Annotated in this window: 45 protein-coding genes (2 of these 45 running past the window's edge); 25 read left to right on the top strand and 20 right to left on the bottom strand. The window is 39.5% G+C overall.

All coding sequences use genetic code 11. The features are described from left to right. The 4 genes from H5120_RS09285 to H5120_RS09270 form a co-directional block, all read left to right on the top strand. Positions 1–316 carry the 3' portion of a hypothetical protein gene (locus H5120_RS09285; protein WP_002959878.1) on the top strand. 50 nt of this gene lie to the left of the window's left edge, so 316 of the gene's 366 nt are visible here — the last part of the coding sequence; its start codon lies off the left edge, out of view; it ends in the stop codon at positions 314–316. Next, complete coding sequence (locus H5120_RS09280) at positions 313–2,646, top strand: fatty acid cis/trans isomerase (RefSeq protein ID WP_182674169.1); 2,334 nt, start codon at positions 313–315, stop codon at positions 2,644–2,646. Before H5120_RS09285 ends, H5120_RS09280 begins: the two co-directional genes overlap by 4 nt. 132 nt (positions 2,647–2,778) lie before the next feature. Then, positions 2,779–4,509, top strand: coding sequence for a response regulator (locus H5120_RS09275; RefSeq protein WP_182674168.1), 1,731 nt, complete (start codon positions 2,779–2,781; stop codon positions 4,507–4,509). A 76-nt stretch (positions 4,510–4,585) separates the two neighbouring features. Next, positions 4,586–5,995, top strand: a complete 1,410-nt coding sequence (locus H5120_RS09270; protein ID WP_182674167.1) for an ATP-binding cassette domain-containing protein — start codon at positions 4,586–4,588, stop codon at positions 5,993–5,995. Between the two features lie 47 nt (positions 5,996–6,042). Here the strand turns inward: H5120_RS09270 and H5120_RS09265 are convergent, their stop codons facing one another. The 6 genes from H5120_RS09265 to H5120_RS09240 all read right to left on the bottom strand — a co-directional run bounded on the left by H5120_RS09265 (position 6,043) and on the right by H5120_RS09240 (position 13,101). Next, the gene (locus H5120_RS09265) at positions 6,043–6,921 is read right to left on the bottom strand and encodes a TraB/GumN family protein (RefSeq protein ID WP_033038531.1); all 879 of its coding nucleotides are present in this window, start codon (positions 6,919–6,921) and stop codon (positions 6,043–6,045) included. Between the two features lie 49 nt (positions 6,922–6,970). Continuing rightward, positions 6,971–8,407 (bottom strand): HAMP domain-containing sensor histidine kinase, encoded by a 1,437-nt coding sequence (locus H5120_RS09260; RefSeq protein WP_182674166.1) that lies wholly within the window; start codon positions 8,405–8,407, stop codon positions 6,971–6,973. Beyond that, a complete protein-coding gene (locus H5120_RS09255) occupies positions 8,388–9,062 on the bottom strand; it encodes a response regulator transcription factor (RefSeq protein ID WP_007377292.1) in 675 nt (224 codons plus the stop codon). The genes H5120_RS09260 and H5120_RS09255 overlap by 20 nt, the downstream gene beginning before the upstream one ends. A 63-nt stretch (positions 9,063–9,125) precedes the next feature. Further along, positions 9,126–11,072 (bottom strand): LTA synthase family protein, encoded by a 1,947-nt coding sequence (locus tag H5120_RS09250; protein WP_182674165.1) that lies wholly within the window; start codon positions 11,070–11,072, stop codon positions 9,126–9,128. Beyond that, on the bottom strand, positions 11,063–11,434 hold the full coding sequence (locus tag H5120_RS09245) for a diacylglycerol kinase (RefSeq protein ID WP_007582120.1): 372 nt from the start codon (positions 11,432–11,434) through the stop codon (positions 11,063–11,065). Before H5120_RS09245 ends, H5120_RS09250 begins: the two co-directional genes overlap by 10 nt. After that, positions 11,431–13,101, bottom strand: coding sequence for a phosphoethanolamine transferase (locus tag H5120_RS09240; protein WP_182674164.1), 1,671 nt, complete (start codon positions 13,099–13,101; stop codon positions 11,431–11,433). Before H5120_RS09240 ends, H5120_RS09245 begins: the two co-directional genes overlap by 4 nt. A 540-nt stretch (positions 13,102–13,641) precedes the next feature. Between H5120_RS09240 and ilvG the strand changes: the two genes are divergently transcribed. From ilvG to H5120_RS09200, 8 genes are all read left to right on the top strand, one after another. Next, a complete protein-coding gene (ilvG, locus tag H5120_RS09235; protein WP_002959891.1) occupies positions 13,642–15,291 on the top strand; it encodes an acetolactate synthase 2 catalytic subunit in 1,650 nt (549 codons plus the stop codon). Then, complete coding sequence (gene ilvM / locus H5120_RS09230; RefSeq protein ID WP_182674163.1) at positions 15,288–15,533, top strand: acetolactate synthase 2 small subunit; 246 nt, start codon at positions 15,288–15,290, stop codon at positions 15,531–15,533. Before ilvG ends, ilvM begins: the two co-directional genes overlap by 4 nt. Positions 15,534–15,636: 103 nt before the next feature. Then, a complete protein-coding gene (ilvD, locus tag H5120_RS09225; RefSeq protein WP_024596945.1) occupies positions 15,637–17,493 on the top strand; it encodes a dihydroxy-acid dehydratase in 1,857 nt (618 codons plus the stop codon). Between the two features lie 2 nt (positions 17,494–17,495). Next, positions 17,496–19,049 (top strand): threonine ammonia-lyase, biosynthetic, encoded by a 1,554-nt coding sequence (gene ilvA / locus H5120_RS09220; RefSeq protein WP_039485942.1) that lies wholly within the window; start codon positions 17,496–17,498, stop codon positions 19,047–19,049. A gap of 97 nt (positions 19,050–19,146) precedes the next feature. Further along, on the top strand, positions 19,147–20,181 hold the full coding sequence (locus tag H5120_RS09215; protein ID WP_182674162.1) for an ABC transporter substrate-binding protein: 1,035 nt from the start codon (positions 19,147–19,149) through the stop codon (positions 20,179–20,181). 60 nt (positions 20,182–20,241) lie between these two features. Next, entirely contained in the window at positions 20,242–21,417 is a 1,176-nt protein-coding gene (locus tag H5120_RS09210; RefSeq protein ID WP_182674161.1) for a methyltransferase, read from the top strand. 30 nt (positions 21,418–21,447) lie between these two features. Next, entirely contained in the window at positions 21,448–22,110 is a 663-nt protein-coding gene (gene can / locus H5120_RS09205; protein ID WP_002959903.1) for a carbonate dehydratase, read from the top strand. Positions 22,111–22,114: 4 nt separating this feature from the next. Continuing rightward, entirely contained in the window at positions 22,115–22,759 is a 645-nt protein-coding gene (locus tag H5120_RS09200; RefSeq protein ID WP_182674160.1) for an NAD(P)H-binding protein, read from the top strand. 217 nt (positions 22,760–22,976) lie between these two features. On the opposite strand, the gene H5120_RS09195 is transcribed toward H5120_RS09200, so the two are convergent. Further along, positions 22,977–23,240, bottom strand: a complete 264-nt coding sequence (locus tag H5120_RS09195) for a ubiquinone biosynthesis accessory factor UbiK (protein WP_002959905.1) — start codon at positions 23,238–23,240, stop codon at positions 22,977–22,979. Between the two features lie 161 nt (positions 23,241–23,401). On the opposite strand from H5120_RS09195, the gene rep reads away from it, so the two are divergent. Then, positions 23,402–25,420, top strand: a complete 2,019-nt coding sequence (rep, locus tag H5120_RS09190; protein WP_182674159.1) for a DNA helicase Rep — start codon at positions 23,402–23,404, stop codon at positions 25,418–25,420. 15 nt (positions 25,421–25,435) lie between these two features. Here the strand turns inward: rep and H5120_RS09185 are convergent, their stop codons facing one another. The 3 genes from H5120_RS09185 to elbB form a co-directional block, all read right to left on the bottom strand. Next, positions 25,436–28,000: a diguanylate cyclase domain-containing protein gene (locus H5120_RS09185; protein WP_182674158.1), complete on the bottom strand. Its 2,565-nt coding sequence runs from the start codon at positions 27,998–28,000 to the stop codon at positions 25,436–25,438. 164 nt (positions 28,001–28,164) lie between these two features. Further along, entirely contained in the window at positions 28,165–28,560 is a 396-nt protein-coding gene (locus H5120_RS09180; RefSeq protein ID WP_002959908.1) for a cytochrome c5 family protein, read from the bottom strand. Between the two features lie 233 nt (positions 28,561–28,793). Continuing rightward, entirely contained in the window at positions 28,794–29,441 is a 648-nt protein-coding gene (elbB, locus tag H5120_RS09175) for an isoprenoid biosynthesis glyoxalase ElbB (RefSeq protein ID WP_182674157.1), read from the bottom strand. Positions 29,442–29,965: 524 nt separating this feature from the next. Between elbB and polA the strand changes: the two genes are divergently transcribed. From polA to H5120_RS09160, 3 genes are all read left to right on the top strand, one after another. Then, entirely contained in the window at positions 29,966–32,701 is a 2,736-nt protein-coding gene (polA, locus tag H5120_RS09170; protein WP_138488411.1) for a DNA polymerase I, read from the top strand. Positions 32,702–33,190: 489 nt separating this feature from the next. After that, positions 33,191–33,778, top strand: coding sequence for a YceI family protein (locus H5120_RS09165; RefSeq protein WP_024596952.1), 588 nt, complete (start codon positions 33,191–33,193; stop codon positions 33,776–33,778). After that, complete coding sequence (locus tag H5120_RS09160) at positions 33,775–34,293, top strand: DUF1285 domain-containing protein (RefSeq protein WP_024596953.1); 519 nt, start codon at positions 33,775–33,777, stop codon at positions 34,291–34,293. Before H5120_RS09165 ends, H5120_RS09160 begins: the two co-directional genes overlap by 4 nt. A gap of 9 nt (positions 34,294–34,302) precedes the next feature. Here the strand turns inward: H5120_RS09160 and yihA are convergent, their stop codons facing one another. Next, positions 34,303–34,971, bottom strand: coding sequence for a ribosome biogenesis GTP-binding protein YihA/YsxC (yihA, locus tag H5120_RS09155; protein ID WP_024596954.1), 669 nt, complete (start codon positions 34,969–34,971; stop codon positions 34,303–34,305). Positions 34,972–35,252: 281 nt separating this feature from the next. Between yihA and H5120_RS09150 the strand changes: the two genes are divergently transcribed. The 3 genes from H5120_RS09150 (at position 35,253) to H5120_RS09140 (ending at position 37,751) form a co-directional block, all read left to right on the top strand. Next, positions 35,253–35,885, top strand: a complete 633-nt coding sequence (locus H5120_RS09150; RefSeq protein WP_024596955.1) for a cytochrome c — start codon at positions 35,253–35,255, stop codon at positions 35,883–35,885. 753 nt (positions 35,886–36,638) lie between these two features. Beyond that, complete coding sequence (gene yihI, locus H5120_RS09145; RefSeq protein WP_182672757.1) at positions 36,639–37,223, top strand: Der GTPase-activating protein YihI; 585 nt, start codon at positions 36,639–36,641, stop codon at positions 37,221–37,223. 12 nt (positions 37,224–37,235) lie between these two features. Continuing rightward, positions 37,236–37,751: a DUF2489 domain-containing protein gene (locus H5120_RS09140; RefSeq protein ID WP_182674156.1), complete on the top strand. Its 516-nt coding sequence runs from the start codon at positions 37,236–37,238 to the stop codon at positions 37,749–37,751. 76 nt (positions 37,752–37,827) lie between these two features. Here H5120_RS09140 and hemN read toward each other — a convergent pair whose 3' ends face one another. Together hemN and yjgA are read right to left on the bottom strand one after the other, a co-directional pair. Further along, positions 37,828–39,201, bottom strand: a complete 1,374-nt coding sequence (hemN, locus tag H5120_RS09135; protein ID WP_182674155.1) for an oxygen-independent coproporphyrinogen III oxidase — start codon at positions 39,199–39,201, stop codon at positions 37,828–37,830. 123 nt (positions 39,202–39,324) lie between these two features. Next, positions 39,325–39,858: a ribosome biogenesis factor YjgA gene (gene yjgA, locus H5120_RS09130; protein ID WP_002959930.1), complete on the bottom strand. Its 534-nt coding sequence runs from the start codon at positions 39,856–39,858 to the stop codon at positions 39,325–39,327. Positions 39,859–40,002: 144 nt separating this feature from the next. Between yjgA and pmbA the strand changes: the two genes are divergently transcribed. The 3 genes from pmbA (at position 40,003) to H5120_RS09115 (ending at position 44,402) form a co-directional block, all read left to right on the top strand. Continuing rightward, entirely contained in the window at positions 40,003–41,352 is a 1,350-nt protein-coding gene (pmbA, locus tag H5120_RS09125) for a metalloprotease PmbA (RefSeq protein WP_182674154.1), read from the top strand. Between the two features lie 72 nt (positions 41,353–41,424). Further along, on the top strand, positions 41,425–41,904 hold the full coding sequence (locus H5120_RS09120) for a DUF721 domain-containing protein (RefSeq protein WP_002959934.1): 480 nt from the start codon (positions 41,425–41,427) through the stop codon (positions 41,902–41,904). A 422-nt stretch (positions 41,905–42,326) separates the two neighbouring features. Then, positions 42,327–44,402 carry a M13 family metallopeptidase gene (locus H5120_RS09115; RefSeq protein WP_182674153.1) on the top strand — a complete coding sequence of 692 codons (2,076 nt, stop codon included), beginning with the start codon at positions 42,327–42,329 and terminating at the stop codon, positions 44,400–44,402. A gap of 47 nt (positions 44,403–44,449) precedes the next feature. Here the strand turns inward: H5120_RS09115 and H5120_RS09110 are convergent, their stop codons facing one another. The 4 genes from H5120_RS09110 to H5120_RS09095 all read right to left on the bottom strand — a co-directional run bounded on the left by H5120_RS09110 (position 44,450) and on the right by H5120_RS09095 (position 51,146). After that, positions 44,450–45,550 (bottom strand): phosphotransferase enzyme family protein, encoded by a 1,101-nt coding sequence (locus tag H5120_RS09110; protein ID WP_182674152.1) that lies wholly within the window; start codon positions 45,548–45,550, stop codon positions 44,450–44,452. A 21-nt stretch (positions 45,551–45,571) separates the two neighbouring features. Then, positions 45,572–45,970: an 8-oxo-dGTP diphosphatase MutT gene (gene mutT, locus H5120_RS09105; RefSeq protein ID WP_007377262.1), complete on the bottom strand. Its 399-nt coding sequence runs from the start codon at positions 45,968–45,970 to the stop codon at positions 45,572–45,574. Positions 45,971–46,038: 68 nt separating this feature from the next. Next, positions 46,039–48,747 carry a preprotein translocase subunit SecA gene (gene secA / locus H5120_RS09100; RefSeq protein WP_182672761.1) on the bottom strand — a complete coding sequence of 903 codons (2,709 nt, stop codon included), beginning with the start codon at positions 48,745–48,747 and terminating at the stop codon, positions 46,039–46,041. 371 nt (positions 48,748–49,118) lie between these two features. After that, positions 49,119–51,146, bottom strand: coding sequence for a methyl-accepting chemotaxis protein (locus H5120_RS09095; RefSeq protein ID WP_182674151.1), 2,028 nt, complete (start codon positions 51,144–51,146; stop codon positions 49,119–49,121). A gap of 116 nt (positions 51,147–51,262) precedes the next feature. Between H5120_RS09095 and H5120_RS09090 the strand changes: the two genes are divergently transcribed. Further along, entirely contained in the window at positions 51,263–52,033 is a 771-nt protein-coding gene (locus H5120_RS09090; RefSeq protein ID WP_182674150.1) for an NADP-binding protein, read from the top strand. Here H5120_RS09090 and hutH read toward each other — a convergent pair. The 3 genes from hutH to hutC form a co-directional block, all read right to left on the bottom strand. After that, positions 52,030–53,565, bottom strand: coding sequence for a histidine ammonia-lyase (gene hutH / locus H5120_RS09085; protein ID WP_182674149.1), 1,536 nt, complete (start codon positions 53,563–53,565; stop codon positions 52,030–52,032). The genes H5120_RS09090 and hutH overlap by 4 nt on opposite strands. A gap of 2 nt (positions 53,566–53,567) precedes the next feature. After that, a complete protein-coding gene (hutU, locus tag H5120_RS09080) occupies positions 53,568–55,241 on the bottom strand; it encodes a urocanate hydratase (protein WP_182674148.1) in 1,674 nt (557 codons plus the stop codon). Between the two features lie 66 nt (positions 55,242–55,307). Beyond that, on the bottom strand, positions 55,308–56,015 hold the full coding sequence (gene hutC / locus H5120_RS09075; protein WP_182674147.1) for a histidine utilization repressor: 708 nt from the start codon (positions 56,013–56,015) through the stop codon (positions 55,308–55,310). Positions 56,016–56,134: 119 nt separating this feature from the next. Here hutC and hutI point away from each other — a divergent pair, with 119 nt between their 5' ends. Then, positions 56,135–57,382, top strand: a complete 1,248-nt coding sequence (gene hutI / locus H5120_RS09070) for an imidazolonepropionase (RefSeq protein WP_182674146.1) — start codon at positions 56,135–56,137, stop codon at positions 57,380–57,382. Between the two features lie 120 nt (positions 57,383–57,502). Then, positions 57,503–57,671, top strand: partial view of an EAL domain-containing protein gene (locus tag H5120_RS09065; RefSeq protein WP_024596305.1) — the 5' end (the start) only. 1,496 nt of this gene lie beyond the right edge of the window; only the first 169 of its 1,665 coding nucleotides appear in the window; it begins with the start codon at positions 57,503–57,505; the stop codon falls past the right edge of the window.

Genomic DNA, 57,671 nt, shown 5'->3' with positions numbered 1-57,671 from the left:
TGAATCATTAAGTAATAGAGACTTAGAGCAGCCTGATTTTGAAATATCAATTGGACTTGATGATGAGTTACTTGCTCAAATTTGCCAGAACCCAAGTGAAGATAGCAGTGTCGCTATTACTGTTAGCGGTTATGAGTTGCTTATAACTAATCCTCTGTACTTAGCTATATTAGATCAAGAGCACGATGCGCAGATAACATTAACGCATGGCCCTCTTTTAAGTATTGTTTTGAATACTGAAGGTCAGAATACATTCGTTTCTCCTCAAATGGATATGATGCCCACCTTTGATTTAGGTGATGAGGACGACGAATGAGAAAAATACTAATAAGTACGATAGTACTCATTATTTTAAGTGGTTGTGCATATTTGGGAAATGCTCACTACGATGATCTTTTTGGACCTGAACAAACACAAGAGAGAATGGTGCCTCATACAACAGGTGCTGGTGCTGATTTTTTACAAAATGTAAAACCTGTACTCGATACCCGCTGCGTAGTTTGTCATGGTTGTTACGATGCACCATGTCAACTGAAGCTCTCATCCCCTGAAGGTATTGACCGGGGGTTGAGTAAAGAGCTTGTTTACGATGGAACTCGTTTATTGGCAACGACCCCAAGCCGTTTATTATTTGATGCAACTAATACTCAGCAATGGCGAGAAAAAAACTTTACGCCAGTGCTAAATGAGCGCATACAAAGTGAAGAAGCTAACTTAGCGGGCAGTGTGTTATTTAATAGCTTAGTGTTAAAGCAAAGCCATGAATTGCCAGTAAACGAAGTGTTAGGTGATGAGTTTGACTTTTCGTTAGCGCGTTCGCAAACCTGCGCAACAATGGGTGAGTTCGATCGATTGGCAAGTGATCAACCTCATGGCGGTATGCCTTATGGTTTACCTGGTGTTTCGCGTGAAGAGTTTAATCATTTACAGAACTGGCTTAAAGGTGGTGGTAAAATGTCACATATTCAGCCACCGAGTAAATATGATCAGAATAAAATAGCGGGCTGGGAAGCATTTTTAAATCAAGATAGCTTAAAGTATCAGTTATCAGCACGGTATATTTATGAGCATTGGTTTTTAGCACATATTTATTTTACTTCAGAAAACCCACAAAGCTTTTTCAAACTAGTTCGCTCAAGTACGCCTCCTGGTGAGGAAATAAAGTTAATTAACACGCGTCGCCCATACGATGACCCTAAAGTTAGCCGTGTTTATTATCGTTTTATGCAAGAGCGTACAACCATACTTTCTAAAACACATTTACCTCTTGAGCTTAATGAAGCTAAATTACTGCGTTTATATGAGCAGTTTATTGCGCCAGATTATACGGTTACGAAAATGCCTAGTTATGAGGCTAAGGCAGCATCTAACCCTTTTAAAACTTTCGAAGTTATTCCAATTAATTCTAAGTATCAATTTATGCTTGATGAGGCAGAGTTAATTATTATGGGCTTTATAAAAGGGCCTGTTTGTCGTGGTCAGATTGCTTTGAATGTTATAAACGATCACTTTTGGGTGGCTTTTGCTGATCCTAATAAAGTAGCGACTCCGGCTGTAGGGGAAATGCTAATGCAACATGAAGAGGCATTAGAGCTTCCTGCCGCTGAGGAAAGTAATGCCTTACCCATTTCTAGCTGGGTTAAATATTCAGTTCGCGAGAAAAAGTATTTACAGGCGAAAGTAGAGTTGGCTAACAAAATGTTCAAAGGTGGTGAGCACCTTACAACAGACTTACTTTGGAAAGGTGATGGGCATAATAAAAATGCGGCACTAACTATTTTCCGCCATTTTGATAGTGCAACTGTAGTTAAAGGTTTTATTGGTCAAGAGCCTAAAACCACCTGGATATTAGATTATGCTTTGTTTGAGCGTATTCACTATTTGCTTGTAGCAGGCTTTGATGTGTACGGAAATATAGGCCATCAATTAGTGACACGCCTATATATGGATTTTTTACGTTTAGAGGGAGAGCAAAACTTTTTAGCATTGTTACCTGAGGCTAAACGTAATCAAATCAAAAAGCAGTGGTATCGTAACTCACCACCTGACTTATCTAAGTTCTTTAAAAATAACCGAGAATTTAGTCAGCCAAGTGGTATTAACTATAAAACTGATGATCCACAGCATGAGCTATATACTTTGATGAAAGAAGCCTTAGCGCCAGTTTTAAGTGAAAGATACAACTACACTGAAGTACCAAAGCCGTTAAATGTAGTAAGTAACATGCCAGCAAAAGCGGTAAACTTGTTACCTCAGCTTTCCTTTGTACTTGTAAAGCAAAAAGATGATAGCCATAAGGGCTACACTATTATTCATCATAATGCGCACTACAATATTTCTAGTTTACTAAACGAAGATGGTCAACGTGCTTATGAAGAAGATACCGCGACTATTGTTCCTGGCTTTATCGGTGATTACCCCGCAGCTATTTGGTATTTAAATAACGAGCAGCAAGTAAATGCTTTTGCCGAGCAATTGCCTATGATGCAAATAGAAGCCGATTATGGTGCTTTGAAATCTAAGTTTGGTATTCGACGTACTCATCCACAGTTTTGGCAATACAGCGATATATTGCACGATACAGCTAAAAAGTATCGTGGGATAGAATATGGAATGTTCGATTATAATCGATTAGAGAATCGCTAATATAATTTTACTACTATGGCCCAGCTTGATGCTGGGCTTTTTTATTGGGTATTAATAATTCGCTTAATTATTTTGACTGATTCTTCGTTTTAAAAAATTAGTCTACACTTATATAAAAAAACTGGTTTATACATGTTCAATATTATTAAAAGCGTGAGAACACGTTACCGATGGGCACTAATTGCAATAGCGCTATTAATAAGTGGCTCTGCTTTATTAATGCAGCATAGTTTTTCTGTTCAAAAGTTTGATGCAAAAATTATTAACATCGCTGGTAGCCAGCGTATGCTCTCACAGAAAATTGCTTGGCACAGTAATGCTATACTTAACATCAGTAATTACTCGCCAGCTCATACTGAGTCACTTGAGAAGTCCCTCAATACATTTAAAAAGTCCCATCAAACATTATTAACTAAAAACTCTGATGACGAATACATTTACTTAAATCCAGCGTTAGTAGACTTATATTTTGGTGAAACGATAGGGTTAGATAAAGCGGTATTTGACTATATAGAACAAACAGAGCGGCTTTTGTATCAGCAAGGAGAGATAAACCACTCAGTATTTTCTATAAAGTATGTTGAAACGTTATTAACAAAGCTTGATAAGGCAGTGAGCTTATTTGAATCTCAAGCTGTTAAAAAAGTAAATTGGGTCGCCAACCTAGAGATACTATGCTGGTTATTGGCAATGACATTATTACTTATTGAGTTAAGATTTGTTTTTATACCAATGGAAAAAGAGGTTTCAGACACGCTTTTAGAGCTACAAAAACAAAAAGATTTTGTTTATCAAACAAGTCAAAATAAAGAACATTTTATTGCCAGAGCTAGTCACGAATTTAGAACACCTTTGCAGGGACTTATTACGTCTATTGAGGAGCTAGAGGTTTCTGATAAACAGCAAAGCGTTAAAACCCAAGCTAACTATTGCGCGCTCAGGTTAATAGCCATATTAGATGAATTACAAGACTTGCAGGCTTTAAGTGCAGGTAAATGGGTACCGCATTTAAATGACGAAAACCTTTTAGAGTCGTGTAATAAAGTAGTAATAGCTTACAAGCATGCGTGTAAGCAAAAAGGCCTAAAACTAGTTAGCTCTTTAGATGAATCGTTAAATTGTGTATGTAAATTGGATCATCAACGTTTGCAGCACACACTTACAGAATTAATTAGTAATGCAATTAAGTTTACACAAAAAGGTGAAATTACTGTTTCAGCTAAGCTTTTAAATGATGAATTTCATTTAACAGTGAGTGACACTGGCAGTGGCTTTTCGAAGAAGATTACCAGTCTTGAATTTGACTCATTTAAACAAACCAATCACTTTCAAGGGTTGAGAACAGGCCTAACCCGGGTTCAATACGTTGTAAAAGCACTGCATGGTGAAATTACTTTTACAAATAATAAAACTCATGGTGCTTTGGTGTCTTTGTATTTACCAGTGACAATAAGTAAAGCCCTCCCAACACCTCTTAAAGTAAACAACAAGCTAACGTGTTTAGTCGTTGAAGATAACCCATTAAACACTATGTTATTAACCCGCATACTTAGCTTATTAGGTTTAAGCTATGATTGCGCAGAAAATGGTAAAGTCGCGTGTGAGATGGTGAGTGAAAATCAGTACGATATTGTTTTTATGGACCTAAACATGCCAGTAATGGATGGGTTTGAGGCTATTAAAAAAATACGTTCCGATCTTAATAAAGTAATGCCAATTATTGTTATAACAGCAAATACCTCACAAAATGATATAGAGCGAGTTTATGAATACGGAGCTAACCTCCATATTCATAAGCCAATAAGCCAGCAAGCAATTAAAGACGTATTAAATAGTATTAGCGTTGTTAGTGAAATAAATTAATTTTGCGGATAACAAGCTTGCTAAGCACTTTTAATATACGTTAACTTGCTGTTTTAAGGTTTATTAGGAAAAGTTAGTGCAGTCAATTACGCTTGAGCAATTTAATGGTTACTTACAAGGGCAAGGTAAAAGCCGTTACGATATATGCAACCTAGATTGGCAAGTAAACCTAGGAGAACATTGGTTACTTTTAGGTGCTAATGGAGCTGGTAAATCTGCACTGACAGCTGCGTTAATCGGTGAGGCTAAGTGCGAAAGTGGTAAGCGTATAAGTAGTATTAATAAGCTTATGCTCGTGTCTTCAGATTCGCATAAACAGTTACTAGCTCAAGAATTAGAGCATGAAAAGCACACCCTCGTTAAAGACCTTGTTTTTACAGAGCATAGTAATAATGATGAGTTATTAGCGCAGCTAATAGAGTTATTTAAATTTAGCTCATTACTAAATAGGCATTTTAGAGACCTTTCAACGGGTGAAACTCTCAAACTCCTACTTATAAAAGCACTCAGCTCCCATAGTGAGTTAGTCGTGCTTGATGAGCCATTTCATGGACTCGACGTACAATCTTGCCAGCAGCTCAATAAAATACTCATAGAACTTAGCCAAACTATTACTTTTGTTTTTGTACTAAACCGCCTAGACGAAATCCCTTCATTCATTACTCACTATGGCTATGTAAGCCAAGGTTGCTTGTTACATACTTTAGCAAAGCCAGACAGTGAGCAATTGAGTGATTTACTAAAACTACTTCATTTAGAACATACCTCATTGGATGTGCCATCTCCTGATACCGAACAAGAGCAAAAGGCATTCACCGGTAATACCTTAGTTAAATTGAGTAATGCTAAAGTTAGTTACAGTGATGTAAGCATATTCAAAAATCTCAATTGGACAATAGAAAAGCATCAGCATTGGCAGCTCAGTGGAGCGAACGGTTCAGGCAAAACATGCTTATTAAATTTAATAACAGGTGATAACCCACAGTGTTATAACAATGACATTGAAGTGTTCGGTTTTAAACGTGGGACAGGGGAGAGTATTTGGGATATAAAACAGCATATTGGTTTTATATCTAACGCGCTACATATGGATTACCGCGTAAGTATATCGGCTTTAAATACTGTTATTTCAGGATTTTACGATAGCATAGGTTTATATCAAAAACCGAGCGACGCACAAATTAATATTGCTCAACAGTGGCTGGCATTTATTGGTTTAAGTGATAAGCAAAATACCTCATTCACCCAGCTATCGTACGGCGATCAGCGTATGTTGTTAATTGTGCGGGCTATGGTAAAACATTCAACGTTACTTATTTTAGATGAACCTTGCTTAGGCTTAGATGAAGCAAACAGGCAACGTGTACTGCTACTAATAGAGAAAATTTGTGCTGCCAATACAAGTACTGTGATTTATGTAAATCATCATGCGGCAGACAAAATTAAAGGAATAGAGAATTACTTAAAAATGGAAGACTTTCATTAAAAGCTCAGAGAAAGGTTGAGTGGGAATTCACTCAACCCATTTTTATTTTAAAGACGAGTAACGCTAAAGCCTTTATCTCGAAGTTGTTTAAGTAACCCGTGTTTTTCAGGTAAATGCAAAGCGCCTACAGCAATAAATAGCTGCTCGTTTGCTAAACGCGGTGTGAGTTGTTTAACCCAATTATTATTACGGTTAGTTAGCATTACTTGCTCGCTAATTTCACCGTAATTACTGTCATCAAAACTCATGTTGTAGTAATCGGTTAGTGTGTCCATGTCACCGCTTTTCCACGCATTAACTAACTTGATAAAGTAAGTATTAATATCGGCTAGTTGCTCAAAGGTTTCTTCAATCATTTCATTGCTTAGTAGCGCCATACCATCAAACATTTGTAGTTGTTGCTCTAGGGTTTCAAGCTCGCCAATTTTAATATTATGCTCTTTAGCATAACTAAGCACTTGCTTGTCTATACCGGTTTTATCTGAATATCCTGCATTTTGAAATTCAATTTGCATCATAGTCACCATAACAGCCCAAGGCTTTAAGCCATTAAACATAGCAATATCAATCGACTTTTTAGCAAAGTAATCTTTTAGCTTGGTATAATTTTGCTTTGAAAGCTCAGTTTGCAGTGTTTTACCGTCACTTAGCATCATAAATGGCATTGAGCGCTGTTGCATTTCAAGTGGTGTAAGTTTGCTTATATCAACTTCAACAATCACTTCTTTGCTTGCGCTAATCGCATCGGTTACATTTTTAGGTAAGCCTTTCATGCTGGCATCACCAACGTGTACGGTGCCAAATAAATAAGAGCTAACGCCATTTTTTTCTATTTTATATAAGGCAGGAGCAGCATAGCTGTTAAGGCTAAATGTTATAAGTAATGCCACAATAAAAAAGTGGCTAATACGGGTAAGAGCATTCATGGTTTGTCCTTAAAATCTCAAAATTAGTAGTGTAAATACTAACCTAAATTTACTTCAGAGGTAACGTTAATATAAACGTTAACGTATTGTTTTCGGTATTACTGGCCGTAATAGTAAAGCCATTTAAGTTACATAAGCTCTGTACAATTGATAATCCTAAACCATGGCGCTGGTTATTAGTTCTAGATGAATCTAGCTGATAGAGCGGGTCAAAAATAGCAGTTAGCTGTTCATTACTTAGTGGTTTATTTACTTTGTTACTAACAGAGATGGTCATGTTTGTGCTGTTATTTACGGCAGTTAATTTAATTGGCGCCTCAGGAAGTCCATAAAATAGTGCGTTATCGATTAAGTTACATAAAATGGTATTTAAACTAAATTCGTCAACATTAAGCGTAAGTTCGCCACTTATTTCGTTATTTAAACGCGTTTTGATACTTGGATGCTTAAAGGTCAGCTCATCAATAATTTGATTTACTAAGTTATTTAGCATGATATTTTGTGCATTCAATTGCATAGCACTACTACTTGAGCGCTGCAATAATAAGAGGTTGCTAACAATTGTTTTCATACGCTGTGAAATATTAAGCACATCACTGGTATAGGTATCGCTAATACGTTTATCGTCAGGGTAGCGAATAGCCACCTCTGAGAGGCTTATTAGTTCAGCTATTGGGGTTTTAAGCTCGTGTGCAATGTCGCTTGTTAGGCGTTTTTCATTACTATAGAGTTGCTGATTAACAGTAATAAACTTATTTAGCTCGTTACGTATAGGTTCTATTTCTTCTACTTTAAAGTTGCTTTCTATTGTTTGCGCAACACCGGTAATATCGAGTAACTTAATTTGGTCGTTTAAATTGTGTAGAGGGTGCAGGCCTTTATTTACAATACGTGTCACTAAATAGCGCACACCAAACACACCAAGCACACAGGTTAAAATAAAGACGACATCAATAATAATCAGTACTTTATTAAGTTCGGCTGTCGGCGCTGCGATTGCAAGTGTCATGGTATTAAAAACAGCAGAGTGAGTGGGGTTTCTATCATCTTTTTGGGCTACAAAGTGACTTATAAGTGCGCGACCATCACGTCCGTTAGGAAGCTCGTAATCTATAATTTTAGATTCGTTAATCGGCATTTCTAAAAAAGGCAGGTTAGCATTTTCATAAAGCGCTAATGAGTCCGAGCGCTCAAACACATCACGGCCATGCCATAATTGGTAAAACTCCGTGGCATCGGCAGCTTCATACTCTGACATAAACTCACCAGCAAAATCAAATTCAACCACGTTGTTGTCATCTTCAACTAAGGTTTTTAAGTAGTTAGCTTTATTAGTTAAAGACTGATTGAACTGATCTTCCACCCAAGTATCAACACTTAAATCAACGGTTAAAAATATGGTGAATAAAATAACTGAGATCACGGCGCTAATATTATTAACGAGTTTACGTTTTATTGAGTGATTTTTATTTTGTTGTTGCGACATAACCAAATCCACGTTTATTTTTTATCGGGAGCTCGCCATCAAACTGTCTTACTTTTTTACGTATGGTTGAGATGTGTGCTTCAAGCGCATTTTTAGAGAGCATATCAAACTGACCTACCACCGCTTCACTTATAAGCTCAAGCCCCAATACTCGCTCTGGGGCGTTAAATAAGCATTCTATTATTTTATATTCATTACGCGTGAGCTCAATGGCATGTTGCTTGTAGTGAAGAGTTTTAAGCGAGAGATCTAATACGCAATCACCTACGGTAAGGGTATTTTGTTGATTTTGCAGTGAACCACGACGAAGTAATGCAAGGACACGAGCATGGAGTTCTTCAAACGAAAATGGCTTAGTTAAATAATCGTCAGCGCCTTTCATAAGGCCGTTAATTTTATCTTGAGGCTCACTTCGTGCCGATAAAATTAGCACACGGCTTTGGCTATTACTGCTGCGCAGTGCTTGTAAAATACTCATGCCATCAACGCTCGGTAGCATTAAATCAAGTACGAGGAGGTCGTAGTTTCCACTTAGTGCCATACTCAGCCCTTCTGAGCCATCACCAGTTTCATCTACGGTAAAACCAAGGTTGCTAAGGCCAACTTGCAAGCTGCGTCTTAATGCTTCTGAGTCTTCAATAACGAGGATTTTCATGTTTACTCGGTTTATAAAAATAGCCTTGTTACTTTAACAAGGCTTTATTATCAAGTCACTTGGTTAATGATACCAACCATTTGTGTAGGCTAAATTACCTAAGTTCGCATGGGCTAGGGCTTTTTTTACTAGTTGCTCATCGTTTTCACATGGCACAAGCTGGTTATTGCTATACGTATAGGTGGTTGCTGGTTTTTGTGGTTGTAACACCACCACTTTATTATCGTGCATGTAGGCAAAGTTTTTGTCGTATTGCATCATTGCGCGTTGTTTGTTGTCGCTAATTGGCTTTGATAAATCATGACCTATCATAGGGTGCTTACCACTTGCGCCAATTAAAGACAGTAGAGTAACAGGGATATCGAGCTGGCTGGCTAGTTGGCTATCTCGTTTATGGGTAATACCTTTTCCAAAAATAACGGCCGGAATTTTAAAGTGATCAACCGGTACTAAGTTTGAACCCGATACGCGCGAGTCGTGATCGGCAATAACTATAAATACAGTATCATCCCAGTAGCTCGATTTTTTAGCTTTTTCGATAAAGGTGCCTAGTGCGTAATCGGCATACTTGGCAGCATTATTACGGGTTTGTTTTTGTTTATCGTACAGCGTTATTTTATCGTCAGGAAAGTCATACGGGCTATGATTAGAGCTTGAAAATATAAGGCTAAAAAATGGTTTGTTTTGATTTTTAAGCTTAGTAAGTTCTATATTGGCTTGGTCGTACAAGTCTTCGTCTGATGCGCCCCACGAGCCATTAAAGTCTATTTTTTTAAAGTTATTTGTATCTACGATACTTTTAAAACCGTTGCCTAAAAAGAAGCTGCGCATGTTATCAAAATGGCTTTCGCCACCATAAATGAACTGCGTGTTGTAATTTTGCTTCGCTAAAAAATCAGCAATGGTAAAAAAGTCGCGTTGTGATTTATCAAGCTTAACAACTGCACGCGAAGGCGTTGGTGTAAACCCTGTAATTACTGCCTCAATTCCACGTACTGAACGTGTGCCCGTGGCGTATAAATTATCAAACCCCCAGCCTTGTTTATAAAGGGCGTCTATATTAGGTGTAAGCGGTAAACCGCCAAGCGTGCCTACATAACGAGCACCTAAACTTTCTTGTAAAATAATGACTAAATTTTTGGGTTTACCTGTATTACTTGCGCGATGAAACGTTTTTGTAGGGGCGGTTACATCACTAAATGTGCCTTGCGTATTTTGCATGTTACTACGCACAATACTAAGTAATTCATCGGTGGGCATTTTACCGTAATAGTCTTGGCTCGATTGCTCATTAGAAAGTTGCTTAACTGCAAACGCGACGCTATAAAGTGAGTTAAGGGTTAAGTCGTTAAGTAAGTGATCAGTAGAAAACGAGACCATGGCGGGGTTAAGTGGTCTGTGTCCTAATGAGTTGCGGGCGCCAAAAATAGTTAAGCATACTAAAATAAGCGCTAAAATTGATTGATTTAAACCTGTTAGTGATGACTTGCTTTGCCATTGATTGCTAAATATTTTACTTGCAAATTTACAGCTTAAAATAAGTGCTATAACAGCAATAAATACTTCTAACTTATAGCCTGAAAAAATCATTTTTGAGACTTCTTTAGGGTAAATTAAATATTCTATAAATAAGCGGTTTGGGCGTAAATCGTACTCGTTTATAAACGTAGGCGTAATCACTTCAAAAAAAACAAGTAAAGCAGACATCGTCACTAAATAAATTTTAATGAGGCCGCGTACTTTATTTTGCCAACCTACGCTTTGCATCAGTAAAGTAAGTAGTAATGCGGGCATAATAATGTAGCTTAGAGTGGCTATATCAACTCTTAAACCACCTATAAATATAGATAACCACGCATGCGACCCAAATACACGCTCCCCTTGCCATACACTTAATCCAAAGCGAGCAAGTGTTAAAAAGCTAAGTGCCAAAACAGCAAATACAACAAAAATCCATACAGGGCCAAGTGTATTTTGTATTTTAGGTATAAAAGTTAGCTTTATGCCCATAACACAGCCCACCAAATAAGAGCGGCAATTAGCATAGCTATAAACACGCTTGCAGAGGCTATATCTTTAGCTAGCCCCGAAAGCTCATGGTATTCACTGCCAATTCTATCAACTACAACTTCAACTGCCGTATTTACCAGCTCAGCAAACAATACAAAAAGCAGGCTAGCTATAAGCAGTAATTTATCCCTTAGTGCAATTTCTTGTAGCCACACAAACACACCGAGTAATGAAAACAGTGCTAGCTCTTGTTGAAACGCCGCTTCAAATCGACTCATCCATTTTAAGCCGTTAAAAGAATGGCTTAAGGTAAAAATAAGGCGCATTAAGCCTTGGCGTTTTATAACGGTTTTATTACTCATAGTTTTATTTCGCTTGGTGTTGTTTGGCAGTTAGCAAGTAAATCAAGTGATGCCTGATACGTTTTGCTTTTAATGCCAATTAAATTTAAAAGGGTGTGAAAAATATTGTTGTGTGAGCGTGCAGCGCGGGTGTCTAGATTAGCTAAACAGGTATTAGTAATGCGCTGATTATGCTCATCAGCCCATATATAAAGAGGAACGTGCGTTTGTGTGCTAGGTGCAAAGCTATACGGAAAACCATGTAAATAAGCACCGGCTTCGCCAAGTGATTCACCATGATCAGAGACATATAAAAACTGCTTATCTATGTTGTTTGGCAGCGCTTTTAATTGCTCAATTACCTGGGCGTTAACAAAGTCGCTGTACGCAATTGTGTTGTCGTAGGTATTAACTAATTCATCGAGTGAGCAGTTTTGAATGTCGCTTCTGTCGCACGTGGGCGTAAATTGCTTAAATTTTTCTGGGTAGCGTTTAAAGTAGGTTGGTCCGTGTGAGCCCATCATGTGTAGGACGATAACGGTATTAGCTTGGCTTAAATTAGCGAGTTTGCGCTTAAGTGGAGCAAGAAGTGCTTCATCAAAACAATATTTTCCATCGCAAAGCGCTGATGGGGTGGTTGGGATATCAATGTTAACAACACGGGTGCATACGTTTTTACAGCCGCTGTTGTTATCAACCCACAGTACGTCGCTGCCAGCTTGTTGTGCTAAGTCAACCAGGTTTTGTTGGTTGTCGGCTGCTAATCGATCAAAGTTATCTCGTGTTTGCAGTGAATACATACACGGCACAGACACAGCAGTAGCGGTGCCACAAGACGCCACATTATTAAAATACGTCACATTATACTTTTGTGTATAAGGGTTGGTGTTGCGCTTATAACCTTGATAAGAAAAGTTTTCTGCTCGTGCGGTTTCGCCAACAACCATAACTGTTACGCTGGTGGTGTTAGGCGTAATGAGAGTGGGTGTTGCATCTATATTTTTAAATTCCATATTGGTATACAGCAGCTGATCGCGCATATATTTATAACCGCTAGAGAGATACTGAAATGGGATGAGTTCTTTTTTCAAAATACGGTTATTGCGGCCAGTGGCTGCGTAATCGGCGTAAAAGTTTACGACCACTAAAGCAATTAGTGAGCAGCACGCTACAATAAGTTTTATACGACTAATTGCTTCTTGGTGAGGGCGGGTAAAGTGTATTTTTACTTTGCTTAATACAAAAACAGGTAGCGCACAAAACAGTAGTAGAAAGCCTATGAGCTGCGGATTTAAATAGCTCAGTGCTTCGCTTGAATCTGTTTCGAACGTGTTTTGAATCATTGAATAGTCAAACACGACGCCGTAATTTAATGAGCCGTAAAGTACGGCACTCGAAATTATCAGTAAAAGGTAGTTAATTGGTTTTAGTAACCACCTAACCGACACTATTGAAAAGAAAATAATTAAAAGGCATAACAACAGCAGTGGCACTGAAAGTAAAAATAGCCATGAAAAAGATGCAAGGGAGGTGATGGCGCTAAACGAACCTTGAATAAAAGGAATGTTTATAACTAAACAGTAATAACAGGCAATCATCACTACAAAGGCATTTGCACTACAGTGAATGTAAAACCGCTTACTACGATTTGGCTTTTTTTGTGCTGGTGTTTGGCTAGTTATGTTCATATTTAGGCTCGTTTAAAATAACAACGCCATGCTATGCAACAACACTTAAGAGTCGCTTAAGAGAACCTACGCATTACCTGAAGGTGATAAATAATTTTATTTATAAAAATATTCTCAAAAATTAATCAAACCTTAAATAAGGGATATAAGAATAGTGAATTTCTGAGATTAAAATTAGAGCATAAAAAAACCACTACCAGCTTGTATAATGAATTTTAAAACCTGATAAATTGCCTTTTAGTCTTTTTGTTAGATTAACTTTGGTGTTGACTTAAAGGGCCTAGCGCGGTACTAATATAAAAAGAGAGCGAAGGAATAACCTTCGCGATAATTGAACAAAATTTGGTATTAATTACATGCTTACAAACGCACTTAACCTAGTCCTGATTATTATCGTGGTGATTATTCCCGCGAGGGCTTCGTAGTGCTTTAAAAACTTAAGCATTAAAAAAGCCCTCCGCACTTAACCGTTCGGAGGGCTTTTTAGTTTTAAGGGTAAAATTTGTAATTGGGTTGTCACTGAGGAATGAGGGTTTATTAATGACAGGCGCAGAACTAACAATCGACTTATTGGCCAAACACGGCGTAAATGAAGTATTTGGCTACCCAGGCGGAGCTATTATGCCAATTTACGATGCACTGTATGGCGCGCCAGTCAAACACTACCTAACTCGCCATGAGCAAGGTGCAGGGTTTGCAGCTGTTGGTTATGCTCGCAGCACACGTAAATTAGGCGTATGTTTTGCAACATCTGGCCCAGGTGCAACTAATTTAATAACCGCTCTTGCTGATGCGATGATGGACTCAGTACCATTATTGGCGATCACCGGCCAAGTGCCTACTGCAGCTATTGGTTCAGATGCGTTTCAAGAAATAGATGTACTAGGTATGTCGCTTTCGTGTACTAAGCACAGCTACATGGTAGAACGAGCTGAAGACTTAGCAGAGATATTACAAGAAGCAATTCATTTAGCGCAAAGCGGCCGCCCAGGTCCTGTACTTGTCGATATCCCAAAAGATATTCAAATGGCTCAAGTCCCTTTTAAACCGTGGCTAGCAGCTGATGAATACTTACCAGAGTTAGATTTAAAGCAAGTTGCTATTGCTAATCAATTGTTGAGTGAGGCTAAACAGCCTGTAGCGTATGTAGGTGGTGGTGTACAAGCCGCGGATGCGCAAGACGAACTAATGCAATTTTTAAATAAAACTCAGATGCCAGCTGTATCAACACTTAAAGCGCTGGGCAGTGTATTACCAGATTACGAACATTACTTAGGTATGTTGGGTATGCATGGTGGTCAAGCTGCTAATATCGCAGTGCAAGAATGTGATGTACTTGTATGTATAGGGGCACGCTTTGATGACCGCGTAACAGGCAACTTAGCTAAATTTGCAGCTAAAGCTAAAGTAATCCATTTAGATATAGATGCTGCTGAAGTTGGTAAGCGAAAACCTGCTAAAGCTTCATTAATTGCCGATTTAAAAACGTCGTTACCCGCACTTGAGTGCTTTGTAACACCTAAAGCTTGGTGTGACACAAATAAAGAAATGAATATTAAGCATGCGTGGCGTTACGACTACCCAGGTGAGAAGGTTTTTGCACCGTACTTATTAAACCAACTAAGCCAACGCATGCCAAAAACAGGGGTTGTGTGCTGCGATGTTGGTCAGCACCAAATGTGGGTAGCACAACACATGAAGTTTACTCATCCGAGTAATCATTTAAGCAGTGGTGGTGCAGGCACAATGGGCTTTGGTCTACCTGCGGCTATTGGCGCGCAAGTAGCACGCCCTGATGACTTTGTTATCACTGTATCGGGCGATGGTTCTATAATGATGAATATTCAAGAGCTGGCCACTATTCGTCGTAACAATTTACCTGTAAAAATATTAATTTTAGATAACCAGCGTTTAGGGATGGTTCGCCAATGGCAAGAACTATTTTTTGAAGGGCGTTATTCTGAAACTAACCTGTCGGATAACCCAGACTTTGTGCAATTAGCTGCTGTATTTGGTATCCCAGGGCAAACAATTACTCACGCTAACCAAGTTGATGATGCGATAACTGCATTAGTTAACAGTAAAGGTCCGTACATAGTACATGCCTGTATTGATGATAAAGAAAATGTTTGGCCACTTGTACCACCTGGGGCTGCTAACGATGAAATGATGACGGAGAAAGCAAAATGAAACATAGCCTAACTATTGCATTAAAAAGCCAAAGTATAGCGATAGAGCGCTTTTTACGAGTGGTGCGTCATCGTGGTTTTGACCTTACGCATTTTCAGCTCAATATGGACGATGGTTTTTATAATGTAGACATGACGGTAGATAGTGATAAACCAATTCACCTTTTGACCAGCCAGTTAAATAAGCTGGTGGATGTAAAAGAAGTCACTTTACAAAATTTACAGCAACAACAGGCTGTGTAATTACGAACTGAAAAACAATTTACGAGTAGCTGAATCACTCGGTTACTCACCAATTTTAGAATGAGGAATGCCCGCTTATTTTGCGGCAAAAACTGAGGTAACTATGGCTAAATTAAGAAGTGCAACAACAACTGAAGGGCGTAAACGCGCAGGCGCTCGTGCATTATGGCGCGCAACAGGTATGACCGACACCGATTTTGGTAAGCCGATTATTGCCGTAGTTAACTCGTTTACACAATTTGTACCAGGGCATGTTCACCTTAATCAGCTAAGTGAACTTATGGCTGAAACCATTACACAAGCCGGTGGCGTCCCTAAAGAATTTAATACTATTGCGATTGATGATGGTATTGCAATGGGTCACGGCGGCATGCTTTATTCGCTGCCTTCACGCGACTTAATTGCTGACTCGGTTGAGTATATGGTAAATGGTCATTGTGCTGATGCGATGATTTGTATTTCAAACTGTGACAAAATTACTCCAGGAATGATGCTTGCAGCACTACGCTTAAATATTCCGGTAATATTTGTGTCAGGCGGTCCAATGGAAGCAGGTAAAACTAAGCTTGCTAACATCGATATTAAACTTGATTTAGTAGATGCCATGGTTAAAGGCGCTGATGAATCGGTAAGTGATGCAGATTCAGAGCAAGTAGAGCGCTCTGCGTGTCCAACATGTGGCTCGTGTTCAGGCATGTTTACTGCAAACTCAATGAACTGTCTGCTAGAAGCGATTGGTTTAGCACTTCCGGGTAACGGCACGACGCTTGCGACTCATAAAGACCGTAAACAACTTTATGTTGAAGCGGGGGCTCGTATTGTTGATTTATGTCGTGAGTATTATCAAAAAGATAATCAAGATGTATTGCCACGTGCTATTGCTAACAAAACAGCCTTTATGAATGCAATGGTTGTCGATATTGCAATGGGTGGCTCGTCAAATACGGTATTGCATTTACTTGCTGCAGCGCAAGAAGCGGGCGTTGATTTTGATATGTCGCACATTGATGCGCTTTCTCGTAAAACACCATTTTTATGTAAAGTTGCACCAGCGACACCTGAATATCACATTGAAGATGTGCACCGCGCAGGCGGCATGATGGCAATCGTACGTGAACTTGGCAAAGCAGGCTTAGTTGATATGTCAGTTAATCATGTTGCTGGGTCAACTATGGCTGAGCTCGTTAAAAAATGGGATGCAACAGATCCTACTAACGAAGCGGCGCGCAAATTTTACCGTGCTGGTCCTGCGGGCATTCGTACCACTAAAGCAATGAGCCAAGAGTGTCGTTGGGACGAGGGCGATAATGACCGTGTTAATGGGTGTATCCGAAGTGTCGAACATGCTTTTCGTCAAGATGGTGGCTTAGCTGTACTTTCGGGTAATTTAGCAGTTGATGGCTGTATTGTTAAAAGCGCTGGCGTTGTTGATGAAATGCTACATTTTGAAGGTACTGCAGTCGTGTACGAATCACAAGATGATTCTGTAGAAGGTATTTTAAACGATGAAGTAAAAGCCGGCGATATCGTGGTTATTCGTTACGAAGGCCCTAGAGGCGGCCCAGGTATGCAAGAAATGCTATACCCAACTAGCTACTTGAAATCAAAAGGCCTAGCTGAAAAATGTGCACTTATTACTGATGGTCGCTTTTCGGGTGGTACTTCGGGTTTATCAATTGGTCATGTGTCGCCAGAGGCGGCAAGTGGTGGTGCAATTGCTTATGTTGAAAATGGCGACAAAATCATTATTGATATCGCAACTCGTGAAATTACATTAGCGTTAAGTGATGAAGAGCTTGAAGCACGTAAACAAAAACAATTAGCACGCGGAAAACTGGCGTACAAACCAGTTGATCGTGAGCGCTATGTATCGTCTGCTTTAAAGGCTTATGCATTACTTGCAACAAGTGCTGATAAAGGCGCAGTGCGTGACTTAGCTAAATTGGAGGCGCTTAGTTAATTATGGTCTCTCAAGAGCTCGATTATTTTCGCGCTATTATTCAAGCAAACATGGAGCCTTTGGCTAAAGTTACCGAGGTCAGCGAAATGGCTGAGCTTGGTGCTAAATTAGGTAACCATGTTTGGTTAAAGCGTGAAGACCAACAGCCCGTGTATTCATTTAAATTACGCGGTGCGTATAACAAATTAAATAAATTACCTAAAGGCTCAGTGGTTATAACTGCTTCAGCGGGTAATCATGCTCAAGGCGTTGCACTAAGTGCTTCTCACTTAGGGCATCAAGCCACAATTGTAATGCCAGTAACAACGCCTGAAATAAAAGTAAGTGCGGTACGTGCGCTTGGCGGTGAAGTTGTGCTACATGGGCATCATTTTGATGCCGCAAAAGCACATGCGCTTGAGCTTACAGAGCAACGAAACGGTATATTTGTTCCACCATTTGATGACCCAGACGTCATTGTTGGTCAAGGTACTGTAGCACGTGAGCTTATGCAGCAATTAAACGAGCTTGATGCGGTGTTTATTCCTGTTGGCGGCGGCGGTTTACTTGCTGGGATGGCGGTTTATATTAAATCGCTGCGTCCAGATATAAAAGTAATTGGTGTAGAAGCCGACGAAAGTGCATGTTTACAAGCGGCACTTAAAGCAGGTAAACCGGTAGAGCTTGAGCGCGTTGGCAGTTTTGCTGATGGCGTAGCGGTTAAAATTATTGGCACTGAAACATTTCGCTTAGCGCAAAAGTTTTGTGATGAAGTTATAACCGTCACCAGCGACGAAATATGTGCTGCCATGCAGGATATTTTTGTATCTACCCGTGCAATAGCAGAGCCTTCAGGTGCACTTGCAACGGCAGGGCTTAAAAAATGGAGCCAGCAGTCGGGTTTAAAAGGGTTACATTTAGCGGCTGTTTTATCCGGTGCTAATTTAAACTTTGATCGCCTGCGTTATGTTGCAGAGCGCACTGCGCTGGGTGAAAAAAACGAAGCGTTATTAGCGGTTACTATTAAAGAAGAAAAAGGTAGCTTTAAACAGTTTTGTGCTTCTTTAGGTGGCCGTGCTATTACTGAGTTTAACTACCGTTATGCAGGACCTGGTGAAGCACAAATATTTGTAGGTATTGCCCTGCGCCAGGGCGAGCAAGAGCTTAATGAGCTAAAGCAAGACTTAACAAATAATGACTACCAATTTTGCGATCTGTCGGATAACGAACTCGCTAAATTACATGTGCGCTATATGGTTGGCGGAAAAGCACCCGAGCAATTACATGAGCGCTTACTTCGCTTTGAATTTCCAGAGTATCCAGGTGCGCTTGCACGCTTTTTAGATACTTTAGGTAGTAATTGGAACATTACCTTATTTCATTATCGTAATCACGGTGGTTCGATGGGGAATGTACTGGCAGGTTTTGCTATTGAGCCGAGTCAGTATGAGATGTTTAACGAGCACTTAAACCGTTTAGGTTACAGTGTACAAGATGAAACACAAAATCCGTGCTTTAGCCAATTTTTAACATCAAAGCCCCAAGCAGAAAAAGCCGAAAAACTCGCCTCAGTATAATCCTTCTTTAAAGGCAGGCACCTAACTAGGGTGCTTGCTTTATCGCACGTTTTACATATAGTTACAGGTAATCGTCATACTTTTTGAGGGCACCTAGTTGCTATTTAAAGGATTAATCATTGGATTGTGCTTTTTTTGTAGCCATATCGCGGCGCAAGAATCAGTCACATTACAGCTAAAATGGACACATCAGTTTCAGTTTGCTGGCTACTATATGGCAAAGCAAAAAGGCTTTTATAATGAAGCGGGCCTTGATGTAACCATTAAGCAAGCTAATCCAATGAAACCTGATACCTTTGCTCCTGTCGCCAGTGGCGAAGCACAATTTGGAGTTGGGCACTCTGGTATTTTACAGCAACGTATTAATGGACAACCTCTTGTTGCTATGGCTGCCTTATTGCAATTTTCACCTTACTGCTGGATGGTTAAAGACACGTCTGATATTTTTCATCCACGTGACTTTGTTAATAAACGTATTACTGCGGTAAGCAAAAATGATGGCGCCGAACTACTTATTATGCTTAAACGCAGTGGCGTTGATGTAGATAAACTCAAAGTTTACGATGGCGAAAATCCAGGCCAGGCTTGGATTGAAAACAAGCTAGATGCTATGCAAGTGTATGTTACTACAGAGCCTTATTATATGACTCAACAAGGCGTAGCTCATCGACTTGTTTGCCCACAGCGTTATGGTATGGACGTATATAGCGATATTTTATTTACCAGCGAAAACATGCTGAAGAAAAATCCTCAAACGGTCGAAAAATTCTACCAAGCGAGCCTAAAAGGGTGGCGTTATGCAATGATGAACATGGATGAAGCCATTGCAGTCACCCAGCAAAACTATGCACCAGGTAAAAGCTTTTATCAGCTCGCCTTTGAGGCTGAAGTACTAAAAAGTTATATAACCCCACCCACCACCAGTTTAGGGCATATGTCGATAGCAAAGTGGCGCTTAATTGCGGACTTATATGGCATACAGCAAAACGAATTTGACGAAGTAAAATCTCACTTTATTTATAAATACCAAGAACCTGAAAAGATGCAGTTATCGTGGATGCTCATGGCAGCTATTTTGGTAAGTATTATTTCAATACCTTTGTATTTACGGCTGATTTTTAGTAAAAATTAACTGCTTAGGTAATTCACGAAACTGATATAATTAATCGTCTTTTTTATTTTTTAAGCTGTTATGACTTTAGCTGAGCAATTTTTAGCACTTGATTCACTTTTAATGCGTCATCGTCAGTATTGGCAGTGCACTGCATTTGATTTTGACACTATACCTTGGCCAGAGCTACAAGGCATACTTAGCGAACTAACTGATGATCAGGTAAGCGTTCTTGATAACGATCAAAACCAGCTATACCAATTTTTTAGCCAACATATAAGCCAACTTGATGAACTTGCAAAGTTATGCGAGTTACCTAACTCAGCCCACTCTCAAGCTGATTATCCATTTTGGATAAGTAACGGCATTAAAGGTCGTAAGTTTGCACAGTTACAAGATTATGTATCTGCACTACCTAATACGAAACAACCTGTTTTAGAATGGTGCGCGGGTAAAGGGCACCTAGGTCGAATGCTTGCGTTTAATGGCGCAAGTAATGTACATAGTATTGAACTGCAACAAAGCTTATGCGAGCAAGGACAAAAAAGTGCACAGCAACAAGGCTTAGCAATGCACTTTAGCCAAGCAGATGTATTAAAAGACGATATCACTCAATTTTTTAATACAGACATGCATGCTGTAGCGCTTCACGCATGCGGTGGCTTACACCAAGCATTTATGCGCCAAGCAAGTTTAGCGAAAGTACAGCAAATTAGCTTTTCACCTTGTTGCTACCATTTATTTACGGCTAATGAGTACCGTGCAATGAGTGAGGTTGCAAATAAAAGTGAGCTTAATCTAACGCATCGTGATTTAAAGCTCGCATTACAAGAAACTGTCACAGCGCCTTCTCGTCTGGAAAAAGTGCGTAAAACAGAACTTGAGTGGCGACTTGGTTTTGATGCACTAAGAAAGTCGATCACTGGCGAGCAATATTACGTAAGCGTACCTTCGGTCAACAAAGCTATATTCTCAGATTCGTTTAAATCGTTTTGTGCATGGGCTGCAGATAAAAAGGCATTAAAACTACCTCAAGGCACTGATTATATTAAGTATTTAGAGGTTGGGGTGGCTCGAAAAAAAATAACTGACCGAGTTGAACTGGTTCGACATGTGTTCAGAAGGGCAATTGAAGTTTGGCTTGTGCTCGATCGTGCTTTATATTTGCAACAGCAAGGTTATCAAGTAAGCGTTAAAACGTTTTGTGAAAAGCAGTTAACGCCTCGTAATATTTTGATTCTTGCTAATGTCCATTAAATTTCCGTCCTCGACTTAATAAGAGATGCAATGAGAAAGTTAAAAAATTTATTCGATAACAACAAACGTTGGGCTGCTCGTACAAGTGAAGCAGACCCTGAGTTTTTTAAAATTTTATCTATGCAACAAAATCCAGAGTATTTATGGATTGGTTGTTCAGACTCTCGTGTACCTGCAAATCAAATAGTTGATTTATTACCAGGCGAATTATTTGTACATCGTAACGTTGCTAACGTGGTTGTACACACTGACCATAACTGCTTATCGGTTATGCAGTACGCTGTAGAGGTTTTAAAAGTAAAACATATAATGGTAGTAGGTCACTATGGTTGTGGTGGCGTACAAGCCGTTTTAAACAATGCTAAATTTGGCTTTATTGATAATTGGCTACGCCATGTAGGAGATGTAAAAGAAAAGCATCTTGAACAACTTGACGCAATGCCAGAAAGCGAACGCTTAAGCCGCCTTATTGAGCTAAATGTAATTGAGCAAGTACGTAATGTGTGTCGTACTAACATTGTGCAAGATGCCTGGGAGCGCGGCCAAGAACTAAGCGTTCATGGTTGGGTTTATGGTTTAGAAAACGGCCATCTTCATGATTTAGAATCTGTAGTAACGTGCGCGAGTGAAGAAACGCAAAGCTACAAAAAAGCAGTGCAACACGTATTTAAAAAAGTGGGTGAAAATAAATAAATCCATGACTAAAACGGCGGTGTTGATAGGTGCTACAGGCTTGGTCGGTAATGAGTTGCTCCATAAGTTACTTAATAGCGATCGTTATACAAAAGTAGTTACGTTAAGCCGTCGAGTTCTGCCTGTCACACATGCAAAGCTAGTTAATCACGTTATTGATTTTGAAAAATTAATTCAATATGTTGAGCTTTTTAAAGGTGATGTATTGTTTTCGTGTTTGGGCACAACCCGTAAACGAGCGGGCTCGATACACGCTCAGCGTAAAGTAGATTTTGATTATCAGTTTATAGCGGCGCAGTTAGCGGCATGTAATGGCGTTACGCATTATTGCTTAGTGTCATCAAGCGGGGCGAATACGCACAGTAATAGTGCTTATTTGAAAATGAAGGGAGAGCTTGAGCAACATATTAAAGCACTCCCTTTTGATAAAATAAGTACTTTACAACCATCTTTATTATTAGGCGATCGTGAGCAATTTAGAGTGGCAGAAAAGATAGGCAGTATTATTTTTCCTGTTATTACACGATTTGCGTTTTTAAAGCGTTACAAACCAATAACTGGCGAGCAAGTTGCGCAAAAAATGCTGAGTGTGAGTTTAGCTCAGCAGGCTAAGTTGTCTTATTATGTACTTGATGAGCTATTTGAATAAACTTGGTAAAACGCAAAAGGCAGCCTGAGCTGCCTTTTTTGTACATTAAATTAATACCAATTTTATTAAAAAAATGATCATCCTAGTGTATTAAATAACTCACTAACTACGTTAAAAATTATTTATATAGAACAACTATGTACCATAATTTTAGCCTTGTTATTGAGCTATTTTCTTATCGCTATAATAAAACACTAATTTAATGCAATTGGTATAATTATTCAGCGTCAGTTTTAGCGCTAAGTTGTTGCTCAAGCAATGAAACTTTAGCTTCAAGTTCGGTTAACTTTTCGCGAGTACGAATAAGTACTTGGCTTTGCACATCAAATTCTTCACGGCTCACAAAGTCCATCTCAGCAAGCTTGTTTTGTAGAACTTGCTTTGTTTTACCTTCGAGTGTGTCTGCTAGGTTTTTTACGCCTTGTGGCATATTGCTAGTAATTTGCTTAGCAATTTCTTCAAGTTTTGCTGGGTTGATCATATTTGTCCCTTCGGCATTGCCTAAATGATAATAACTAATATTACCTTATACCCGCGGTATTTAACACATGATCATCTTTACCTTAATTAATTAAGGCAATTGCTATGCTCGCTGTAATGGTTACGTTAAAATTACGCGTCTTTTAAATTTCTTTGGTCGTTATGAAACTCAATCCTAAACAAGATGAAGCCGTAAAATATATTAGTGGTCCCTGCTTAGTACTCGCGGGCGCAGGCTCTGGTAAAACCCGTGTTATTACGAATAAAATCGCTTATTTAGTGAAAAAATGTGAGTACAAAGCGCGAAATATAGCCGCTGTTACTTTTACCAATAAAGCAGCCAAAGAAATGCGTGAACGAGTACTGCAAACGCTTGGAAAGCAAGACGCTAAAGGTTTATGGGTATCAACGTTTCATACACTCGGTTTAGAAATAATAAAAAAAGAGTTAAGCACATTAGGGTTTAAACCCGGCTTTTCGCTATTTGATGATCAAGATACCAATCAGCTTCTTAGTGAACTCACCGAAGATGAGCTAAAAAAAGACAAGGACTTACTCAAACTACTTAAAATGGAAATTGGTAGTTGGAAAAACGAATTAGTACTGCCAGAGCAAGCAATACGCGAAGCGCGTGATCCGCAAAAAGCATTGTTTGCGCAGTTATATGGGCGCTATCAAAACCAGCTGCGTGCTTATAATGCACTGGATTTTGATGATTTAATTATGATCCCTACTTTGTTACTTACTAATAACGCCACATCTCGTGAGCGCTGGCAGCAACGCTTTAAATACTTGCTGGTGGATGAGTATCAAGATACCAATACAAGCCAATATCAACTTGTTAAATTGCTAGTAGGCGAGCGTGCCCGTTTTACTGTGGTAGGTGATGACGATCAATCAATTTACTCATGGCGTGGTGCTCGCCCGCAAAACTTAGTGTTATTAGGTAAAGACTACCCAGGGCTTAGACTTATAAAGCTTGAACAAAACTATCGAAGTGCAGGGCGAATACTAAAAGCGGCTAACATTTTAATTGCCAATAACCCACATGACATAGAGAAAAAGTTATTTAGTGAACTAGGTTACGGTGAGCCGATCAAAGTAATAGGGTGCCGCGATGAAGAGCATGAATCTGAGCGTGTGGTTGCTGAAATAATTTCACATAAGTTTATGAAGCGAACCAGCTATAAAGATTACGCGATTTTATATCGTGGTAATCATCAAGCACGTGGCTTTGAAAAATCACTAATGAGTAACCGTATCCCTTATAAAATTAGTGGCGGTATGTCGTTTTTCGCTCGCTCAGAAATTAAAGATATTATGGCGTATTTACGTTTGCTAGTTAATCAGGATGATGACAATGCATTTTTACGTATCGTAAATACACCGCGACGCGAAATAGGCACGGTTACCCTTGAAAAGCTTGGTACGCTTGCTAATGAAAAGCACGCGAGCTTGTTTGCTACCTGTTTTGATAACGATTTAGGCTACAGACTAAAAGGGCGTGGCTTTAATGCGCTTGCTGGATTTGCACGCTGGGTTGTTGAGCTATCTGATAACGCAGTACGCGGTGATACGCTCGAAGCTGTTAAAGACTTAGTGCGTAATATTAATTACGAGGCATATTTGTACGAGTCGTCACCGAGTGCAAAAGCGGCTGAAATGCGTATGAAAAACGTATCAGAGCTGTATCGTTGGATAACAGATATGTTGACCGGTGATGCCGACAACGAACCAATGACATTAGCCGAGGTTGTTAGCAAGCTAACCCTTCGCGATATGCTTGAGCGTAACGAAGAAGAAGATGAAACCGATGCAGTGCACTTATCAACACTACATGCATCAAAGGGTTTAGAGTACCCGTACGTATTTATGGTGGGTATGGAAGAGGGTTTACTTCCGCATCAGGTAAGTATTGATGAGGACAACGTAGATGAAGAACGTCGCTTAGCTTATGTTGGTATTACTCGTGCGCAGCAGGAGTTAACACTTACTTATGCAAAAATACGTCGTCAATTCGGTGAAACCTTGCAAACTGAATTAAGCCGATTTGTACAAGAGTTACCGCAGGACGATCTTGCGTTCGAAAACAAAAAGGCGCCAAATACCCAAGCAGAGCGCATGGAAAAAGGCCAAGCAAGAGTCGCTAACCTTCGCGCCATGTTTAAAAAGCCTGAGTAATACCTCAGGCTAACTTTATAAAGACTGGGTTGCTTGCACTTCAGGTAACTCAGAGCATACTAAAGCGTGTTGTTTACCTACAAAAAATGCCAAACCGTGTTTATCTAATAAAGCTCTAAAATTAAGTATTGATGGGCCTTTAGCAATGACTTTCATTGCTTTGAGCTTTGTAATTGCAAGCACGCCCTGTAGCTGAAAATCGTAACTTTCTTGTTGTAAAACACGTTTACTAAAGGTCGAGCTAAGTAGTAAATAATCAAAATTAATATCGGTTAGTAAATTAAGTTCGCACCTGTCTTTAGCAAAATTGTTTAAACCAATTGAATAACCAAGTTGTGATAGCGTTTTGAGGTTTTTTATTTGCGTTGCGCATGCGTGGCGAATTTCTTGTTCATCAAATAATAAACAGAGTTGGCTTTGTCCTTGTTGTTTATTTAGCGTATCTGTAAATAAAACAAATTCGTGTTCCTCAAGTAGCAAACCAGAGCAAGGAACCAATGCCATAGCTACATTTGCAGTAATTGCTTGTGCATAGGCGCGTTGTAATAGTTGTAACTCTACTTGCAGATGCTGCTCTTTATCTGATGCAAACTTTTTCAAAATATCAAAGCTAGTAAAGCCAAGTATTGGGTGTTCACCAAATGCTTCAAATAAAGATTCAGACTGTTGTTGCTCATCAAGCGTAATTATTTCTGAGCTTCTAAAACTCATAGGTAATATATCAAGGTGATGTTGTGCTTTTAGAGTCTGCGCAGGTATTGATTGCGTTAATAGCGGATGAAATAACTCGTAACGATTTTTTCCTGAGTTTTTGGCGTGATACATGGCGGCATCGGCATCACGAATAATTTCATCTGTATGCGTATAGCTTTTCTTTGAGTAGGTTATCCCTATACTTGCGCCACTTTGTAAAGACTCACCTTTGAGATAAAAGGGTTTTTTCATTAAATCTATAATACGATTTGCAACATCTTCTGCTTGTTGAGGCTCAGTTAAGTGCGTTAATAAAATAACAAATTCATCCCCGCCTAAACGTGCTAGTAAATCATGCTCGCGTATACATTGGGCAAATAACTCACTCACGTTAATTAAAAATTGATCGCCTGCATGGTGGCCAAGCTGATCGTTAATATCTTTAAATTTATCTAAATCGATAAACAAAACAGCAAAGTGGTGCTCAGGAAAACGTTGATAATGTTGTAGCGTTTTTTCGAGCTGAGTTAAAAATAGACTACGATTAGGCAAGCTCGTTAGTGAATCGTGATGTGCATCATGATAAAGCTGCTGCTCTATTTTTTTTCGCTCATCTATTTGCATTTGTAAGTGCAGATTAGTTTGACGCAATTCTTTGGTTTTTTCGTTTACTCTAAATTCGAGTTCTTGATGGCTTTTTGCAATTGCTTGATTGACGAGCTTTGTTTGTAAAACAGCTGCAATTTGATGCGATACAAAGGTAATTAACTCGCAATCATCTCGGCTGAAAATATGTTTGTTATCGTAGGCTTGGCAAACAATAAGGCCGATAACACCTTGAGCTGTTTTAAGTGGAGCGCCTAACCAGCTAGTGGCCATTTGCTCTTTTGGTACAGGTGCTGAACGTTGTACCACACCGCTTTCTATTAATTCTTTTGCTCTACATGGGTGTATTAGTTGTGTTTCTTCGGTGCTTATTACCAGTTCACTATAACCTTTAGCAAATCGTCTTGGCTGTGTATTTTCTTTAAATTCATCTACACAATATGGAAAACTAATCCACCCTGTTTCTTTATCATAAAGTGCAATATATAAGTTTTCTGCGTAGGTAATTGTTTTTATTATTTCGTGTATTTTAAAATAAGCGTCATCAAGGTTTTTAGCTTGTGTTGCTATCTCAGATATTTTAAATAGAATTTGCTGGCGTTGAAGTGCGTGTTTACGCTGCTCTATTTCAAGGTTTAGTGCCTCGTTACTTTGAGTGAGTGCGCGGGTGCGAATTTTAACTTCTGACTCAAGGAGTTCTCGTTTTTTTACACGCTCTATTGCAGTTGCCAAATAAAGCGACATAAACTCAAGTAATTGTATTTGCTGTGAGCTATAGCCTTGTTTTGTATCGTAACTTTGCGCTGCTAAAACACCGATAATATTATGTTCTTGGTAAACAGGTACGCCTACCCAATGTTCGGCAGGAGTGCCTAATGCTTTAAATAAACCTTCTGCTGCAGCATCTTGCATTTGCTGCTTGGTAAAACATGTAGTTTTACCCCGTTTAAATACATAACCCGTGGCGCCTTCATCAAAGCTATTTGATTGGTTAAGGGCGACGGCAATACCATCTTTTTCATCTGAAAAGTAAGAAAGTTCTAGTGATTGGCTGTATTGATTTAGCAGCACCACATAAAAACTTTTACTAGGTACGTACTTTTGTAAAATGTCATGGATGGCGGGGTATAGCAGGGTCAGCTCGGCCACAGTACTTGCCTGCTCTGATAATTGGATCAGCGCATTTTGTAAGTGATGTGATTGTTTGTATTTCTCGAGAAGCGCTCTAAGGCGTTTATTTTGATACGCCAATTTACTCGATACTGATAGTTTATCTTCCAATGATCTAACCGGCTATTTTTATTGTATAGTTATTAGCCTTATACTTTCACTTTTAGTGCTTATCGTCAAGTTGATATTCCTACTAAAGCAGTAGCTAGACACACTATTTTAGGCATTAAAAAAGGCTTACCGAAGTAAACCTTTTTTGTATATTTCAATCGAGCTTATTTAGATGTCATAAAGTCGATAGCAGCGCTAATTTCATCATCAGAACAATCCATACACGTGCCTTTTGGAGGCATAGCATTAAAGCCATTTAGTGCATGCTCAAGTAAAGTGTCTTTACCTTTAGCAATACGTGGAGCCCAATCGTCAGCCGATTTAGGCGCGCCTAGTGCACCAGTGCCGTGACATGCAAAACATGCACCTTGATATACTTGCTCACCAGAGCGAGGACCTGTAGGCGCCGCTGCAACTGCAGCTTTATCGCCTTCAAGGTATACAGCACCAACCGGCGCGAGACGTGCTTTAATTGCATCTTCAGTCATAGAGTTATCATATGGCTGTGCGTATGCAGTGGTTGCTAGCAATAATAATGCTGCAGCTGTTAATTTTTTCATTTTGCCTTGCTCACTTCGATTTGAACGTGATCAATCACGATTAAAGATGACGGAAATTAAACCGATTATAACTCTCTGAGCCAATTTATAAAATGCTAAGAGCCGTTTTTATTAATAAAACTGACTACTTTTTGCGTTAACGCAATAAAATTTAATTATTTACTGTTTTTTGTTAAGCAATTTAATAAGCGTAATCAGTCATACAATTAACTTTTTAGATCGTAAGATCAAAATCAATTTATTGATAATACGCTACTAACTAGTTTTGCGATCCCTGCGTCGGCTTCAAGAATCGATTCTGCCAACATGTAAGCAGGGGTGGTAACTAACTTATTTGGCTCATCGATAACTACACCGTCAACCGCACAATCTATATGTTTAGCGCCTAATGTGCTTAGCGCTTGTGCTGTCTCTACATCGTTACCAATAGTAAGTGCGGCGTTATCGTAAATAAATGGGATCAATGCGGGTGCAATACACATATAACCTGCAGGCTTATTTGCTTTTGCAAATGATTTACAAGCATTAAGGACGTCCTGATTGATATTTGCTTTTGCGCCTTTAATTGCAAAATCGCATAAGTTTTTTGCAGCACCGAAACCGCCAGGTACAATTAATGCGTCAAACTGAGTCACGTCTAGTTCAATCAGTGATTTAATGTCACCTCGTGCAATGCGAGCAGCTTCTGTTAATACATTGCGTTTATCAGACATTACTTCACCTGTTAAATGGTTAATGGTATGAAGTTGCTCAATATCTGGTGCAAAACACTGATACGTTGCGCCATTTTTGGCTATATGTAATAAAGTTAAAATTGCTTCATTAATTTCACTACCATCGTACACACCAGACCCTGCTAATATTACTGCTACGTTTTTCATGCTTTTGTGCCCCTAAAGTCTTTTTTATAAGTCGATCGGATGAAGTTTAACATGCTCAAAATTTCTCGCGAAAATAAATTTTTAGTACAAAAATCATTCGCAGTGCAAGTCGTTTTGCGGTTTATGCCATTTGCGATCACTTTGCCTTTAAAAAAATTATAAAGGATCGCTATGATCTTCGATCCATTGTGCTAGAATACTCCTCCGGTTATTTAAATGGACGCGAATAATCAAAGTGAATAACAACAGAAGTAGTCGTTAGAAAACCTTTTTCCACATTGGTTTAAAATAATAAAAAAAGAACCTCGTATTATCTTTTTTAAATTAAAACATACAGTTAAAGTATTTTCTAGGCATTTTATAATGCTTTGGAAGAATAGCTCGTGGCTGTTATCTACACACTTATCCACAGCTTGCTCTAGTTTTAATAACACGATAAACAGTAATTCACAGTCGTTTTATTTACTACCTTATGGCATGCTTATAATTACCTTAATTTTTTGCATTTAGGATCCAAATTCACCATGGCTCAGATCCCCGAAAACCCACTTATTTTAGTTGATGGCTCGTCATACTTATTTCGTGCTTATCATTCTCCGCCGCATTTAACTAATTCTAAAGGTGAGGCTACGGGCGCTATTTATGGCGTGATCAACATGCTTAAAAGCTTGATCAGACAATATGATCCCTCACACATGGTGGTTATATTTGATGCTAAAGGCAAAACGTTCCGTAACGATATGTATAGCGAATATAAGGCAAATCGCCCGCCGATGCCGGATGACTTACGTACGCAAATAGCACCAATACATAGCATTATCAAAGCGATGGGTTTTCCGCTAATTAGTATCGAAGGCGTTGAAGCTGATGATGTTATTGGCACATTTGCACGCATTGCAACTGAGCAAAAACGGCATGTCCTTGTCTCCACTGGTGATAAAGATATGGCGCAACTTGTAAATGAACACGTTACATTAATAAACACGATGACCGACAGTATTTCAGACCCTGTTACCGTAGTTGAAAAGTTTGGTGTAGGCCCCGAACTTATTATCGATTACTTGGCACTAATGGGCGATAAGGTCGATAATATCCCAGGTGTTGAAGGCTGTGGTCCAAAAACGGCCGTTAAGTGGTTAGAGAAATATGGCTCGTTGCAAGGTGTAATGGATCACGCAAGTGAGATTAAGGGTAAAATAGGTGAAAAGTTAGCTGCAGCTCTCGATCATCTGCCTTTAAGCTACGAGCTTGCAACAATTAAGTGCGATGTTGAAGTTGAATCTGATCTTGATACGTTCAAATTACAAGAGCCAAATAAAGACGAATTAATTGCACTATATGGTGAGTGCGAATTTCGTCGTTGGTTAGCTGAGTTACTAGATAACCCCAAAGATGCAGAAACACATTTAGCTGTACCTACCGAAGCCACTGAATTACCAAAAGTAGAAGATGCTCATTACGAAACTATTTTAACGCAAGCGCAATTTGATACGTTAATAGAGCAATTAAATAGTGCCGAGTTATTTGCATTTGATACAGAAACTACCAGCCTTGATTATATGAAAGCGCAATTAGTGGGTATGAGTTTTGCCGTAAAAGCGGGTGAAGCTGTGTATTTACCTCTAGCGCATGACTACCCGGGTGCGCCTGAGCAATTAAGTCTGGAATTTGTAATGCAAAAGCTAGGTCCAATTTTGGCCGATGAAAACAAAGCTAAAGTAGGGCAAAACCTTAAATACGACAAAAGTGTATTAGCGAATGCAGGTTTTGCGCTAAACGGTATTAAGTTTGACACCATGCTTGAGTCATACGTATTTAATAGTGTGGGTACACGCCACGATATGGACTCGCTAGCACTTAAATATCTAGGTCATAAAAATATTAGCTTTGAAGATATTGCTGGCAAAGGTAAAAAGCAACTTACCTTCAACCAAATTGAACTTGAAAAAGCTGCGCCTTACGCTGCAGAAGATGCCGATATTACTTTGCGCCTACATGAAGTGCTTTGGCCAAAAATAGCGGCTGATGAAAAGCTAAAATCTGTATTCGAAGATATAGAAATGCCACTTGTTAGTGTGATTTCTGATATTGAACGAACCGGCGTTGCAATAGATAGCAATATGCTTGCAGCACACAGCCAACGATTAGGCGAGCGTTTAATTGAGCTTGAAAAAGAAGCATTTGAAATAGCAGGCGAACCATTTAATTTAAGCTCTCCTAAGCAACTACAAGTACTGTTGTTTGAAAAGCTTGGGCTGCCTATTATCAAAAAAACACCTAAAGGTGCACCTTCTACCGCAGAAGAAGTATTGCAAGAGCTTGCTCATGATTATCCACTACCTAAAGTAATTATAGAGCATCGTGGTTTATCAAAGCTTAAATCAACTTATACCGATAAATTACCATTAATGGTGAATGAGAAAACCCAGCGTGTACATACGTCTTATCATCAGGCAATTACAGCAACGGGGCGCTTGAGTTCAACCGATCCTAATTTACAAAATATTCCTATTCGTTCAGAAGAAGGGCGTCGAATTCGTGAAGCGTTTATAGCTGCAGATGGTTATAAAATTGTCGCTGCCGATTACAGCCAAATTGAGCTGCGTATTATGGCGCACCTTTCACAAGACAAAGGTCTATTAAATGCATTTGCTAACGGCTTAGATGTACACAGTGCAACTGCCGCTGAAGTATTTGGTGTCGAGCTTGATGATGTAACTACCGATATGCGCCGCAAGGCGAAAGCAGTAAACTTTGGCTTAATTTACGGTATGTCTGCATTTGGTTTAGCACGTCAACTAGATGTGCCACGCCATGAAGCGCAGCATTACATAGATAAGTACTTTGAGCGTTTTCCAGGTGTATTAGAGTACATGGAAACAACACGTGAAAAAGCGGCTGAAAATGGCTATGTTGAAACAATATTTGGTCGCCGCCTACATTTGCCAGAAATAAACGCACGTAATGGGGCGCGCAGAAAAGGAGCCGAACGTGCTGCTATTAATGCGCCAATGCAAGGTACTGCTGCTGATATTATTAAAAAGGCAATGCTGAGCGTTAACCGCTGGGTACACGAACAAGCGCCAAATACGATTAAGTTACTTATGCAAGTACACGATGAATTGGTATTTGAAATTAAAACAGACTGCGCACCTGAATATACAAAACATATTTGTGAGCTGATGTCGCAAGCTGCAGCGCTTGATGTGCCGCTTATTGTTGAAGCCGACGAAGGTGACAACTGGGAACAAGCCCATTAATGCAATTTGAGCATTTTAATTAAAGCGCCTTTTGGCGCTTTTTTTATGTTTAATAAAAAGGCGAATAACAGCTATTTAATTAGCTATATGCAAGCTTTAGTTAAAATAAGGTTAATTTAAGCAACTATTTGTATTAAATAGTTATATGTTCGTCAATTCGAGCTGTTTTACAGGAATATGATTGTATTTTAATGCGTGCTTTTGTTAAAGTCCCGCCTGTCCTATCCTGTAGGACATCCTGTTGATGATGCATCTGAAAGGGTGCAACAAATTGATAGCTTCTCCCCAGTTTGCTATACCGGCCTACCAACTTGTTTGGTGGGCCGTTTTTTGTTTTATGCCTAAAAATCCTATCTAATTAATTCTTTTTTGCGCTATACCAATTGTATTGTTCATTCGTCACTTCGAGGTGGTTTGGGTACATCGCAGGTGATACCATCGAAGTGCTATCATTTTTATTCTTTTCATTTTATTACTAAGGAGTGCGTTATGTTTAAAGCATTAGCTATTGCAGGTTTTTCTTTATCAAGTTTAGTTATTTCTAATGTTGCTCAGGCCAATTGGCAGCTAGTGAATGATAAAAGCCAACTAAGCTTTGTTTCAATTAAAAAAGATTCGATTGCTGAAGCTCACCATTTTACTAACCTTGAAGGTATGCTTTCTGATAAAGGTGAGTTTAGCGTTAATGTTGATTTAACATCAGCCGAAACTCTAATCCCTATTCGTAATGAGCGTTTAGCTACATTTTTATTCGAAGCGGCTAAATTCCCTAATGCTGTTTTAACTGCAAATTTAGCTAAAGAGCTAAGTAATATCAAAAAGCCTGGTCAATATGTATTGAAGGGTATTAAAGCTGAGCTTGATTTTCATGGTAATAAAAAACCATTGGCAATTGATGTACTCGTTAACAGCACGCAAAGTGGTGATTTAACGGTATCATCATTAACACCTATTATTATTAATAGTGATGATTTTGGTGTAACCGAAGGCGTTAAAAAGCTGCAAGAGCTAGCGGGTTTACCTTCAATTGCAACAGCAGTACCTGTTACATTTGCAATAACACTTAAAAAACAGTGATTTCTTTAAGTGAGCTTAGCAAGCGATTAAGCGAGCCAAGCAAACCTTTTGATAGTTGGCAGCCTAACCATTGTGGGGAGCTGCCAATTGTTATTAATAATGAAGGGAAATGGTTTTACGATGGCAGCGAAATAACACGCCCAGCCATGGTGAAGCTGTTTGCTTCTGTATTGTGTAAAGAAGATGAGCAATTTTATTTAAAAACCCCTGTCGAAAAAATAACAATAACGGTTGAAGATGCGCCGTTTATTATTGTTGATTGGCGTTTTGAAAATACAGCGCAAGGGCAAGTGTTGTGTTGTATTGATAATTTAGCTAGGCAGTGGCTAGTGAGCGCTCAGCAGCCTTTGTATATAAAAGACTACAATGGTTCAAAGGTGCCTTATTTAAAGCTACCGTATGGTTGTAGTGCGCGAGTTTCACGCAGTGTATTTTATCAGTGGGCTGAAAAAGCCGAGTCTGATAAGCTCGGCTATTTTATTAAATCTGCAGGAAAGCAGTTTTATTTATCGTAACGCCAGCGTTTAAGCCTCTGGGTTGGTTTCGTCTGTGATTGTTTCATCGGTAGGTGGTACAGCAATAATAGGACCTAAAAACCATTCATCTAGCTTTTTAGCTACTTCTGGTAAACCGGTGCCCTTTAATGATGAAAACGCATGAACTGTAATATCGCCATCAAGCGTGCTTAATTCACGGCGAACTTGCAGTACTTGTGATTTACGAGGGCCTTGCTTTAGTTTGTCGGCTTTAGTTAATAGTGCCAATACTGGAATTTCACTACCAATTGCCCAGTTAATTAAATCACGGTCTAAATCTTTTAATGGATGACGAATATCCATTAAAATAACAATACCTTTTAAGCTCTGACGCTTTTGCAGATATTCACCTAACGACTTTTGCCATTTCTTTTTCATTTCGATTGGTACTTTAGCAAAGCCATAGCCTGGTAAATCGATAAGGCGCATATCGTCAACATCCGCTAAATCGAATGTATTGATTAGCTGAGTACGTCCAGGTGTTTTACTTGTACGTGCTAGCTTCTGATCGGTTAATGCATTTAATGCACTCGACTTACCTGCATTGGAGCGACCGGCAAACGCAACTTCAATTCCCGTATCAGCAGGTAATTTAGTAATGTCGGGAGCGCTTGTTACGAAAGACGCAGTATTATATTTGATACGAGATTTGAGCACAGGCTCTCCTAAAACTTAAATAAATAACATTGAGTAAACCAAATTCACTCAGGGCGCGTATTTTATACTATAAAGGATGTATTAAAAAGCGTATTTAACCACCTAAAAACAGCACCTATGGTACATTTAAAACATGTTAAAGCTTAATCTAAGTCAAAACCCTGTAAATTATAAGCTTAATATGTGTAGAAAACGTGCCAGAGAATTTATTATCGTGTAGAATATATGTATTACAACATCACGATTGTAGATGATACAGGGTCGGAAACAGAGAATTCACCATGAAAAAAATAGCACTATCTTTAACAATATTGCTTGGTGCGTTGTCAGCAAGCAACGCAACAGCATTTGATGGCGATGTAAACGCAGGTAAAGAAAAATCAGCAACGTGTGCGGCTTGTCACGGCCCAGACGGTAATGCACCGGTTAATATTTACCCTAAAATTGCAGGTCAACATCCAGATTATATCCTTAAGCAACTTCAGGATTTAAAATTAGGTATGACGTCAGGCGGCAAAGAAGGGCGTATGGATCCAGTAATGAGCGCTATGGCTATGCCACTTAGCGAGCAAGACATGAAAGATCTAGCTGCTTATTTTTCTTCAATGAACATGACTGAAGGTGCTACACCTAAAGATGTTGTTGAAGTTGGCGAAATGCTCTTTAAAGCAGGCGATGCGGAGCGTGGAATTCCATCATGTGCAGCATGTCATGGTCCACGTGGTAATGGCTCGTCACTTGCTAAGTTTCCAAAAATTTCTTTTCAGCATCCTGGATATATCAAGTCTCAACTTGAAAAATTCCGTGATGGAACTCGTCACAATGACTTAAATGGCATGATGGGCGATATAGCGAAGAAATTAACAGATAAAGATATTGAAGTACTTTCTCAGTACTTAGGCGGTTTACACTAAAGTCGTATTTATTTAGCAATTAATAATAAATACACTACAATGTTTTACAAAAAAGCAGCCTTGGCTGCTTTTTTTGTGCGTAAAATTAACGATATCACCCGTTAAAATGTAAGACATTGACCATGCGAGAGTGTGAGAAAAGTCTTCTTTTTATTTTTTATTCATCATTAACCTATTGTATTTTATTGTTTATTTTATTTTGAAATGTAATAAGTATAATAAAAGTTATATAAACCAGTTGTAACAAAATCATTAACGAGTAAATTAACCACTGTCGCAAAAGAACAATAACAAAACGGAAACAAGCTATAAGGAAAGTGGCGCGGCATGACTACATAGCACAAGATTGGTGCTACTAAAGGAAATAATAAAAAAGTGTCAGGATGACCGAAAATAATAAAAACTCATGGAAGTTTAATAACAAAAACAAAATGGAATGTAACAAGGAACGTAAAAATAATAACAATACGGACTGATAATAATAAAAATAATAAAGACTAAAAAAAGTCGAAGGGAGAAGTGTCCAGATAATGGCGCTCAGATTAGCAGGCGGTAGAGATGTTTTCTCTACCGCCTTTTTATTTGTCCTGTTACAATACCCACCGTTTAAAATTAGCGATTAATTAGCTAAGGCGCTTTTAAATGAGAAACCCAACCTCTATAGCGCAAACTGAATTCTTCTGGCTAGGCCAGCACTGCGATGCCCATTAATTTGCGCTTCGCTCAAAACCTCTTAAGTGAGATGATCAAGATATGAGTAGAACTAAAAAGTCACGCAAAAGCCCAGCAAACGGACCTGTTCGTTTAAGCCAAGATAAGCTTAAAGAAATGCGCGCATTAAAAGAGCAGCGAGTTAAAAAAACTAAAGGCGCAAAGCCCGGTTCTCGTAATGCGCCAGATTTACTAGATAGCGAAAGCCAAAATAGTAATCACGCGCCTAAAGATAAGCGTGTAGGCAGTAAAAAGCCTGTGCCGTTAATCGCAACCGCGCCGGAGCCTAAAGTTGAAATGAAACGCAACTTAAAGCCAACTATTGAGCTGAAAAAAGTAATCGAGCCTGAATTTACACCTGAACAAGAGCTAGAAGCACTTGAGAATGATGAACGTTTACTTAAATTAGTAGAGCGTCATGAAAAAGGTGAAATGCTAACAGGTAAAGATGCTAAGTACTTTAATAGTCGCATTGCCCGTCATCAGGCGTTATGTGAAATTCTTGGTATTGAAGATGAGGACGAAGACGAGTTTGAAGATGACCTTGAAAGCCAAGGCAGTTCTGATTTCGATCAATACTTATCTGATGATTTAGCCAACGAATGGTTAGATGAAGACGACAAATAGTAAGGATAAATAATGAGTACCTCGGAAATTTTAGCCTTACTTTTAGGCGCTGCTATCATAGCTGGTTTGGCATTTTATGCGGGTCAGTTGCTGTATAAGTTAAATGCGCAAAAAAAGTTAATTGCTAAAACGCAGGCTGAACAAAAGCAAAAGCTTGAAAAGTCGCGTTTAAAGCGAAACGCAAAACTAGCCGATAGTATTCATTTAATCGCACGTGCAATGAATGAAGAGCAGTGTGAGTTTTCTGAAGGCTGTTTACGCATCTGGGTACTTATGTCTCAGTATGCCTTTGAAAGCGAGCGTGGTTTAACGACGCAGTATCCTGGTATTTATAAAATGTATCAGGTAGTTAAAGAAATGCCGACGCACGATGCACGCAAAAAATACTCTAAAAAAGAGATTTTTAAGCTAGATAAGGCTCGCTGGCAAGCTGAAAAAACACTTAAAGATGAAGTTAAAGCGGATTGCGCTAAAATTATCATCGAGTTTAAAGCCGCTCCAGGTAGCGATAAAGTCGTTTTTAATTAAAGCTACAACTTAAATACAAAAAGCAGACCTAGGTCTGCTTTTTTTGTGCCGATGTATTTATTACCCAGAGTTCAGGCTAAATCACCCTTGAAAAGCGCGTTGCGTTAATTTGTTTTTGTAAGTGAGCATCGAAGCACATACAAATAATACGAATGAATAAGTTCCCGCGTGGTGTTACGCTAATTTTATTATCAATTATAGTGACTAGTTCATCTTTTATAAGTGGCGCCAGCGCTACTAATGCATCCTCAAAGTAGTCATTAAATATAAGCGCGTGTTTTTCACTAAAGCTTTGTATATCTAATTCAAATTGGCAAATGAGCTGTTTAATTGCATCAGCACGAGTTACATCATCATGTGTTAAGTGCATTCCTTTATTAAGAGCACTGCCGCTTTGTGTTTCTACGCTGTGGTAATAATGTTTTAATTCTTTTTGATTTTGTAAAATGGCGGTGCCAATTTGTGAAATTGATGACACGCCTAAACCTAATAAATCACAATTTCCATGGGTTGTATAACCTTGAAAGTTACGATGTAACTTGCCTTCATTTTGCGCAACAGCTAGTTCATTATCAGTTTTTGCAAAATGGTCCATACCAATAAATTGATAGCCTGCTTGCGTCATCTGCTTCAGCGTATTTTTAAACATGGTGAGCTTATTATGTGCACTGGGTAAATCTGCATCTTTAATCTTACGCTGTGCGGCAAAGCGCTCTGGTAAATGCGCGTAGTTAAACACTGATACTCTGTCAGGGCTTAGCTTAATGAGTTGCTCTATAGTTTGTTTAAAGCTTTGTGGTGTTTGCAGAGGAAGCCCGTAAATCATATCTGCATTAATAGATTGAAATCCCAGCTCGCGAGCTTGTGTAATTAATTGCTTAACGGTATCTGCATTTTGTGGGCGATTAACAGCAAGTTGCACGTCATCGTTAAAGTCTTGAATCCCAAACGAGATGCGGTTAAAGCCAAGCATCCTTAAATCAACAAGCATATTATCGGCAAGTGAGCGTGGGTCTATTTCAATGCCGCGCTCTGTCGTGCGTGTAAAATTAAAGTGTTGTTCTAAAAGCTTAATTAAACGGGTCATTTGTTTTGCGGTTAAAAAGGTGGGAGTACCGCCACCTAAATGTAATTGCTCAACCGTGTAGCTTTTAAATAAAGGCGCTTGGGCAGTAATTTCTTTTGCTAAAAAGTCGAGATACGTATCTGCCTTAGATTGATGACGGGTAATTATTTTATTACAGCCACAGTAGTAGCAAAGCTGACTACAAAACGGGATGTGAATATATAAAGAAAGAGAGCGACTTGTTGACGATTCTATAGCGCTTAGTAGGTCTTGTTGCTGATATCCGTCACGCAGTGATAAAGCCGTGGGATAAGAGGTATAACGCGGACCAGACACATTATATTTGTTTATTAGGGTTTCATCCCATTGTGGAAGTTTAATCATCACGCGCACCTAAGTATTTATTTAGGAGGGATTATAAAAAAGTACTCAGGAAGGCGGTTTGATCTATAACAAAAAAGGTGCCGAAGCACCTTTTTTAATAAAATATAACTTAAGACAACCTAATTAATACGTAATAGTATGAGCATCTTTAAGGTATTGAAATAATTCTTTATAACCTTTACCTGGCTTTTCAGCTTTCGCTTCTTTTGCCGCATTTCGAACTAATTGGCGCATTTGTTGACGATCAAGAGACGGAAACTGCTCAATAGTCTCATTGATAAGGTCATCACCTTGCTCAATTAAATCTGAACGTAATTGCTCAATTTTTTTTACCAATACTTCAGCTTGGTTATTTTTATTAAGCATCACATCGATAATCGCTTTAATATCATCAATGTTTTCTACAGTACGCAGTGTTTTAGCGATGTAATTTAAGTGGCGGCGGTACGCGTCGCTTTTGTTACTTATTTTATCAGCAACAACCATCGCTTCTTTTAAATCGTCATTTAATGGCAGGCGTTCGCGCTGTTTTTTACCCATTTTGGCAATTTCAGTACCTAACTGATGAAACTCTTGCGCTTCGCGTTTAAGCTCCGTTCTTGATACATATTCAATTTCTTCTTCAATTTCAGCAGGCTTGCCTTTTTTCTTTGCCATGGGGTGCTCTTAAATAAAAATAACTTTTGCCATTATACATGAATATGATACTTAGGAATATTAGCTGATGTGATGCATTGAGTGTGTTAGCATTTAAATATAAGAAATGCGTGCATTATGCCTCTAAGGCTCAGGACTTAATTTATGAAAAGCCAACAAAACGATCCAATTTATTCTCAAATATCACAAGTTAAAGATGCGGTAGCAGAAGTACTCGAACATGCTAAAAAATTAGGCGCTACAGCTGCAGAAGCTGCGATGTCTAGCACGTCTGGTTTATCGGTTAGTACACGAATGGGTGAAGTAGAAACCATTGAGTTCAACCAAGACGGCGGCTTAGGCATTAGTGTATATGTTGGTAATAATAAAGGCTCGGCGTCAACTGCTGATTTAAATCCAAAAACATTGCGCACGGTAGTCGAAAAAGCGATTGATATAGCCAAATTTACATCTGATGACCCATTTAACGGCGTTGCTGATAAAGAGTTACTTGAATTTAATCCTAAAGATTTAGATTTATATCATCCTTGGGATGTAAGTCCTGAGGAAGGCATTGAGCTTTGTCATGCTGCTGAGCAAGCTGCATTAAATGCAGATGAGCGCATTTTTAACTCTGATGGTGCGAGTTTTTCATCGCATCAGGGATTACGTGTTTATGGTAACAGCCACGGTTTAATTGCAGGCTTTCCACGTACGCGCCATAGTATTAGTACTATGGTAATAGGTCAAGATGGCGAGCAGATGCAACGCGACTCTGCTTATACTGTTGCCCGCGACCAAGCGGGTTTAAATGACGCAGCGGCAGTTGGGCTTGAAGCAGCAGCTGAAACATTGGCTAAATTAAATAGCCAAAAGTTAGGCACAATGAAAGTGCCTGTTATTTTTAGAGCCGATATTGCAAATTCGTTGTTTGGTCACTTAGTGTCGGCAATTGGTGGTGGTGCGCTTTATCGTAAATCAAGTTTTTTACTTGATAGCTTAGGCACACAAGTATTTAGTAATTGTGTGAATATTGCCGAGCGCCCACATATTTTAAAAGGGTTGGCGTCGTCACCGTTTGATAGCGAAGGTGTTAAAACATCCGATAGGGAAATTATTCAAGGCGGCGAGCTACAAACTTATTTATTAGCAAGTTATGCTGCGCGTAAAATGAACATGACCCCAACAGGGCATGCGGGCGGTATACATAACTGGCTCGTTGAGCAAACTCATAACGATTTAACTGCACTATTAAAAACCATGGGTACTGGCTTATTAGTTACAGAGCTAATGGGGCAGGGCGTAAATACCGTAACGGGTGACTACTCTCGTGGTGCTGCAGGTTTTTGGGTTGAGAATGGTGAAATTCAATATCCGGTAAGTGAAATTACTATTGCTGGTAATTTAAAAGACATGTTTAAAGGTATTTCTGCCATTGGTGGTGATATAGAACGCCGTGGTGGTATTCAAACAGGCTCAGTACTAATAGAGCAAATGCAAATAGCCGGCGCGTAGTATTAATACGCAGTGTATACTTAGACCCAGAGTATTATCTCTGGGTCTAAGTGAGTTTTTACGAGGTGTAAAATGGCTAAAGATAGATATGCACCAAAACCGCTAACCGATATTATGGCGGGGTTAAATAATCGTTTATCGGCTTATGCAGGCAAAAGCCAAGCACTTGATACACAGCAAACACTATTAAAAGATTTTTTAGGCCCTAAATTGGGTGATAAATGCAGAGTTAGTAATTACCGAGACGGCACGCTAATGATAGAGGCGGTATCTGCGCCTATCGCACTTAGGCTTAATTATTTAAAAATGGATATGCTTTCACACTTTAGAGCTGCTGGAATGGCAGAGCTCGGGCAAATAAAAATAACTGCAAATCCTCAAGCAACTCAGCGATTAAGTACCGCGAATAAATCGGGCAGCCCTACAGTTACCAACTCACGGAAAATGAGTGAGCAAACCGCTAATTACTTAAATGCGATAGCGGCTTCTGCCCCCCCTTCATTAAAAGAAAAACTAGAGCGTTTAGCGCTCCACGGAAAGAATAAAAGTTAGCCTTAGCCACCCACTATATTGTTATTGGTAGGGCTATTTTTGCAGCTCACCGCATTCAAAATACTTTGTTACATATTCCATTTTATTGTTGGTCTAATGAGGTTTATGATACTGCGTGGTGTGCTTTATTATTTAAAGCTCCCTTGATACCCATTCCATTAAGTAAAAGCGTACAGGCAGTGCTATTTTTACTCCTGCTATATTCAAGAATTTAATGGAGTTGGTATGTGATACCAACCTGCATAAATCTTTGATCAATTTAACGAATTAAATTGCACTATAACGTCGTTAAAAATTTTTTATTTAGAACAACTAGATACAAAAACTTTTGCCTAGTTCTAGCGTAATTTTCTTAACGTTAAATAGACCCCATACATAAGCAGATTGGTATGATTTAATTCTAACTAACAAACGGAATCATTATGAACAAAGTAACAATGGCCGCTGCGAGCATAGCGCTTGCACTTGGTCTAGTAGGTTGTGGTGAAAAACAACAAGAAGCTAAAGTAACCGATACTCCTGTAGTAACAGCACCCGCTGAAAAGCCACTAGAGCTTGGTATTGAACTAGCGAATATGGATAGTTCAGTGCGCGCACAAGACGATTTTTATTATTATGTAAATGGACAGTGGTTAGCAAAAACTGAAATACCAGGTGATAAGTCTAACTACGGTTCTTTTTCGCAGCTATATGATGAGTCACAAAAAGCGATGAAAATTGCCCTTGAAAACGCAGCCGCAAATAAGGCCGCTAAAAAAGGCAGTGATGAGTATAAAATTGGCGCATTTTATAAAAGCTACATGAATCAATCTGCGCGTAATGAGCTAGGTATTACGCCATTACAACCGTCATTAGATACGATTGATAGCGTTAAATCTAAAGCTGACTTAGTGGGTTTAATGGCTAAAATTCAAAAACAAGGCGGCACTTTACCGTTTGGTTGGTTTGTAAATAACGATGCTAAAAACTCGAGCGAGTATGCATTGTATTTATCTCAGTCGGGTCTTGGTTTACCAGATCGTGATTATTACTTAAATGATGACGAAAAATTCACTAAAATTCGTGCTTCTTACGAGCAATACATCACAGATGTTTTAGCAAAATCAGGCGTTAAAAATGCAGCAGAAGCTGCCAAGAGCGTACTTGCATTTGAAAAAACACTAGCTGATGCTCAGTGGAGCCGTGTGCAAAGCCGTGATGCAACTAAATCTTATAACAAGATGACAGTAGCAGACGCAAGCAAGTTGATGGGGGAGCTTGATTTAGCTGCATTCTTTAAAGATGCAGGTGTGAGTGCAAGTGATATTATTGTACGTCAACCAAGCTACTTAGAAGCACTTGCTACTATTTACAAAGATACTGATTTAGCGACGTGGAAAAACTACTTAAAATTTCATTTTGTAAGTGGTTATGCAGAGCTACTTAGCGAAGATTTAGTTAACCTTAACTTTGACTTTTACAGCACAACACTTCGTGGCGTAGAGGAACAAGCACCTCTTTGGAAGCAAGCGGTTGATGCATCTAACAGTGTACTTGGTGAGATTTTAGGTAAGGTATACGTTAAAGATAACTTCCCGCCAGAAGCGAAAGCACGCATGGAAGAGTTAGTTGATAACGTAATTAAAGGTTATGGCGTTGCTATCGAAAATCTTGAGTGGATGAGCCCTGAAACAAAGCTTGCAGCGAAAGAAAAATTAGACAAATTTACGCCTAAGATTGGTTACCCAGACACGTGGAAAGATTACTCAGAGCTAGAGATTAACTCAGACGAGCTAGTAGGTAATTACATCCGTTATAGCGAATGGGCATACGCAGACATGATTGCTAAATTGGGTAAACCAGTTGATCGCTCTGAATGGCACATGACTCCGCAAACAGTAAATGCGTATTACAACCCAGTAAACAATGAAATTGTATTTCCAGCCGCTATATTACAACCACCATTCTTTAATTTAGAAGCGGATGATGCTGTAAACTACGGCGCAATTGGCGCGGTAATTGGGCATGAGCTGGGTCACGGTTTTGACGACCAAGGTGCTAAATACGACGGTGACGGTAACTTACGTAACTGGTGGAGTGAGACTGACCTTAAGCAATTTGAAGAGCGTACAGCGGCTTTAGTTGCACAGTATAACGAATATAAACCGTTTGAAGATGCAAGTGTTAATGGTGAGCTAACGCTTGGCGAAAACATTGGTGACTTAGGTGGTTTAACCGTTGCGCATAAAGCGTATATGCTATCTTTAGGTGATAAAAAAGCACCCGTGATAGATGGTTACACAGGCGATCAACGTTTCTTTATGGGTTGGTCACAAATCTGGCGTCGTAACTACCGCGATGAAGAGTTACGTAATCGTTTATTAACAGACCCTCATTCACCAAGCCACTACCGTGTAATCGGTATCTTGTCGAACATGCCTGAGTTTTACGAAGCGTTTGACGTAAAAGAAGGTGATAAAATGTATATCAAACCAGAAGATCGCGTAAAAATTTGGTAATTTACTAAATAGACCGATTTAAAGTTAATAAAAAAACCAGTAAGTTTTTAGTTTACTGGTTTTTTTGTATCTTGAATTTTTTTATCGACTAAGCACGCGTGCATCCATTCTTCATTACTCAGTATGTTTTTATAAAGCGCGAGTTGGTTTTTTGCTCGTTCTAAATTATGCTCTGCATGAGCCACTTTAAAGTACACATCGTTATTTAAGTAATCAGTTAAAAAGCGCACACTTAACATGAGCGGCATTATTTTAGCGCCTAATAATAAGCTTTCTTGCTCTAGTATACTCATGCTACTTTTTAATGGCGTTACATAGCCTTTAACAATGGCTGAAAATATATCTTTTCGAATAACAACGTTGTGTAAGTTAGTTGAATCCTCGGCTTCGGGGGAGCAAAATGTACGTACCATGTCGCCAAAGTCATAAAGCCAAAGTCCTGCCATACAGGTGTCCAAATCAATAACTGCTTTTGCTTTGTGAGTTGTATTACAAAACAGCATATTATTTATTTTTGTATCGTTATGACACACTCTAAGCGGTATGTGTTTAGCTACCTGACTAAGCTCAGTAATTAAATGCTGCTGCGTTAAGCAATACTCTATTTCGTCAGCGCAGTGCTTTACTCTATTAACTACGTTGTTAGTGATTGCGGTATTTAATTGCTCAAAGCGCATCGCTAAGTTATGAAAATCAGGAATTACAGTGTGCAGCTGTTGCGCATCAAAATCTTGTAATGCATGAGCAAATACGCCAAAGGCGTAAGCCGCTTGCTCGCTCTGCTGGGTATTTTTAACAACGTCTTCGCTGTAGCTATCACTAATATAGTTAAGGACGCGATAATACGCATTATCAATTTTTATTAAGTGTTCGTCGTTTTGTGTAGCTATATGTTTGATTATTTCAAGCGGGTAATTATTTTGCAGTTGTTTAGCATTTAAATGCTGCTCAATTAGTTTTGCATTACTCACTAACTGAGCAGGGTTTTTAAATACCTCAGTATTTAGTTTTTGCACAATAAACTGTTTATCAATACTTGTAAGTAGCCATGTACTATTTATATGACCGCTACCAATCGCACTAACTTGAGTTAACTCAGGGGGCAGTGCTAACAGTTCGCTTAGCTTATTTTGTATTGAGATATTCATTGTGCTCACTTATGCCCTTTTTTATGCGTATCGGGCAACTATTTTTTCGATAATTTCAGCATTCGCTTCAGGAAAATCATAATTTTCTAATTCAGTAATTGCTACCCATTCGCTAGGTTGCCCTTCAGCGCCATGTGCCTCACCGCTAAAGTTACTTACTACGTGTACATCTAATTTAACGCATTTATCGCCGTAGTCATGTTCAATCACCATCAATTGGCTAGAGCTGTGAATGGTTAGTCCAACTTCTTCAATAAGCTCGCGTTTAAGTGCAACAAACACACTTTCTCCAGCTTCAACTTTACCACCAGGAAATTCCCATAAACCGCCTTGATGTTGTTCATCTGCACGTTTACAAATGAATATAGCGTTATTTTTCTTAATAACACCAACAGCTACATGTACAATTTCTATAGTCATTACTTTAAAACTCCATAAAAAAAAGCGACGCTAGCGCCGCTTTTTAATAAGCTACTGACAATATTGGGTTATTTTAATTTACCGCAACACTGTTTGAATTTTTGACCTGATTTACAAGGACAAGGGTCATTACGACCTACTTTTGGTTCTGTACGAGCCATTACTGTCGCTGTTTCTGGCGCTTCGCCACCTACGTGCTCAGCTTCTTCATGTTGGTATTCGCGAGGAGCATTTTCACTTTTACGGTGTTGCTCTTCTACTTTTTCAACATCTTCTTCTGCGCGTACTTGTACTTTACTTAGAATGCTTACAACATCTACTTTCAAGTTTTCAAGCATTTCGGAGAACAGCTCAAACGATTCACGCTTGTACTCTTGCTTAGGATTTTTTTGCGCGTAACCACGTAAATGAATACCTTGGCGTAAATGATCCATTGCAGCAAGGTGATCTTTCCAATGCTGATCAAGACTCTGTAGCATAATCGCTTTTTCGAATTGACGTAAAACAGAATCGCCAACTTGCTCTTCTTTTTGCTTGTATGAATGCTCAACCGCCTGCTCAATACGCTCACGAAGCTTTTCTTCGTATAGTTTATTGTCATCTGCTAACCACTGAGTAATAGGTAACTCAATTAAGAAGTCTTGTTTTAAACGCTCTTCAAGGCCAGGAATGTCCCACATTTCAGCAAGGCTTTGCGGTGCAATGTACTGATCAATTGTATTGCTAAGTACGTCACCACGAATTGCAGTAATAGTTTCTGAAATATCGCCTTCTTCAAGTAGTTCGTTACGCTGAGAGTAAACAACACGACGTTGATCGTTTGCTACATCATCGTACTCAAGTAGTTGCTTACGAACATCGAAGTTACGTGCTTCTACTTTACGCTGTGCATTTTCAATCGCACGGTTTACCCATGGATGTTCAATTGCTTCACCGCGTTGCATGCCGAGTTTACGCATCATGTTAGTCATGCGCTCACCGGCAAATATACGCATTAGCGCATCGTCCATCGATAAGTAAAAACGGCTTGAACCAGCATCACCTTGACGACCAGAGCGACCACGTAATTGGTTGTCTATACGACGAGATTCGTGACGTTCAGTACCAATGATATGTAAACCGCCGGCATCAATTACTGCATCATGGCGAATTTTCCAAGCTGCTTTAATTTCAGCAATTTGCTCATCAGTTGGGTTTTCAAGTTTTTCAACTTCACTGTTCCAGTTACCACCAAGCACGATATCGGTACCACGACCGGCCATGTTTGTTGCAATTGTTACTGTTCCTGGTAGGCCAGCATCTGAAACGATGTCAGCTTCTTGCGCATGAAATTTAGCATTAAGTACATTGTGCTTAATTTTTTCTTTGCGTAAAAACTGCGATAAATACTCAGAGCTTTCAATTGAAATAGTACCAACAAGCACCGGTTGTCCACGGTCTTGGCAGTCTTTAATATCAATTAAAATAGCTTCGTATTTTTCTTCTTGCGTTAGGTAAACTAAATCGGCGCGATCATCACGAATCATCGGCTTATTAGTTGGCATAACAACAGTATCAAGGCCATAAATAGACTGAAATTCAAATGCTTCAGTATCGGCTGTACCTGTCATACCTGCTAACGTTTCGTATAAACGGAAGTAGTTTTGGAACGTAATAGAGGCAAGTGTTTGGTTCTCGTTTTGAATTTTTACACCTTCTTTTGCTTCAACAGCTTGGTGTAAACCTTCTGACCAACGACGACCTTCCATTGAACGACCAGTATGCTCATCGATAATAATTACTTCGTTTTCTTTTACAACGTAATCAACATCTTTTTGGTATAGCTTATGAGCACGAAGGGCGGCATAAACATGGCTTAGTAGCGTAATGCTTGCTGCTGAATAAAGCGAATCGCCTTCTTCAATTAAGCCGCGCTCAGTAAGTAGCTCTTCTACTTTAATTTGACCACGTTCTGTTAAATGAACTTGCTTAGATTTTTCATCGATAGTGTAATCGCCGTCACCTTCAATGCCTTCTTCGTCTTCTTTTTCTTGAAGCTCAAGTAAAGGAACGATGGTGTTTATTTCAGTGTATAGCTCAGAGCTATCCTCAGCTGGGCCTGAAATAATAAGCGGGGTACGTGCTTCATCAATTAAGATTGAATCCACTTCATCGACTACAGCATAAAATAATGGACGTTGAACTCGTTCATCAATGCTAAAAGCCATGTTGTCACGAAGGTAGTCAAAACCAAATTCGTTATTAGTACCGTATGTAATGTCGGCAGTATAAGCGAGCTTCTTTTGCTGCGGCATCATACCAGGTACGTTACAGCCTACGGTAAGGCCTAAAAATTCAAATAACGCACGGTTGGTTTCAGCATCACGTTTAGCAAGGTAGTCATTCACGGTAATTACGTGAACACCTTTGCCTGTTAAGCCGTTTAGATAAGCTGGTAGAGTAGCTGTAAGTGTTTTACCTTCACCGGTACGCATTTCTGCAATGCGACCTTGATGTAAAACCATACCACCTAATAACTGCACGTCGAAATGACGCATGCCATTTACACGCTTTGACGCTTCACGTACCACAGCAAAAGCCTCTGGTAGAATGTCGTCAAGGCTTTGTCCGTTATCGTAACGTTCTCTAAACTCAGCTGTTTTAGCTCTTAAATCTTCATCAGAAAGCGCTTCAAGTTGCGTTTCTAGCGCATTGATTAGCGCGACCGTCTTTCTTAAGTTTTTAATAGTGCGGTCATTGCGACTACCAAAAAGCTTGGTAAATAAATTAGATATCATGATAAAACCGTTACAATGTATTCTTTGTCAGCCGAGTGTCGGCTAACCCATTTTTAACAATTGGTAATTAATATGTGCTTTTAAGTAACACTTAGAACATATTAATTAGCAATTTTGTATTAAACCGTTCAAAAAGCACTGTTTATTACGTGCGCTACTATACCAGACTCTGCCAAACAACAAACTATCTCAATAAAAAGATCGGTGTATAAAATCGAAAAATTTGATCTGGTTCGTAAAAATCACTTTGTATTACTCAATTACAGTAAAAATAGCAGCGAACTGTAAAGATATGGTGCTAAATAAATTAAAAACAAGGGTTATAGTTGCGCTTAAGTTTTACGCTTAAACACAACTATTAAATACATGTTTTATAATTTAAATTGATTAACCGTTTTGTTAAGCGCCGCAGCTAAATCACTTAAGTCACGAGCTTCGTCAGCGAGGGTGTGCGCATGGTCAGCGGTACTGTTCACTAAGTTATTAATTGCCGAAAGGCTCGTATTAATATCCTCAGCAACAACAGTTTGCTCCTCGGTAGATGTGGCTATTTGATGACTTTGGTCTTGTACTTTAGTAACCGACTGCGCAATATTGTGAAGTGAGCTAAGCACTTCTTTAGTTTGAAGCACTGAGCCCTCGGTTTGATCTTGTCCTTGTTGCATCATTACTGAGGCTTGTTGAGCTATTTGCTGCAAGCGCGAAATCATATTTCGAATATCGTCTGTTGATTCTTGTGTGCGACTTGCAAGTGAACGAACTTCATCAGCAACAACGGCAAAGCCTCTACCGTGTTCACCGGCACGAGCAGCCTCTATAGCCGCATTAAGTGCAAGTAAGTTGGTTTGATCTGCAATGGAATTAATTACATCGACTAATGCACCAATGTTATTACTTTCTTGCTCAAGACCTGCAACCACTTTAGATGCTTCGCCAATATGTAATGCCAGTTCAGTCATTACTGTTTGCGCCTGTGTAGAACGGCTAGCTCCTTCAGCTGTAATTGCTTGTACTTCTTCAGCTGCGTTATTTGTGTGTTGTGCGTTACGTGATATTTCAAGCACAGTAGTCGCCATTTCAGTTACCGCTGCGCTCACGCTATCAACTTGCTGCTTCTCTTGCTGAATTTCAGAATTTGTTTTCTCAGAAACACTTCTTAACTGGGCCGCTGCATTACTTAGTTGTTCTGCTTGCGCTGCGGTATCAAGCATCATGGCGTGCAACTTATCAATAAAAGTGTTCATATGATTGGCCAGCTGTCCCACTTCATCTTGACTATTAATATCAATTTTTTGAGTAAGATCGCCTTCGCCCGATGCTATATCACGCATAATGTGTGTAAGCGTTGTAATGGGTTTTGAAATCATGTGGGTAGCCCATAAAATCATGGCTAATATAATGATTAAGATAATAATTACCGCCGTTGTTGTAGCGGTTACTGCAGCATCTACGGGCTCTTCAATCATAGTAGTTGGGATAAGTAGACCTACATACCAATCTATATAAGGCTGCTCTAGCTGCAAACGATGGTAAACCACATAAAACTGCTCACCTTTAAAAGTAACCATTTGGCTGCCTTCAAGGTTATTTCGCATTTGTGTATTTAACTCTTTAAAGCCTGCTGTATTTGTAAATTGTTGCTCAAGCGCATCGAGCCCTTCTTTACCGTTTGCACCTTCATCTGTAATTGAAAGTTTATGCCCAGTGGCCTTTGAAAAATGTACTACTTTTTGATTACCATCGAGTAAAAATCCATAACCTTGGCCGTTAAAGCGAATATTTTCGACCATGTCGTTAATTTTGTTTAATTGTAAATCAACACCGCCCATACCGATGAGTTTTCGCTGAGCGTTATAAACAGGTTGTTGTACTACTGCGGATGCTACGTCTGTGGTTAAATCAACAGAGATTGGACCTACGTAAAGCTTGTTAACTTGCATGGCTTCTTGCCACCACCCACGCTTGTAAGCGTAATAAGGCTGGCCGTTGTAGTGACTTGTACGCTCGTTTTCTTTAAAGTATTCACCGGTGGTTGCTGAGGCAAAAAAGGCCGATAAAATGTTTTCGTCATTTGAGCTTAAACGCACAAAGTCTTGGTTTACTTCGTTGTAGCCAGGTGCGCTTTCGAGTGCTTGATCGCGTGTATCCCAATTTTCAAAAAAGTTGATTAAATGTGGGTTATTAACAAAGGTTGATACCATTTTACCGTACATCGCGAAGTAACTTTGCATTGAAAGTTGCTCGGTCTGTAGATAACTTTGTGCTTCGTTTTCTATGTTTTCTCTAGAGAGATTGGCAATGTGTTTAACAAAAAATGTTGAGGCGATAATCAGTAAAACGGTAATTGTTCCACCAATCAATAATAATATTTTCTTCCGTAACGATAAATTATTTAGCATGAGTGCGCATATTTTTATTATTTATGAAATTATATCTAATCATATCTTACTTAAAATCTCTATAAAGTTAGATAGAAAGAACTAATTATGCGTTTAAAATAAAGGCTTATACAAAAATGACAAATAAAAGTAATAAATTAGTAGTATTAGGTGCAGGCTGGTTAGGACATGCTTTATGCGTAAGTGCGCAAAAAGCTGACTGGCAAGTACAAGGAACGCATAGAACAGATATACACGAGTTTGACTTTGAGCGTCAGTTTACACTTGAAGATGGACAATTGAGGCATCAAGTTGATTTACAAGATGCTTATTGGGTATGTGCTATTCCACCACGTAGCAGGCACAGTGAAAGTAATTATCCTGAAACACTCACCGCAGCGCTTAAGCTTTCAAAGGAGCTAAACGCAAAGGGCTTTTTATTGTGCTCATCAACCGGGGTGTACGATCAAGAGCCTGGTGTATATAGCGAAAGTAGTGATATTTCATGCACAAACGAGCGCCAAATAAAGCTTTATGAAGCTGAAGAGCAAGTACTTGAGCAAGACGGGAAAGTGCTGCGTTTAGCTGGATTACTAGGGCCTAATAGAGAACCAGGGCGTTTTGTGGCAGGTAAAGAGCTCAATACATCAAGTGAGCAAGTGGTAAATATGGTGCATCAACAAGATGTCCTTAATGCTATTTTTGCGGTGATAGAGCACTGGCAAGTAGGGCAAAATATTTATAATGTTGTTAATCCTGCGCACCCCACAAAAGCTGAATACTACGCGATGAAGTGTCAGCAACATGGTGGTGAAATGCCAACGTTTACAGGAACTGATTCGGCTGAGCGAAAAATATTAGGCTCAGCCATTGAAGCCTTAGGGTTTAGCTATCAGCACGGTATTTAATATGCTGAAGGCAGGGGACTGCTCTCTATAAAGTCGCATAGCTTACCTTCACTTAGTAATGTATTAGCAGCTTCGATATCGGGAGCAAAGTAGCGGTCTTTATCATAATAACTTACATGCTCGCGTAACAATGCTTTAGCGCTTTGCACTTTATCTGATGGTTCAAGCGGCTTTCTAAATTCTAGCCCTTGAACCGATGCTAACCATTCTATTGCCAAAACACCTTGGGTATTATTGGCCATTTCATCTAAGCGCCTTGCTGCAAAGGTTGCCATAGAAACATGATCTTCTTGATTTGCAGATGTAGGCAAGCTATCAACCGAAGCCGGATGTGCTAATGATTTGTTTTCTGAGGCAAGCGCTGCAGCGGTAACCTGGGCAATCATAAATCCTGAATTTACCCCGCCGTTTTCAACTAAAAATGGCGGTAATTTGGATAGGTTTGAATCGATAAGTAATGCAATTCGCCTTTCTGCTAATGCGCCAATTTCTGCAATTGCGATTGCTAAGTTGTCAGCGGCCATTGCAACGGGCTCTGCATGAAAGTTTCCTCCCGATATAATGTCGCCTACATCGGCAAAAACTAGCGGATTATCGGTTACACCGTTTGACTCGCATAGTAACACTTCTGCAGCTTGGCGTATCTGAGTTAGGCAAGCACCTAGCACTTGAGGTTGGCAGCGAAGGCAGTATGGATCTTGTACTTTTTCACAATTGACGTGGGAGCTACTAATTTGAGAGTGCGTATCGAGTAGCTCTCTAAATACTTGAGCGGTGTCTATTTGTCCGCGCTGTCCACGAATTTCATGAATACGTGCATCAAATGGCGCGCGACTGCCCATTGCAGCTTCTATGCTTATTGATCCGATAACGCAGCTTTGTGCATATAAGTTCTCGCTTCTAAATAGGCCTTGTAGTGCAAACGCAGTCGACGCTTGTGTGCCATTTAATAATGCTAAGCCTTCTTTAGCTGCAAGGGTAAGGGGTTCAAGTCCCGCTATTTTTAACCCTTGTGCTGCGCTAATTATTTCTCCTTTATGTCGCATTTGACCTTCAGCTAATAAAGGTAGACACATATGCGCAAGAGGGGCTAAATCTCCCGAGGCCCCCACGGAACCTTTTTTAGGCACGCATGGATATACTTCGCTACTAAGCAGCTGCATAAAAAATTGGATCACTTGCAGGCGAATACCCGAGTAGCCACGCGAAAGCGAATTTACTTTTAAGGTGATCATTAACCTTACTGTGCTGTCATCCATGTATTCGCCAATACCCGCAGCGTGTGAAAGTACAATGGAACGCTGTAATAATTCAAGTTGGTCGTCGGCAATTTTAGTATTGGCTAATAATCCAAAGCCGGTGTTAATTCCATATACAGTGCGGTGTTCATTAATAACGTTTTGAACGGTTTGCGCGCTGGCTGCTATTTGCGACTCGGCATGCTTTGCAAGGCTTAACTTTACCGGTGAATTATTAATTTTTCTTAGTGTGTTTAAATCAAGTGATCCGGGTGTGAGAGTAAGTTCGAACATGATCATTCCTCGTTTAACATAGGTAGGTCTAAATTTTGTTCTTTAGCGCAGTTTTTTGCTATGTCGTATCCGGCATCAGCATGGCGCATTACACCCGTTGCAGGGTCGTTCCACAGTACGCGAGCAATACGCTCTTTAGCTTCATCAGTACCATCGGCAACAATAACTACACCAGAGTGTTGGCTAAAGCCCATACCTACACCGCCACCATGATGAAGCGACACCCAAGTAGCGCCACTTGCGGTATTAAGCAGTGCATTGAGTAGTGGCCAATCTGATACTGCATCTGAGCCATCTTTCATGCTCTCTGTTTCACGGTTAGGGCTGGCAACTGAGCCTGAGTCGAGGTGGTCACGACCAATAACGATAGGGGCTTTAAGTTCGCCATTTTTAACCATTTCATTAAAGGCCAGTGCAAGGCGCGCTCTATCTTTTAGGCCAACCCAGCAAATACGTGCAGGTAGACCTTGAAATTGAATGCGTTCCCGCGCCATATCAAGCCAGTTATGCAAATGTGCATCATCAGGAATAAGCTCTTTTACTTTAGCATCGGTTTTATATATATCTTCCGGGTCGCCTGATAATGCCACCCATCTAAATGGTCCAATACCTTCACAAAATAAAGGGCGAATATAAGCGGGTACAAATCCAGGAAAGTCAAACGCGTTGATAACACCCTCATCAAACGCCATTTGACGAATATTATTACCGTAATCAGTAGTGGCGGCACCGGCTTTTTGTAGTGCCAGCATCGCTTTAACTTGGACTGCCATTGATTGTTTAGCGGCTTTTACTACGGCTTTTGGATCTTGCTCACGCATTTTTGCAGCGTACTCCATTGTCCAACCTTGCGGTAAGTAACCATTTAATGGATCGTGAGCAGATGTTTGATCTGTGACTACATCAGGGGTAATGCCTGTTTTAACCAGTGTACTAAAAATATCGGCAGCGTTACCTAGTAAACCCACTGAGAGGGCTTTACCTTTAACACATGCATCGGTTATTAATTGCAGTGCGTGTTCAAGGCTTGTTGCTTTTACATCAACGTAGCCTGTTTTTATACGAAAATCGATACGGCTTTCATCACATTCAACAACTAGCGCACTAAACCCAGCCATTGTAGCTGCAAGTGGTTGCGCACCGCCCATACCACCAAGACCACCTGTTAATACCCATTTACCACTAGCGCTACCTGCAAAATGTTGCTTTGCCATAGCTACAAAGGTTTCGTAAGTTCCTTGTACTATGCCTTGCGAGCCAATATAGATCCAAGAACCCGCCGTCATTTGCCCGTACATCATCAAGCCTTTTTTATCGAGCTCGTTAAAGTGCTCCCAATTTGCCCAGTGTGGAACAAGATTTGAGTTAGCAATAAGCACGCGAGGAGCATTACTGTGGGTTTTAAATACACCAACGGGTTTTCCTGATTGTACAAGCAGGGTTTCGTCGCTTTCGAGCCTATCGAGGGTTTCTATAATTTTGTCATAACTTGGCCAATCACGAGCTGCTCGGCCAATACCACCATATACAACAAGTGCATGAGGATGCTCTGCAACTTCAGGGTCTAAGTTATTCATTAGCATGCGCTTAGCAGCTTCTGTTTGCCAGCTTTTAGCACTTATTTTATCTCCATGAGGTGCACGTATTACGCGACTTGTGTCGAGTCGGTTGTTCATGTTTTGCTCCTGTTGTATATACAAGGTGATTTGTTATAAAAAAAGCGCAGTAAGCGCTATTGTTTGTTATTTTTTAAATGTTAAGTGGCCACCTAAGCGATATTTACTGCCAGGTGATACAAGGCGCGCAAAGCTTACAATGCCTTTAACAGACCAGGTGCGTCGGATCACTTGTAAGCATGGCTCTTCATTATATAAGTTTAACCATTGGCACATTTCGCTGTTTGGCATAATGGCCTCTACTGTATGCCTTGCTTGGGTAAGTGGGGCAACACTAGATAGATATTCATGTGGTGTAAGCGTACTGAAGTCTTGTTGTAAGTAGCCAGTCGCAAGGGCAGGATTTACAAAACGCTCTTCTAGCTGCAAAGGGCTGTCATTTTCGTTATGCACCAGTACACTTCGATATACAACACTGTCAACCTCAACACCAAGTGCAATGGCAATAGGTGCGACTGCATTTATTGATTCGAGTATGAGTACGCTACAGGTGTAGTTGCCGTTACGCTCTTTTACTTCATCAGCAATATTTTTTATTTCAAGTAACGATGACTGCGATTTAAATGTAGCTACAAATGTACCTAACCCTTGGCTGCGGGTTAAAATGCCTGCCTCTGTTAATTCGCTTAGTGCTCTGCGGGCTGTCATCCTGCTTACATTAAATTGACTACTTAGTTCGTTTTCAGAGGGAACACGTTGGTTTTCTTGCCACGTACCGCTGCGTATTTTATCAACAATGAATTGTTTTATTTGCGCAAATTTAGGTGTCGTCATTAAATTTATGGTTACATTAAAAATAAACTATATAAATAAGATGACACAATTACCTTGTATATACAAGATGGGTTGTTAGACTATATTTTCATTATTCACGGTGTAAAAAGGGCTGCGATATGCAAAGCACAACACAAAATTATGAGTTAGAAGAAATCGACTTACTTTTAACTGATGCCAATATTGCCACTATGGATAGCAATATAAATGCCCCTTATGGCGCAATTGAAAATGCTGCTATAGCCATTAAAAGTGGTAAAATTGCGTGGATTGGAGAGCAATCAACATTGCCTAGTTTTGATGTGTTTGCAACGCCGACATTGAGTGTAAAAGGACAGTGGTTAACGCCGGGCTTAGTAGATTGCCATACTCACTTAGTATTTGCAGGTTCAAGATCGCAAGAGTTTGAACAGCGTTTGCAAGGCGTAAGCTATGAGCAAATTGCGGCACAAGGCGGTGGCATAGCAAGTACGGTTAAAGCCACAAGAGCAGCCGACCGTGAACAATTGTTTGTTGATGCAAAAGATCGCTTAAATACGTTATTAAAAGAAGGTGTAACCACCGTTGAAATAAAGTCTGGTTATGGGCTAGATACAGAAAACGAGATAAAAATATTAGAAGTCGCTCGTTTATTAGGTGAACATCACCCTATTGATATTAAAACTACTTTTTTAGGGGCGCATGCTCTACCGCCTGAATACAAAGGCCGTGCTGATGAATATATTGATTTAGTGTGTACTGGCATGCTAGATCAGGTAGTGGCTAATAATCTTGCTGATGCAGTCGATGTATTTTGTGAAAATGTTGGGTTTAGTTATTCGCAAACCAAACGTGTTTTCCAGGCGGCTAAAAAGCATAACCTCCCAGTAAAATGCCATGCTGAGCAGTTATCTAATCAACAGGGTGCTAAGCTGGTGGCGCAGTTTAATGGCTTTTCGGCGGATCATATTGAGCATCTAGATGAAGAGGGTGTAAAAGCCATGGCAGACGCTGGGACGGTAGCGGTGTTATTGCCAGGTGCATTTTATTTTTTAAGAGAAACTAAATTCCCACCTATTGAATTACTTAATCAATATAAAGTACCTATAGCTATTGCGAGTGATTTTAACCCAGGTACTTCACCACTATGCTCAGTGCACTTGATGATGAACATGGCATGCACATTGTTTAGATTAACTCCTGAGCAAGCATTAGCTGGTGTTACTCGAAATGCAGCTAAAGCACTAGGTTTAGACGACCGTGGTATTTTAAAGGTTGGCGCAAGAGCTGATATTGCGCATTGGCAAATAAGTCATCCATCACAATTAAGTTACCAATTTGGCGTAAATAAACTGTTAAATTTATGGATTTTGGGTAGAATTAATTAGTTTGTATTATTTTTACTCACATATAACTTGGTTTAAACTTTTTTAGCGAATACGGATGCCGTTAATTTGAACATACTAACCGACAGTAATTTCCCAATATTTTTTAGTGGTGCACTATTAATGGCGATGATCGCCACTTTATTTGCTGTTAAAAATACCAGTATTAAATTTAGTTATTTATGCACAGCTGCTGTTGGTTTAGCTATCTTAAGCAGCGGTGCGGCTTGGCTTGCTATTCTACTAGCCTTTGGGTTTTGTTTTCACTTATGGCAAGCATTTGAGCGAAATA

This window comes from Pseudoalteromonas sp. SR43-2 (assembly GCF_014163885.1).
Taxonomy (GTDB): Bacteria; Pseudomonadota; Gammaproteobacteria; order Enterobacterales; family Alteromonadaceae; genus Pseudoalteromonas; species Pseudoalteromonas distincta.
Note: the sequence above shows the minus strand (reverse complement) of the source record. Positions and strands in the feature narration are given on the sequence as shown.

Excerpts from the sequence above, each read along its gene's own strand:
- H5120_RS09265 (WP_033038531.1), bottom strand. The coding sequence starts at position 6,921 with ATGAATGCTCTTACCCGTATTAGCCACTTTTTTATTGTGGCATTACTT.
- H5120_RS09240 (WP_182674164.1), bottom strand. The coding sequence starts at position 13,101 with ATGAACATAACTAGCCAAACACCAGCACAAAAAAAGCCAAATCGTAGT.
- hutC (WP_182674147.1), bottom strand. The coding sequence starts at position 56,015 with ATGACGACACCTAAATTTGCGCAAATAAAACAATTCATTGTTGATAAA.
- secA (WP_182672761.1), bottom strand. The coding sequence starts at position 48,747 with ATGATATCTAATTTATTTACCAAGCTTTTTGGTAGTCGCAATGACCGC.
- elbB (WP_182674157.1), bottom strand. The coding sequence starts at position 29,441 with ATGAAAAACGTAGCAGTAATATTAGCAGGGTCTGGTGTGTACGATGGT.
- hutI (WP_182674146.1), top strand. The coding sequence starts at position 56,135 with ATGCAAAGCACAACACAAAATTATGAGTTAGAAGAAATCGACTTACTT.
- H5120_RS09150 (WP_024596955.1), top strand. The coding sequence starts at position 35,253 with ATGAAAAAAATAGCACTATCTTTAACAATATTGCTTGGTGCGTTGTCA.
- ilvG (WP_002959891.1), top strand. The coding sequence starts at position 13,642 with ATGACAGGCGCAGAACTAACAATCGACTTATTGGCCAAACACGGCGTA.
- H5120_RS09260 (WP_182674166.1), bottom strand. The coding sequence starts at position 8,407 with ATGTCGCAACAACAAAATAAAAATCACTCAATAAAACGTAAACTCGTT.
- H5120_RS09115 (WP_182674153.1), top strand. The coding sequence starts at position 42,327 with ATGAACAAAGTAACAATGGCCGCTGCGAGCATAGCGCTTGCACTTGGT.
- pmbA (WP_182674154.1), top strand. The coding sequence starts at position 40,003 with ATGAAAAGCCAACAAAACGATCCAATTTATTCTCAAATATCACAAGTT.
- hemN (WP_182674155.1), bottom strand. The coding sequence starts at position 39,201 with ATGATTAAACTTCCACAATGGGATGAAACCCTAATAAACAAATATAAT.
- polA (WP_138488411.1), top strand. The coding sequence starts at position 29,966 with ATGGCTCAGATCCCCGAAAACCCACTTATTTTAGTTGATGGCTCGTCA.
- yihI (WP_182672757.1), top strand. The coding sequence starts at position 36,639 with ATGAGTAGAACTAAAAAGTCACGCAAAAGCCCAGCAAACGGACCTGTT.
- rep (WP_182674159.1), top strand. The coding sequence starts at position 23,402 with ATGAAACTCAATCCTAAACAAGATGAAGCCGTAAAATATATTAGTGGT.
- H5120_RS09165 (WP_024596952.1), top strand. The coding sequence starts at position 33,191 with ATGTTTAAAGCATTAGCTATTGCAGGTTTTTCTTTATCAAGTTTAGTT.
- H5120_RS09090 (WP_182674150.1), top strand. The coding sequence starts at position 51,263 with ATGACAAATAAAAGTAATAAATTAGTAGTATTAGGTGCAGGCTGGTTA.
- H5120_RS09110 (WP_182674152.1), bottom strand. The coding sequence starts at position 45,550 with ATGAATATCTCAATACAAAATAAGCTAAGCGAACTGTTAGCACTGCCC.
- hutU (WP_182674148.1), bottom strand. The coding sequence starts at position 55,241 with ATGAACAACCGACTCGACACAAGTCGCGTAATACGTGCACCTCATGGA.
- ilvA (WP_039485942.1), top strand. The coding sequence starts at position 17,496 with ATGGTCTCTCAAGAGCTCGATTATTTTCGCGCTATTATTCAAGCAAAC.
- hutH (WP_182674149.1), bottom strand. The coding sequence starts at position 53,565 with ATGTTCGAACTTACTCTCACACCCGGATCACTTGATTTAAACACACTA.
- H5120_RS09250 (WP_182674165.1), bottom strand. The coding sequence starts at position 11,072 with ATGGGCATAAAGCTAACTTTTATACCTAAAATACAAAATACACTTGGC.
- H5120_RS09280 (WP_182674169.1), top strand. The coding sequence starts at position 313 with ATGAGAAAAATACTAATAAGTACGATAGTACTCATTATTTTAAGTGGT.
- H5120_RS09095 (WP_182674151.1), bottom strand. The coding sequence starts at position 51,146 with ATGCTAAATAATTTATCGTTACGGAAGAAAATATTATTATTGATTGGT.
- H5120_RS09140 (WP_182674156.1), top strand. The coding sequence starts at position 37,236 with ATGAGTACCTCGGAAATTTTAGCCTTACTTTTAGGCGCTGCTATCATA.
- H5120_RS09210 (WP_182674161.1), top strand. The coding sequence starts at position 20,242 with ATGACTTTAGCTGAGCAATTTTTAGCACTTGATTCACTTTTAATGCGT.
- can (WP_002959903.1), top strand. The coding sequence starts at position 21,448 with ATGAGAAAGTTAAAAAATTTATTCGATAACAACAAACGTTGGGCTGCT.
- mutT (WP_007377262.1), bottom strand. The coding sequence starts at position 45,970 with ATGACTATAGAAATTGTACATGTAGCTGTTGGTGTTATTAAGAAAAAT.
- H5120_RS09120 (WP_002959934.1), top strand. The coding sequence starts at position 41,425 with ATGGCTAAAGATAGATATGCACCAAAACCGCTAACCGATATTATGGCG.
- H5120_RS09255 (WP_007377292.1), bottom strand. The coding sequence starts at position 9,062 with ATGAAAATCCTCGTTATTGAAGACTCAGAAGCATTAAGACGCAGCTTG.
- H5120_RS09195 (WP_002959905.1), bottom strand. The coding sequence starts at position 23,240 with ATGATCAACCCAGCAAAACTTGAAGAAATTGCTAAGCAAATTACTAGC.
- H5120_RS09200 (WP_182674160.1), top strand. The coding sequence starts at position 22,115 with ATGACTAAAACGGCGGTGTTGATAGGTGCTACAGGCTTGGTCGGTAAT.
- H5120_RS09180 (WP_002959908.1), bottom strand. The coding sequence starts at position 28,560 with ATGAAAAAATTAACAGCTGCAGCATTATTATTGCTAGCAACCACTGCA.
- ilvD (WP_024596945.1), top strand. The coding sequence starts at position 15,637 with ATGGCTAAATTAAGAAGTGCAACAACAACTGAAGGGCGTAAACGCGCA.
- H5120_RS09245 (WP_007582120.1), bottom strand. The coding sequence starts at position 11,434 with ATGAGTAATAAAACCGTTATAAAACGCCAAGGCTTAATGCGCCTTATT.
- H5120_RS09275 (WP_182674168.1), top strand. The coding sequence starts at position 2,779 with ATGTTCAATATTATTAAAAGCGTGAGAACACGTTACCGATGGGCACTA.
- yjgA (WP_002959930.1), bottom strand. The coding sequence starts at position 39,858 with ATGGCAAAGAAAAAAGGCAAGCCTGCTGAAATTGAAGAAGAAATTGAA.
- ilvM (WP_182674163.1), top strand. The coding sequence starts at position 15,288 with ATGAAACATAGCCTAACTATTGCATTAAAAAGCCAAAGTATAGCGATA.